The sequence below is a fragment of the Pelagimonas sp. genome (assembly GCF_050633425.1).
In the GTDB taxonomy this organism is placed as follows: domain Bacteria; phylum Pseudomonadota; class Alphaproteobacteria; order Rhodobacterales; family Rhodobacteraceae; genus Pelagimonas.
The window spans coordinates 340,704-396,145 of record NZ_JBOEGM010000008.1; the positions used below are offsets into that span (position 1 = coordinate 340,704).

Below are 55,442 nucleotides of genomic sequence, written 5' to 3' on the forward strand. Positions count from 1 at the left end.
GGGGGAACTCCCACATAGTCGCGCGTGCTGCGTCGGCCATTTCGCTCCTCGACCGTGACGCTGTATTGATTGCCGGTAGGGATGGCCGAAAAACGGACATCGCAGATCACATAATCCAAAACATCGACCCCATGTTTGTCACAAAACGCCGGAAAGGCATTTTTGAACAGCGGGGCAACGTTTTCAAGTTCACCTTCTGAATAGGCGTCCGTGGTGTGACCCGTCAAAAAGCTGATGGTGACGCATTTGCTTGGTGAGGCGGCAGCCTCGGCAAATACGTGTGTGTGCAGGACGTGGTTGGGAACCACAAAGCTTAGCCCGCCGGCAAGCGAGTCGGCGTAGTTATGGGCAACACTGTGAAGTTTGCTGTGTTTCATGGGCAAAGTTTAGCGGAGCCGTGATCAGGCGGCTAGTGGTGCTTGGCGCTTGTTTTATTGAGGTTTTGGGGGCGTTGCTTGACCGGCGAACGGTGGTCTCAAGAGCTCTTAACCCGGAAAACCTAAGTTGTTTTCAAGACGAGGGGCAACCTTCGAAAGCAGATCTAAAGGATGTGACGCCACAGGCGGACAAAGCGGCGGGAAGGCGAATTGCGCTTTCACGACAAGGCTTTGCTTACCCGGTGTCATGTCTGCCAAGGAAGAGGAGCGAGACGAATGGTATTCGATTTTCTGCGGCGCGCGCAGCAGCCGGAAGTGGCCAGTGCATCAGCATCAGACGCCGGATTTGAATCCAAGGCTTCGGCCACGGGGCGGATCGTGGCGCAGATGAGTGGCGGGCGTGTGGCCTGGTCACCGCGTGATACGGTTTCGTTGACCAAGCAGGCCTTTGCGGGCAACCCGGTTGGGTTTCGGGCTGTTAAGCTGATTGCTGAAGCGGCTGCGGCATTGCCATTGGTGCTTCAAGATGCGGATATGCGCTATGCTGAGCATCCGGTTCTGAATCTGGTTGCAGGCCCAAATCCGGCGCAAGGCCGCGCCGATTTCTTTGAAGCGCTATATGGTCAGATGTTGCTGTCTGGCGATGGCTATATTGAAGCCGTATCGGGGGAACAAGGCGTTCCGTTTGAGCTTCATGTGCTGCGCTCTGATCGGATGCGGGTTGTTCCGGGTGCGGACGGTTGGCCGGTGGCATATGAATATAGTGTCGGCGGGCGCAAGCATCGTTTCAATGTAACGGGGCCGATCTCGCCGATATGTCACGTCAAGAATTTCCACCCGCAGGATGATCACTATGGATTGTCGCCGCTACAAGCCGCCGCCCAAGCGGTGGATGTGCACAATAGTGCCAGCCGCTGGACCAAAGGGTTGTTGGACAATGCCGCGCGGCCTTCTGGTGCAATTGTTTGGAAAGGGGCCGAAGGGCAGGGGCATTTGAGCCCTGAGCAATTTGAGCGTCTGACCCATGAGATGGAAAGCATGCATCAAGGGGCGCGCAATGCGGGTCGTCCGATGTTGCTTGAAGGTGGTTTGGATTGGAAGCCGATGGGCTTTTCGCCGTCGGACATGGAATTCCAAAAGACCAAAGAAGCGGCTGCGCGTGAGATTGCCACGGCCTTTGGTGTGCCGCCGATGTTGTTGGGCATTCCGGGGGAAGCGACCTTTGCAAATTACGCAGAAGCGCACCGGGCGTTTTACCGCCAGACGGTTTTGCCATTGGCGAGCAAAGTCACAGCTTCGATTGGTCGCTGGCTATCAAGCCATGTGGGTGAAAACTTGCAGCTGAAACCGGATCTGGATCAGGTTCCAGCCCTGTCAGTGGAGCGGGATTCCCAATGGAACCGCGTCGCAATCGCAGATTTCCTGACCGCCGCCGAAAAGCGCCAGATGCTGGGCTTGCCAGCTTTGGCTGAGGACGAGAGTGGTGAGTGAGATGCGCACAAAGGAGCCATTTGCATGCGCTCCGGCGATGCGGCTGGAGGCCCATGAACGGGTGAGCAAGCTTCATATTGATGCGTTGAACGACAAATTCACGCGCATTGAGGTGATGATGGAGCGGTTAGAAAAACGTTTGTGGTTAACGGTTTACGGCGTGGCTGGAGTGATTTTGGCCGAGGCTTTCCAGAGTTTGATCAACACTGCGCCCTAAGCGCTGGCCGAAGAAGGAGTTCGATATGGATTTGGAACACAAGTTCTGCCGCTTTGACGCGGAAGTCACGGTGGTCGAAGGCACCAAAATTGAGGGCTATGCCTCGCTTTTTGGGGCCTGTGATCAAGGCGGCGACGTGGTGAGCAAAGGCGCTTATGCCCGCTCGCTCAAGAAACTCGCCGAGGACAATCGCGCTGTCAAAATGCTGTGGCAGCACGACCCGGCCCAACCCATCGGGATTTGGGACGAGGTGCGCGAAGATGAGCGTGGTCTCTATGTGAAAGGCCGGCTTTTGGAGAGTGTAGAGCGGGGCCGCGAGGCGGCAGCGCTTATTGAAGCGGGCGCGATTGACGGTTTGTCGATCGGATACCGCACCGTGAAAGCGGCAAAGAATGACAAGGGCCAGCGGCTCTTGAACGAACTGGAGCTTTGGGAGGTGTCACTTGTGACGTTCCCGATGCTTCCCAGTGCCCGAGTGGCGGCGAAGGCTGAAGAGCTGGATACCGATCATTGGGGTGAGTTGGCGGATGTCATTGAAGATGCCCGCCGTAACCTGGCGGGCGACTGAGCCACGCCACTCATGAGGAACACGTACATGAGTACAGCCGAGACCAAGTCTCGGACCGGGGAAGATATGCCTCCGGTCGCCCGGGTAAGTGCCGCGATGGCGGGACTAATTGGGGATTTCAAGGCCTTGCAGGCCAACCTTCAAGAGAAACTTCACAAACAAGAAGAGCGACTGACTATGCTTGATCATAAATCTGCCGTTGCGGCACGCCCAGCTTTGTCGACCCACGCAGAGGTTGATGCCCCCCACCAGAAGGCGTTTGATGCCTACCTGCGTTCGGGTGAAGATGACGGCCTGCGTGGCCTTGAACTTGAAGGCAAGGCGATGTCTTCTGCTGTCAACTCTGACGGTGGCTACCTTGTCGATCCGGTGACATCTGAGTCGATCAAATCGACCCTGGCGGCCACTGCATCCATCCGCGCCATTTCCAACGTTGTGAATGTCGAAGCGACATCCTTTGATGTTTTGATCGACCAGAATGACACCGGTGCTGGCTGGGCTGATGAAGTTTCCTCGACCGCGGAAACTGGCACACCCACCATCGAGCGTATTTCGATCCCGCTCTATGAGCTGAACGCCATGCCGAAGATCTCTCAGCGTCTGCTGGATGACAGCGCCTTTGACGTGGAAGAGTGGCTAGCTGGCCGTATCTCTGACAAGTTTGCGCGTGCCGAGGCCTCTGCTTTTGTTTCGGGCGACGGTGTCGACAAGCCACGTGGTTTCTTGAACCATACAGCCGTTGAGAACGAGACATGGAGCTGGGGCAACCTTGGCTATGTTGAAACCGATCTGACCCCAGATCTGGGCAATGGCGACACGATTATTGACCTGGTCTATGCTCTGGGTGCCGAATATCGTGCAAATGCGACCTTTGTCATGAACTCCAAGACGGCTGGCGCGCTGCGCAAGCTGAAGGATCAGGATGGTCGTCACTTGTGGGCTGATGGTCTGGCCGCGGCTGAACCCGCACGCCTCTTGGGTTATCCGGTGCTGATTTCTGAGGATATGCCTGACATTGGTGCCTCTGAAACCCCCATCGCGTTTGGTGATTTTGGTGCAGGTTACACCATTGCCGAGCGTCCTGATCTGCGTGTCCTGCGGGACCCCTTCAGCGCCAAACCACATGTTCTGTTCTATGCGTCCAAACGCGTTGGCGGCGACGTGAGCGACTTTGCAGCCATCAAACTGCTGCGCTGCGCTGACGCCTAAGTCGGCAGCACCGAGATGAGAGGCGGGGGCAGGTCCCGCCTCTCACAGGGCGCGCGCAGCCGATGGTGTCCAGCAGTCCCCCTCCGCCCGTGCAGCGTGGGCGGCGCGCGCCCGTCACCATACGGGGACAGGGGAAGGCCAAGGGATTTCGGAGAAAAACATGATGTTGGTGGAAGAAACTCAGGTGCCAGAAGCGGCCCTACCAGTTGAGGCGTTGCAGCGCCATTTGCGACTAGGCAGCGGGTTTGCGGAAGACGAATTGCAAAATGCTGTGCTGGCTTCCTTTCTGCGCGCCGCAATGGCCGCAATCGAAGCCCGGACAGGCAAAGCCTTGATCACACGCGGGTTTGTGGTGACGTATAATGAATGGCGCAACAGCGATGGGCAAAGCCTTCCGATTGCCCCAGTTGTTGCGATCAGCGATGTGACACTTGTCGACCGGTTTGGGGCATCATCTAGCCTGGACGCAGCGGACTACCGTTTGCAAAAGGACAACTTTGAGCCAAAGCTCAAACCTGTTGCAACACGCCTGCCTGGAATTCCAAGCGATGGTTCCGCCGAAGTTCGGTTTGAGGCAGGGTTTGGGCCAGGCTTTGAAGATCTTCCCAGCGATCTGGCGCAGGCCGTGTTGCTCTTGGCCGCCCATTACTACGAATATCGCGATGAAACGGCCCTAAGCCAAGGGTGCATGCCATTTGGTGTGACAAGCCTGATCGCGCGCTATCGTCCTGTTCGCGTGGGACTGGGCGCATGAAGCGGCACAACCTAAATCGGCAGTTATCGCTTGAGGCGATGCAGCGGACCAGCGATGGCGCAGGTGGTTTTGTCGAGACATGGCAACAGCTTGGGACGCTTTGGGGCGAGGTTCGCCCAAGAACCGGCCGCTTGGCCGAAGGGGAAGCCGGCGCGGTTTCGGTGACCGGGTTTCGGATCACCGTTCGCGGTGCGCCCGAGGGGCATTCCGGGCGTCCTGTCGCCGGGCAGCGTTTCCGCCTCGGCAATCGACGTTTTCGGATCGAGGCGGTGACCGAAGTGGAGCCCAAGGGTTTCTATCTGAATTGTCATTGTGAAGAGGAGGTGGCGACATGAGTTATGCGCTTTCTGGCCCCTTGCAGACTGCGGTGTTCGCCGAGCTGCAATCGAGCCTCGTGCTCGAAAACTTGGTCGCGGATAATATTTTTGATGCTCTGCCAACCGGAAGTCTGCCCCAGACCTATGTGGCCATCGGTCCCGAAACGGCGACCGACGCGGGGGACGGTACGAACGGCGGCGCCTGGCATGAATTTGTGGTCTCGGTTGTCACCGAAACCGCAGGGTTCTTGACCGCAAAACAAGCGGCAGGAGCCATCAGCGATACCTTGCATGAAGCTGATTTAACCCTGAGCCGTGGCCGCTTGGTTGGCATGTGGTTCCGCAAGGCGAAGGCAACACGCGAAACCGGCGGGATCCGCCGGATCGATCTCACTTTCCGCGCCCGCGTGGAAGACAATTGACCCTTTTCAAAACGGAGTAGTGGCAATGGGTGCTCAAAACGGTAAGGACCTTCTGGTCAAAGTAGATCTGTCTGGTGACGGTCATTTCGAAACAATGGCAGGACTGCGCGCAACCCGCGTCAGTTTTAACGCCGAGCAGGTTGATGTGACCACGCTTGAAAGCCAAGGCGGCTGGCGCGAGTTGCTGGCGGGGGCCGGTGTGAAATCTGCCAACATTTCTGGTTCTGGTGTGTTCAAAGATGCCGAAACCGACGAGCGGGCGCGCCAGATCTTTTTCGATGGCGAAACCCCGAATTTCCAAGTGATCATCCCTGACTTCGGCACGGTCGAAGGCGCGTTTCAGGTATCGAGCATTGAGTACTCCGGTTCGCACAACGGCGAAGCGACTTACGAAGTGTCGATGGCCTCTGCGGGCGAGCTCAGCTTCATCGCGGTGCCGGTGATCTAATGGGCAATCCGTGGAGGGGGGACGTGTCGCTGACCATCAATGGTGAGCGACACGTCATGCGGCTCACGCTTGGCGCACTTGCTGAGCTGGAAGCCGGGCTGGACAGCGGATCGCTGGTGGAACTGGTGCAACGGTTCGAAAAAGGCGGCTTTAGCACACGTGATGTGCTCAAGTTGATCGTTGCCGGATTGCGTGGCGGTGGATGGCAGGGGCAGGGCAAAGATTTGCTGCATGCCGAAATTGCAGGTGGCCCGATGGCGGCCACACGCGCGGCGGCGGAGCTTTTGGCCCGCGCCTTCATGTTGCCGGAGCAGGCGGATGAAGGGGTTTGATTGGCCTGAGCTCATGCGAGCGGGGATACGCGGGCTTGGTCTGCGTCCCCAAGAATTTTGGGATCTGACCCCGGCTGAGTTGCGGCTGATGTTGGGCGAAGGGGATGGCAGCAAACCAATGGGACGGTCGCGGCTTGATGAGCTGATGGGTGCCTTTCCAGACAATACGCAGCCAGAGAACAAGGAGTTGGTTCGAAATGAGCGAGAATGAGATGATCGATGACCTGCAAGTGCAGGTCGAGGCCTTGGAAAGCTCTCTGGGGGGGGCGATTGATGTTGCCGCACAGTTCGACCAGGAAATGCGCCGGGTTCAGAGCAGCTTTGCCTCGGCGGGGACTGGAGCGGCGCAATTGGAGCGTACGCTGAGTTCTGGTGTATCCAAAGCCATTGATGGTGTTGTTCTGGATGGGATGAAGCTGTCGGACGCGTTGCGCACCGTTGCCAATTCCATGATTGACGCCGCTTGGAAAGCTGCGGTCAAACCGGTTTCGAGCCACATTGGCGGCATGATTGCCCAAGGCGCGTCGGCTGTTTTTGGAAGCTATTCACCCTTTGCAGATGGCGGAAGCTTTTCGCAAGGCAGGGTGATGCCCTTTGCAAATGGCGGTGTTGTCAACGGGCCGGTGACGTTCCCGATGCGCGGCGGCATGGGCCTGATGGGCGAAGCCGGACCTGAGGCGATTATGCCTTTGGCCCGCGGTCCTGATGGCAAGCTGGGTGTTCGGGGTGGCGGCGGCGGTGGGTCTGTCAATGTTGTGATGAATGTTCACACCCCGGATGTGCAGGGGTTCCAACGCAGCCAGTCGCAGATTGCCGCTCAGATGAGCCGCGTTCTGGGTCGTGGCGCGCGCAATCGGTGATCGGAGGATAGTATGTCGTTTCATGAAATTCGTTTCCCGGCGGATCTGAGCTTTGGCTCCGTCGGTGGGCCAGAGCGCCGGACCGATATCGTTCAACTGACAAGTGGACACGAAGAGCGGAACACGCCTTGGGCCCATTCGCGTCGTCGTTACGATGCTGGGCTTGGGCTACGGTCCTTGGATGATGTCGAAGCGCTGATTGCGTTTTTCGAAGCCCGTCAGGGGCAGTTGTTTGGCTTTCGTTGGAAAGATTGGGCGGATTTCAAATCTTGCGCCCCGTCTAAACGCACGGGCAAGGGCGATCAGGTCATTGCCTATGGCGATGGTGTGACACGCAGTTTCCAGTTGATCAAAAACTATACATCGGGCGGTGCGACCTATGCGCGTCCAATTACAAAACCGGTTTCTGGATCGGTCGTTGCGGCGGTGCAGGATGTTGAGCATCGTGAAGGGGTTCATTTCGAGATCGATACCGATACGGGCATAATCACCTTTGAAGAGACGCCGCTTGCCGGGGTTGAAATCAGTGCGGGGTATGAATTTGACGTGCCTGTCCGTTTTGACACCGACCGGATCAATGTCTCTGTCGCCAGTTTCCGCGCCGGTCAGGTGCCGGATGTTCCAGTGGTTGAGGTGCGAATCTGATGTCGGGGGCAGAGGCACTTCATGCGCATTTGCAGGACGGCGTTGGGTCGGTCTGTCGCGCCTGGGCGGTGATCCGCAAGGATGGCACGCAGTTTGGATTTACGGATCACGATAGATCCCTAGAGTTTGAAGGATTCGAGTTCAAAGCTGATACCGGTCTTTCGGCCAAGGCGTTGCAACAAGCCACCGGGCTTTCGGTCGATAACACCGAAGCTATGGGCGGTCTAAGCGATGCGGCCATTCGCGAAGAAGACATCGCGGCAGGCCGTTTTGACGGGGCTGAAGTCATTGCTTGGCTGGTGAACTGGCAAAATGTCGAGGCGCGCAGGATCATGTTCCGCGGTTCCATCGGGGAATTGCGCCGTGGTGGTGGTGCGTTCCATGCCGAATTGCGTGGTTTGACCGAAGCTCTGAGCCGCCCGATTGGACGTGTGTATCAAAAACCCTGTTCGGCGGTTTTAGGAGGACGCGGCTGTACCTTTGATCTTGAAACGCCAGGGTATTTTTACGAAGCCCCTGTTGATCGGATCGACGACAATCGCATCTTTGGGTTTGACGGCATGTCCGAGTTCGAAACCGATTGGTTTCAGCGCGGGCGTCTGGAAATCATGTCTGGTCCGGCCAAAGGGCTGTATGGATCGGTGAAGCGCGACCGCTTTGCTTCGGTTGATCAGCGCAACATCGAAATCTGGGAACCGCTGCGCGCCACGCCTGAGGTGGGCGACATAGTTCGGATCACTGCAGGATGTGACAAACGCATGGATACCTGCCGTTTCAAGTTCAACAATATCGTGAACTTTCAGGGCTTTCCAGACATTCCTGAGGAAGACTGGGTCACGGTTTACCCCACGCACGCCAAAAAGCAAAACGGAGGCAGCCGAAGATGACCCTTGTTGTTGAGGCGGCACGCGAGTGGATTGGAACGCCCTATGTGCATCAAACATCCCGCAAAGGGGCGGGCACGGATTGCCTCGGGTTGTTGCGGGGTGTTTGGCGCGAAACCATTGGCGCAGAGCCCGAGACGGTTCCCGCCTATAGCATGGACTGGTCCGAACCGCAGGGGGAAGAACGGTTGTGGCGCGCAGCACTGCGGCATTTGACGCCCAAACCACGCGAAAACGCGGCCCCCGGCGATATTTTGTTGTTTCGGATGCGCGAAGGCGCAGTTGCGAAGCATATCGGCATTCAGGCCAAAGTTGGGGCGGGGGCCTCATTCATTCATGCCTATAGCGGGCATGGGGTGATCGAAAGCGCGCTTGGCGCGTCATGGGAACGGCGCATCGTCGCGCGGTTTGCCCTACCATTGGAGATCGAGTGATGGCGACTATCCTTCTTTCAGCTGCTGGTGCAGCACTTGGCAGTTCAATGGGCGGCTCTCTTTTGGGACTGTCTATGACTGCTGTTGGCCGTTTTATCGGGGCATCCATCGGCCGATCTTTGGATCAAAGGCTGCTGGGGCAAGGATCTGACGCCATTGAGATGGGACGTATCGAACGCTTTCGTCTAAGTGGGGCCGGTGATGGGGCTCCTATTGCGCAGGTTTATGGCCGGATGCGTGTCGGTGGACATGTCATTTGGGCAACCGAATTTCGCGAGCATTCAAAAAAATCTGGAGGTGGCAAAGGTGGCCCTCCCGGCCCAAAAGTCACATCCTATAGTTACTCCATCAGCCTCGCGATTGCGCTATGCGAGGGTGAAATAACCGGAATCAATCGGGTTTGGGCGGACGGAGCCGAAGTGGCTCTCAAAGACCTGAATATGCGTGTTTACTATGGCACGCAGGATCAAATGCCCGATTCAACCATGGAAGCCGTCGAAGGCGTGGGCACCGTTCCCGCCTATCGAGGCACGGCCTATGTCGTGATGGAGAATTTACACTTGGAAGCCTTTGGCAACCGAGTGCCTCAGTTCAGTTTTGAAGTGACGCGACCCGAGTTAAACGATGTCGATGAGGTGCCCCAAGCAATCAAGGGCGTGGCGATGATCCCCGGCACCGGGGAATACTCGCTGGCGACCACACCGGTTTACTTAACCTACTACAATTACGACATTCCCGAGGAATTGGCGCAGGGTTTTCAAATCCCGCCAAGTCGCAAGGTTACAAACGTAAACTCGCCCTCTGAAGAACCCGATTTTAACACGTCGCTGAACCAGTTGCGTGATGAGTTGCCAAATTGTGGATCAGCGTCTCTTGTAGTGAGCTGGTTTGGCAACGACTTGCGCTGTGGTTCCTGCGAAATCGCGCCCAAGGTTGAGCAAGCTGAGTTTGATTCCGACAAAATGCCATGGAGCGTGAGCGGTCTTGAACGTGCGAACGCGCAAATCGTGCCTCAATCTGGGGGCCGTGTGGTGTACGGAGGCACGCCGGCGGATGCGAGTGTTATTCAAGCCATACAGCGCATGTCCGATCAGGGCCTGAAGGTCATGTACTATCCGTTTATCCTTATGGATCAACTGGATAATAACGGTCTTCGCGATCCTTGGACGAACGCAGACAATCAGCCCCAATTGCCATGGCGCGGACGGATCACTTTGAGTGCTGCACCAGGTCAGGACGGATCACCGGATTTGACCGCCGCTGCAGATGCAGAAGTGGCCAATTTCTTTGGAACAGCCTCGGCGGCTGATTTCACAATCGTTGAAGGCACTGTCTCTTATGCTGGCCCAGATGAATGGACCTATCGTCGGTTCATTTTGCATCAGGCGGCATTATGCGCGGCTGCTGGCAATGTGTCTTCGTTTTGTATCGGTTCTGAGATGCGCGGCTTGACCCAGATCCGAGGCGCGAATGGTTTTCCTGCTGTTGAGCAGCTGAGATTGCTTGCGGCGGAATGTCGAACACTCTTAGGAAATGAGGTTAAAATCGGCTATGCGGCTGATTGGTCCGAATATTTTGGGTATCATCCGCAGGATGGGTCGGGTGATCTGTACTTCCACCTTGATCCGTTATGGAGCGATGAAGAGATCGATTTCATTGGGATCGACAACTATATGCCGCTGGCCGATTGGCGCGACGGGGATGACCACGCTGATGCGGATTGGGGCAATACCTATAACGTTGACTATTTGCATGCCAACATCGAAGGCGGCGAAGGGTATGATTGGTATTACAGTTCTCCTGAGGGACGCGACGCGCAAAACCGAAAACCCATTTCAGATGGGGAATACAACGAGCCATGGGTTTGGCGCTACAAGGACATCCGCAACTGGTGGGGCAACCCACATCATGAACGCCGCGCTGGTGTTCGTGAGGAGACGCCAACAAGCTGGGAGCCACAATCCAAGCCGATTTGGTTCACGGAGTTGGGCTGTGCTGCAGTAAACAAAGGGGCGAACCAACCCAACAAGTTTCTTGATCCAAAATCGTCAGAGTCGTCTTTGCCGCATTATTCCAATGGCTTGCGTGATGAAACCATGCAGCGCCAATACATCCGTGCGATGATGAGCTATTGGACCAACGATGCAAATAACCCTCAATCCGAGGTGTATGACGGCCCCATGCTGGACATGGACAACGCCTTTGTTTGGGCTTGGGATGCGCGGCCCTTCCCGTGGTTCCCAGGCAATAGCGATCTGTGGTCGGATGGTGGAAACTACCGTCGCGGGCATTGGCTCAATGGTCGCGCATCAGCTCGGTCGCTGGCATCTGTGGTTACCGAAATATGCGAGCGGGCAGGGGTTTCGCACATTGATACGTCACAGCTGTTTGGCGTTGTGCGTGGGTTCGTCGAACCCAATGTCACCGATGCGCGACGTTCACTTCAGGCCTTGATGCTTGCTCACGGGTTTGATGCCATTGAGCGGGACGGGAAACTGATTTTCCGCATGCGAAACGGGCTCAAGGCTGTTGACATTGATCACGGCGATCTTGCGCTCAGCCATGAAGTCGAGGGCGACATCACCGAAACACGTGCGGGCGAAGCTGAAATGGCTGGACGGGTACGGGTTCGGTTTGTGGAAGCTGATGGCGATCACCAAGTCGCTGCAGAAGAAGCCATTTTGCCCGATGATGAAACCCATGCGGTGGCAGAAACCGAGTTGGCGTTGACGATGACACGCGGTGAAGGCTTGCAAACGGCGGAACGCTGGTTGGCCGAGGCACGGGTTGGGCGTGATACCCTCCGGTTTGCCTTGCCACCCTCCAAGCTTCAGTTGGGCGCGGGTGATATCATTCGCATTCCATCCAAATCGGGGCCTACGCTGGCGCGGATTGATCGTGTCGATGTGATGGATCATCAGATCGTCGATGCGGTGCGCATTGAGCCAGATGTGTACCAGCCATCGGATTACACCGATGCGGCCGCCGCAATCAGACCCTATGAAGCCGCGGTGCCCGTCACCCCGATTTTTCTGGATTTGCCATTGATGAGCGGCGATGAAGTCGAACATGCTCCGCATTTGGCGCTGACTGGCGATCCTTGGCCAGGCTCAGCGGCAGTGTATGATTCATCAACAGACTCAGACTATGACCTAAATAGCATTATTGCAGCGCAATCTGTTGTCGGCGTCACCCAAACGCCTTTGCAAAACGCACGGTCCGGTTTGATTGATCGTGGGCAGGCGCTGGAAGTTCAATTGCTATCGGGGGCGCTGCAATCGGTCAGTGATGACGCATTGCTTGCTGGGGCAAATCTGATGGCAATTGGTGATGGTAGCCCCGGCAATTGGGAACTCTTGCAATTCCGAGATGCAGAGCTTTTGACAGAAGACCGATGGCTCTTGTCTCACCGTTTGCGCGGCCAGGCTGGGACGGATGGTATTGCGCCAGACTTTTGGCCCCAAGGGTCATTGGTCGTGTTGCTGGACGGGGCCCCGGCTCAAATTGCCTTGGCAGCGGCTCAACGGCGTGTCTCACGCCACTATCGCATCGGTCCAGCGCGTCGGTCATATGATGATGAAACCTATACACATCAAATGTTTGCTTTCGATGGTATAGGTCTACGCCCCTATAGCCCAGCCCACTTGACGGCGACAAGGCAGGGGGCGGATATCGATGTGTCCTGGATCAGGCGGACCCGCATTGATGGCGATAGCTGGGAAAGCTTTGAGGTGCCGTTGGGGGAAGATGCCGAGACTTATCTGGTACGTGTTCAACAAGGTGAAACTGTTGTGCGAGAGGCACAAGTTTCAAGCGCAAACTGGAGTTACAGCGCGTCGCAACAAGCCACTGATGGGGTGAGTGGCCAATATCAGATCACCGTTGCTCAGGTGTCGGCGCGGTTTGGTCCCGGTCCCTTTGCATCTGTGACATGTGACGCATGAGACCTGTTTTACCAGGCGATATAAGTGCAGCGGCACGGGCTTTATTGCCCGTGCCGAAAGCCGCGCGGGAGCGGCTGGCCAAGATGTTGATCAAAGAGGCCACCGCTGCTGATAAGTATCGAAAAAAGTTTCGCCGATCCCATGCGCATTGGGGCAATGGAACCTTAATGGCTGCAGCGATGATGCGGCCTTTGGCACAAGAGCCCCGGTTGGACGATCGGGACTATTTGGAATGCCAGTTTTTGATTTTTGACGCACTTTTTCAACGATGTCCCCAACAGCGTTTGTAAGAATTTCTAACACTGGCGCAGCCATATTATTTAATGTGAACAGTATTATCACGGATTTGCGTTTCGCATCAGAAACACTATCTGCTATCTTGGTTTGGTCAAAGGAGATGACTGATGGCAGAAACACGTGCAAAACTAGCGGAGATTGATCCGGTCTGGGCTCGCATTATGCAAGAGGCCGAAGATGCCGTGGTCGACGAACCGCTTCTGGGTGGATTGATCCATTATTCGGTGCTGCACCATCCGACACTTGAGCGGGCGCTAAGCTATCGGGTGTCGCTCAAACTTGCCAACGGCGAGATGTCAGAACAAATCGTGCGAGAGATTTGTGATGAGGCTTACAACTCTGAGCCAGATTTGGCGATGGCCGCCCGTGCAGATATCACGGCGACCTATGAACGCGATCCTGCTTGTCATCGTTTCTTGCAACCCCTCCTGTTTTTCAAAGGGTTCCAAGCGATTCAAGCACATCGCATCGCCAACTGGCTGTGGAAAGAAGGGCGTAAGGATCTCTCGTATTTTTTCCAAATGCGGTGCTCCGAAGTGTTTGGAATTGATATTCATCCAGCCGCGACCATCGGCCGTGGCATTATGATCGACCATGCCCATTCCATCGTGATCGGTGAAACCGCCGTTGTCGGAGACAATGTGTCGATGCTGCACTCTGTTACTCTTGGCGGAACCGGAAAAGAGGAAGAAGACCGCCATCCCAAAATTGGCAATGGTGTTTTGATTGGCGCAGGCGCCAAAGTGCTTGGCAACATTCATGTTGGGCATTGTTCGCGCATTGCCGCCGGCTCTGTCGTTCTTGAGGAAGTGCCGCCCTGCACAACTGTGGCTGGTGTTCCTGCTAGGATTGTTGGCAAAGCCGGATGCGATCAGCCATCTGTTGAAATGGATCAATTGCTGCGGAGTAATACCTAAAGCAGCAATACCTAAAGGCCTTTCAGGCCTTCTATTCTTCCATAAGGGCGGCTGTTGGGCCGCTCTTTCTCGTTGATGGATTTGAACCGAAAGACACGACTGAAATGTTGTTTCAGGTCAAGCATTCGGCATGACGCTGTGCAAGGTTGTCAGTGCGGCGATCAGATCGGTGTTTCAGCGGCCCTAAAGGGGCAAAACACGGACAATTCAAATTCGAAAACACCGGCAAAGTGCCAAGCGTAAGGCACTGACTTTCATGTTGTTCCTGTTTTTTTACCCGCACAAAGGAGATTGCGGGTAAAACATCAAACAGGCGCACCTAGCCCAGACATCACGCGAGCATCGCCATCGGGTTTTCCAAATTGTCGACAATGGCTTGTAAAAGTTCGGCCCCGAGAGCGCCGTCAATAACACGGTGATCGACGCTCAGCGTGACCGACATGACCGTTGCCACTGCTAACGCGCCATCCTCGCTGACGACTGGCTTTTTGACACCAGCCCCGACCGCGAGAATTGCCCCATGCGGCGGATTGATGACCGCGTCGAAATTGTCGATGCCCATCATTCCCAGATTGGAAATCGCAAAACTACCGCCTTGATATTCATGGGGGGCGAGTTTTCGATCACGGGCTCGGCTGGCAAGGTCCTTCATCTCGGCACTCAGGGCAGACAGTGATTTGTGATGGGCATCCTTGAGCACGGGTGTGAACAACCCACCTTCAATCGCAACGGCCACAGCAACGTCAGATGGGGTCAATTGCAAAATTTTATCCCCGGCCCAGACAGCATTTGCCGCAGGCACCTGTTGCAAGGCGTTGGCGCAGGCTTTGATAATAAAGTCGTTGACGCTTAGTTTTACACCGCGTGTTGCCAGCTGCGTGTTGAGTTGGCTGCGAAAGCTGAGCAGGGCATCCAATTTAATATCGCGGCGCAGATAGAAATGCGGAATGCTTTGCTTGGCTTCGGTCAGGCGGGCGGCGATGGTTTTGCGCATGCCATCGAGTGGGACTTCGGTGAACTCCCGATCTTGGTACATACGGGCAACCACGTCAGAGGACGGGCCCGATGCCAGACTGACTGGGGCTGCTTTGGAGGCGCTGGGTGGAACCGCGGCCGATTGCGCCTCTGGAACGGCATGTTCAACATCCGCTTTGACAATTCGACCGCGTGGACCTGTGCCAGTGACCTGAGTCAAATCAAGCCCGCGCTGTTGTGCGATCCGGCGGGCCAGAGGCGACGCAAATATCCGCGTGCCAACTTTGGGGGCAGGGGCGGCAGAATTGTCGGAGTTCTCTTCGGGAGACGGCTGGGCCGCAACTGTGGCTGATGACGGTGCCACTGCCGGTGTTGAGGATGACGTTTGGGCCATGTCATCAGCGCTTTCGCCGTCTTCGAGCAACAGGGCAATGGGGGTGTTTACGCTGACATCCGCCGTCCCATCGGCAATCAGAAGTTTGCCAATGACGCCTTCGTCAACCGCTTCAAATTCCATTGTGGCCTTGTCTGTTTCAATCTCGGCCAGAACATCGCCGGACTGAACCGTGTCACCCTCTTTGACGAGCCACTTGGCCAGCGTCCCTTCTTCCATTGTCGGAGAGAGGGCGGGCATCAGGATTTCAATCGGCATAGGCGTCTCCTATCGCGGGAGGCTGAGAATGTGGGCCGGTGCATAAGAGACAAGTCAGCCCTTCGCACCGGAATTATGTCGGCAGGAGGAGCCCCTACCGGTATGTGACCTGCTTGGCCGCGGTGACAATTTCTTCTGTGGTAATCAACGCGTGTTTTTCGAGATTGGCAGCATAGGGCATCGGCACGTCCTTGCCCGTGCAATTGATCACTGGGGCATCGAGATAGTCAAAGGCCTCTTGCATCAGCACCGCAGAAATATGGTTCCCGATTGAACCGACCGGGAAACCTTCTTCGACAGTGACGCAGCGATTGGTCTTTTGCACGCTTGCGATGACAGTGTCGGTATCAAGCGGACGCAAGGTGCGCAGATCAATCACTTCGGCGCTGATACCTTGTTCGGCAAGTTTGTCAGCTGCGGCGAGCGAATGCGCCATACCGATACCAAAGCTCACCAATGTCACATCGGTGCCTTCGCGCCAAATGCGTGCCTTGCCAAACGGGACGGTGTAATCGTCCAGTTCGGGCACATCAAAACTGCGACCATACAGGATTTCGTTCTCAAGGAAGATGACCGGGTTAGGATCGCGAATAGCCGATTTTAACAAACCTTTGGCATCAGAGGCGCTATAGGGCATCACAACCTTCAGGCCGGGAATATGGGCATACCAGGCGGCGTAATCTTGGGAATGTTGCGCCCCAACGCGGGCCGCAGCCCCGTTGGGGCCACGAAACACGATGGGGCAGCCCATTTGACCACCCGACATATACAGCGTTTTGGCCGCTGAATTGATAATCTGATCAACGGCTTGCATGGCGAAATTGAAGGTCATGAACTCAACGATGGGGCGCAACCCACCAAAGGCCGCGCCAACTCCGATCCCGGCAAAACCGTGCTCTGTGATCGGGGTATCAATGACCCGTTTTGAGCCAAATTCGTCCAGCAACCCTTGGCTGATTTTGTAAGCACCCTGGTACTCGCCCACTTCCTCGCCCATGAGGAAGACGTCTTCGGAGCTGCGCATTTCTTCGGCCATCGCGTCGCGCAAGGCTTCCCGAACGGTTTGCTTTTTGGTCTTGGTGCCCTCGGGCCACGGCGCTTCGGCTTTGACCGGGGCAAGGGGGGCGACGTTGTCGGAGCCCCCTGCGGGAGCCGCCTCCGCCACCGCGGCGACCACAGCAGGGGCAGTTGGTGCCGCGACAGGCGCGCTGGTCGCTGGCACATCCTCACCCTCTTCGACCAACACCGCGATAGGGGTGTTCACCTTAACATTAGCGGTTCCCTCGGCGATCAAAATCTTGCCAATGATCCCTTCATCAACCGCTTCGAATTCCATCGTGGCCTTGTCGGTTTCGATCTCGGCCATGATGTCGCCAGACTGAACCGCGTCACCTTCTTTCACCAACCACTTGGCGAGGGTGCCTTCCTCCATCGTCGGGGACAGGGCGGGCATTAGAACTTCGATAGCCATGATTAATGTCCTCCGTTCTGGGCAGCCTGAGCTTGCTCCAGCATATCGTTTAGGGCGTCACCAACACCGCGTTGCATCTCGGTCAAAGCCGTGAAGTAGTCGGGCGCGCGATCCGTTTCAGCCAAAGCCTGGGCCAGATGGGTCATCAAATGGTGCAGCATTGTTCCGGCGTCGTAAGCTGTGCTCAAAGCATCAGGGTTGATCTGAAACTGAACCGTTCCCTCGGGCTCGGTTTCAATATTGGTGACTGCTCCAAATATAACAGTTGGTTCCATCGCTTAACCCTCCGCGTAAATGTCTGTCCAAAGCTCTTCAAGCGGTGGTTCCGGGCTTTCGCGGGCGAAATCTGCAGCGGCACTGACAACCGCCTTGATCTCTTTGTCGATGGCTTTGAGATCGTCTTCGGTGGCATGTTTACCCGTCAAAAGAAGCTCCCGGACGTGATCAATTGGATCGCGTTCTTCGCGCATCTTTTGCACCTCTTCGCGGGTGCGATACTTGGCCGGGTCCGACATCGAATGGCCGCGATAGCGATAGGTTTTGATCTCAAGAATATAGGGGCCTTTGCCCGCGCGGCAGTGTTTGACCGCCTTTTCGCCAGCGGCTTTGACGGCCAATACATCCATCCCATCAACGATCTCACCCTTGATCCCAAAGGCTTCGCCGCGGGTGTATAGCTCAGGTGTGGAGGTGGAGCGTTGTTGCGCCGTACCCATGGCGTATTGGTTGTTTTCAATGACAAAAACCACCGGGAGATCCCAAAGCGCCGCCATGTTAAAGGTCTCGTAAACCTGTCCTTGGTTGGCCGCGCCATCACCGAAATAGGTGAAGGTCACGCGGCCATTGCCCTTGTATTTGTCAGCGAAGGACAGGCCCGCGCCCAAGGGCACCTGTGCGCCCACGATCCCATGACCGCCGTAGAAATGTTTCTCCTTGGAGAACATATGCATCGAGCCGCCTTTGCCTTTTGAGAGGCCCCCGATGCGCCCCGTCAGTTCGGCCATAACACCGCCCGGCTCCATACCACAGGCCAGCATATGACCGTGATCGCGATAAGAGGTGATCCGTTTGTCGCCATCTTCAGCAGCAGCCTCAAGACCAACCACAACCGCTTCCTGGCCGATATAGAGATGACAGAACCCGCCGATCAGACCCATACCATAGAGTTGGCCCGCTTTCTCCTCAAAGCGTCGGATCAACAGCATGTCGCGGTAGTAGCGTGTCAGCTCCTCGGCGGACACATTGGGCTTGGCAGTCGTTTTACGCGCGGCCATGGCCGTCTCCTCCCCAAAAGATGTTTAACGTTAAACCAATTTCGGCTTCGGTTGTGCGCGAGCCTAGCGCGCACCACAGGCAACGTAAAGTCTGCGCGCAATAATAATGCGCAGCCAATTGGATTGTTTTGCGAAAGTTAAGGCTTAGTTGACGACGATTTCGTCTGACCGGACCAGACCAAGCACATCGCGTGATTGCTGATCCAAAAGATCGAGGTCCAAAAACTCATCCGACAGGCGCAGGGTAAGATTTTCCATCCGCGCAACTTCGGCCCGCAATTCCTCGACTTCATGCTCCAGCTTTTCACCTTCGACGATGATTTCTGCGCGGCGAAACAACCCAAAATCCCCCTGCACGGCGGCAAAGGTGAAATAGGCCGACAAGCTGAGCGTCACAGCGAAAAAGATCAGAACCCCAAAAGAGGGGCGCGCGGAGCGGATTGTCATTCAGTACTGCCCTAAATCACATCTCTTTAATGGATGCGTGCATTGGTTGTGGCACAAGGCACGCAAGGGGAAAAGAGAGTGATTCAACTCGGTGCGAATCGGTTTGAAAACCGTTGCATTCCTGCCAAACCTATAGGGATGAATAACCCTTTGTTTACGATACCAAGCGGGGCCACGTTTTGATCCGGGTTTTAGTATTCACCTTAGTGACCATCACCCTCGTGGGGTGCGCACCGCGTGGGGCGTTCAATCTAGAAGGCATAAAGTTGGAAGAGGCGCAGACGATCCAACCGATCTTTGTCGCGACCAATCGGCAAAAAGGCGATGTGAGCACCCAAGGGTTTTTCCGACAGGAATTTGGCGACAACCGCAACTCAGAAGTGCGCTTTGCCCGCATGGATATTTCGATCCCGGACACGCATGAACTGGGGCAAATCGAATGGCCAGGCTATGCCAAGCCCGACCCGGAAAAGCACTTTGTCGTTCAAAATCAAGAGCTCTATGACGGATCTTCGGACTTTCTTGCAGACCTGAATGAGAGCCGCGAAGATGTCTTTCTCTTTGTGCATGGGTTTAACGTGAACAACGCCGAGGCGATTTACCGTTTGGCGCAGGTGGCCCATGACTATCAGGCACGGCTGCCTGTGGTTGCCTTTTCCTGGCCCTCAGCAGGGAGCCCGCAAGGCTATGCCTATGACCGCGATAGCGTGATGTTTTCGCGTGACGGTTTGGAAGAACTGTTGATGTTATTGGCCAAGCGAAAACGGCGGGTGTACTTGGTCGCGCATTCTATGGGCAGCCATCTGGTGATGGAAACTCTGCGGCAAATGTCGATTTCGGGCAACCGGCGCGGAATAGAACAACTCGCCGCTGTTGCTCTGATCAGTCCTGACATTGACGAAGATGTTTTCAAGCAACAGGCCCGGCGGATCGATCCGTTGCCAAAACCGTTTACACTCATGGTGTCGCAAAGGGATAAGGCGTTGGATTTGGCGGCGTTTCTTACGGGTAAACCCAATCGTCTCGGGTCCATTCCATCAGCTGAGAGCCTCGATGGGTTGCCGATCAGCGTCATCGATCTCAGTGACGTCAAGGGCGGAGACGGGGCAGGGCACGCCACGGCCTTTACCTCGCCCGAAGCGATTGAGCAGCTGCGCAATTGGTAATCTACGTCAGATAACAAAAAACGCCGCCCGATCAGGGGGCGGCGTTTGCTCATCATAACAACGTTGGCTTAACCAAGCGCAGCGACACCCGGCAATTCCTTGCCTTCCATCCATTCCAAGAAGGCACCGCCTGCGGTCGAGATGTAGGTGAAATCCACCGCAGCATCGGCTTTGTTCAGCGCGGCCACCGTGTCACCCCCCCCTGCGACCGAAATCAACTGACCGGCTTCGCTGCGTTCTGCGGCAAATTTCGCTGCCGCATTGGTTGCTGTATCGAAGGGCGAGATTTCAAAAGCGCCCAAAGGGCCATTCCAAATCAACGTTTTGGCTTTTTCGATGGCGGCGTGAACCGCTTTGACGGCCTCAGGCCCGGCGTCCAAAATCATCGCATCAGCTGGGCAGGCGTCATTGGCGACGGTTTCATTTTCGGCACCCGCCTTGAATTCGCGCGCCACAACAACGTCCGAAGGCAGGATGATGTCGCATCCAACGTCCTTGGCCTTCGCCAGAATGTCACGCGCAGTGTCGGCCATCTCGTGCTCGCACAGCGACTTGCCGACGTCGATTCCCTGGGCGGCCAGGAATGTGTTGGCCATGCCACCACCGATGACGAGCATGTCAACCTTGTCGACCAAATTGCCCAACAAATCCAACTTGGTCGAGACTTTGGCCCCACCGACCACGGCCAGAACTGGACGTTCCGGTGTGCCAAGCGCACTTTCCAAAGCCGAGAGCTCCGCTTGCATCAAACGGCCTGCACAGGCGGGCAACAAACGCGCCAGTCCTTCGGTCGATGCATGCGCCCGGTGCGCCGCGGAAAACGCATCGTTGCAATAAACATCACCCAGCTTGGCCATTTCGGCGGCAAGATCGGCGTCATTTTTTGTCTCTCCCGCGTGAAAACGGGTGTTTTCAAGCAGGGCAACCTGACCATCTTGCAGGGCATCGATCACCGATTGGGCGGCCGGGCCGACGCAATCGGCCGCAAAAACCACTGGTGCGCCAAAAACCGCTTCAAGCGCTGGAATGAGCAATTGAAGGCTCATATCCATGTTCCGTTCGCCCTTGGGACGGCCAAAATGCGCCAAAAGAACTGGCTTCCCACCGCGATCCAAAATGTCTTGTACCGTCGCTGCGATACGCTCAATGCGCGTCGTATCAGTGACTTGGCCGTTTTCAACCGGCACGTTAATGTCCACACGCGTCAAAACGCGCTTACCCGCCAGATCCATGTCGTCGAGGGTTTTCCAGGCCATGATATCGCTCCCAAACCAATTGCTGTTTGTCTGCCTCTTTCCTTGCCAGAGGTCAACGTCTGCTTGGCATTGGCGCGCGCACAGGCTACCTGAGGATCAGACTTTTTTACGGAGAGAGACATGGCCGATATCAAGGACCCGGAAAACACAATCCTGATGGAGCTGACAGGCGGGACCGTCACCATCGAATTGCTGCCCGATGTGGCCCCAAAACATGTGGAGCGCATGAAAGAGCTGGCACGCTCGGGCGCATATAATGGGGTGGCTTTCCACCGCGTGATCGATGGTTTCATGGCGCAAACCGGCGACGTGGCCCATGGCAATATGGATAGCGACGACTATCAACCGCGCCGCTGTGGCACTGGCGGCTCTGATCTACCAGATCTGCCAGCTGAATTTTCCAAGATTCCACATGCGCGCGGATCCTTGGGTGCGGCCCGTTCGGCGAACCCAAATTCGGCGAACTCGCAGTTCTTCATTAACTTCAAAGACAATGACTTCTTGAACGGTCAGTACACCGTTTACGGTCAGGTGACCTCTGGCATGGAACATGTTGACGCTATCGTCAAAGGTGAGCCGCCTGCGAACCCCGACAAGATGATCAGCGTCAAGGTGGCATCTGATGCGTAAGCTTGCTTTTGTCCTGGCCCTGCTTGGGGCACCGGCCTATGCAACAGGTCTCAAGATTGAAGTCGCTGGCGAAGCCAATGGAGTGATTGAGATTGACCTGCTGGAAGATGTTGCACCGGGTCACGTGACTCAGATCACAACACTTGCCTCTGAGGGCAAATATGATGGTGTTGTGTTCCACCGCGTGATCGACGGGTTCATGGCCCAGACGGGGGACGTCAAGTTTGGCATTCCCGGTGGTGACATGCGTATGGCCGGGATGGGCGGTTCTGAACTGCCTGATCTCAAAGCGGAATTCTCGGATATCAGCTTTGAGCGCGGTGTGGTCGGTATGGCCCGGTCGCAAAACCCAGACAGTGCCAACTCGCAGTTCTTTATCATGTTTGCGCCGGGCACGTTCCTTGATGGTCAATACACCGTTGTGGGCAAAGTCACCGAAGGGTTGGACGTGCTGGATGCCATCAAACGGGGTGAAGGGCGCAATGGTTCCGTGATCGGGGCTCCGGATTACATGGCCAAAGTGACTGTGACCGAGTGATTGAGACCGAGTGATTGCGACCACGTGATCGCGACCGCATGGTTTTACAAAAGGGGCGCGCCTAAGGGCGCGCTCTTGTCGTTTTTGCGTTCAAAGCACGCAGCTTCTGGGGGCAAACCCCCAGACCCCGTCTCTCCAATCGGCGGGAGCAACGCGAGATCACATCTGCGTATCGAGGCTGGGCAGAGGGCCTCTTGGCTGGCATGGTTTGGGCAGGAGGAATGCCCCATGCGTCTTATTTTGACTTTTCTGGCTTGTGTTCAATTCTGCGTTCTGGCGACAGCCGGTCTCGCCAATCCTGATTTTTGGAAACACGAATGGCCAAATACCGATTTTGAAAACACCAGTATTCCAAACTGGGTTGAGATCATGTCGGGCGGTCCGCCCAAAGACGGCATTCCTGCGCTGAGTGACCCACAGTTCTTTACGGTGGATCAGGAAACCACCATTGCCGGAAATGAACCGGTGATCACGGTTGAGATTGAAGGTGAGCGTCCGCGCACCTATCCGATCCGCTACCTGACCTGGCATGAGATCGTGAATGATCAAATTGGTGATACGCCGGTGGCCGTCACGTTCTGCCCGCTATGCAATTCCGGCCTGACTTTTGATCGCCGGGTCAAAGGCAAGGTGCTGACATTTGGGGTGTCGGGTAAGCTGCGCAACTCTGACATGGTGATGTATGATCGCGAGACCGAAAGCTGGTGGCAGCAAGCGGTTGGCATCGGTATCGTCGGCGATATGAACGGGGTTGAGCTTCGCCAACTGCCGAGCTGGATGGAAAGCTGGGATCAATACAAAGCCCGCAATCCCAATGGGTTGGTCATGGGGGAACCCGCATGGAACCGTGCCTATGGCCGCAACCCGTATACCGGCTATGACCGGTCGCATCGCCCATTCCTCTATTCAGGCGAAATGCCCCCGCATGGGATCGCGCCGCTGATGCGTGTGGTTCGGGTTGGTGACAGGGCGTGGCCAATGGATCGTTTGGCACAAGAGGGCAATATTACCGAAGCGGGGGTGTCGTTGTCCTGGGAAGCTGGTCAGGCCTCGGCCTTGGATGCTGGTGTCATTGCCAAGGGGCGCGATGTGGGCTCGGTTCGGGTGCGCGATGGTCAGGGCCGTAACCTTGCCCATGATGTCATGTTTGCTTTTGCCTTTCATGCGTTTTGGCCAGACGGCACATGGATGCGGGGCAAGTAAAGTCTAGGCGACCAATCGCATAGGCAACCGACGTGCCAGCGGGGCGAGCGCCCCTTGGTGGAGCCATGTGCCCCCAAGCCTATGGGCTTGGGCCCCGGTTCCGAGTTTGAAATGTGACAAACCCGGCGCGTCATCGCGATTGAGAATACCGAGATCGAGATCGGTATGCCCCCGTTCAGAAAGCCAACACATGGCGGTCCAAAGCAAAAGGTTCATCGCATTGAATTTGCGCCCTAAATCATTGGAATGTCCGATCTGCCATGTCGCCATAGGGCCATGGCAAAGGATAAGCGCAGCGGCGACAGGCGCGCCCTGATGGCGGGCTTCGAAGACATGAGCTTTGCCGGGATTGGCTGACCCAAAGGCGGCGGAAAACGCCGGTGGAAGGCCACGATACCCCTTGGTGCGGGCCTGTTCCACCTCGCTTTTCAGCAACCAGTGGTCGCGCGATAAATTGTGACGGGTGACCTTGAGTGGATGATTTTGGGCGCGATTCAAACGATTGCGCCATTTTTGTTTCATTGCCTGCCGCATCTGGTCTTCTGGGCCAAGTGGCAGCATTGCCAGTGTTGCAGGTGTCATTAAGGGCCAAAACCCGGCGCGCCGCAAATCCGCTGCGGCCATCCCTTCTGCATTTAGCAACAAGGGCCGTCCATCGTGCCACCGCTGCCATCGTTCAAGCCAGCCGCTCCGATCCGCCTCCGAGGCGGCGACCGGCCCGCGTGAGACCATATCAACCCGGCCCAGCGGCCCGAATTTGCGCGACTGAATTTGCCATAACAATCGCAACTCCCCACGCGCTTCACGTTTGCAAAGTCGGGTCGGGCGGCCCATCGCTTCAGAGGCGCGGGCATATTCGGGGGATTGGGGCAGGGGTAATCGTAACGCAGACATGACGTAAATTAACGTCATAGAAAGTTTAAGGATGGTTAATACGCCCCATGAAACATGATTCTTTGCTCCGATCCCGCCCAATTTCGGCCCGAAACATCACTTTTGACCACTCTCGGCCACGCCCAACAGCAGCAGCAGCGCTGCTTTTGGCAACGCTGCTGTCTTTGCCATTTCTGGCGATAGCGGTGGTTCAATTCGCGCTATAGCGGCTTAGTCGGACAATTTGACCAATGCGTGACGCTTTTTACCGGCGCTGAGTTTGATCGGCGTGGCCAAAGCGGCTGCATCCAAAACCAACCCGGCCTCAGCCAAAGGAGCATCATCCATTTTTGCCCCGTTTTCGGCGATCAGGCGTTTGGCTTCCTTGCCAGATTTGGCCAGACCGGATTTGACGATCAGCTGGACGATCGAAATCCCATCGCCAATGTCAGCGGCCGACAATTCAAGAGTTGGCAAATCATCCCCAACACCGCCTTTTTCAAAAACTTCGCGCGCGGTGGCTTCGGCTGCTGCTGCGGCCTCGGCTCCGTGGCACAAAGTTGTGACTTCATTGGCCAAAACGATCTTCGCGTCGTTGATATCTGAACCTTCCAATGCGCCCAAACGATCACATTCCTCAATCGGAAGCTCAGTATAGAGCTTGAGGAAACGGCCAACGTCCGCATCGGTGGTGTTGCGCCAGAACTGCCAGAACTCATAGGGGGCACACATGTCGCCGTTCAGCCAAATCGCGCCGTTCAGCGACTTGCCCATTTTCTTGCCATCCGAGGTGGTTAGCAATGGCGATGTCAAACCATAGATTTCGCTGTCCAGAACCCGCCGGGTCAAATCAATCCCGTTGACGATATTGCCCCATTGATCAGAGCCGCCCATTTGCAGCAAACAACCATAACGACGGTTCAGCTCAAGGAAGTCATAAGCCTGTAAAATCATGTAGTTGAATTCAAGGAAAGACAGCGATTGTTCGCGATCCAACCGAGATTTCACCGATTCAAAGGACAACATCCGATTGACGCTGAAATGCCGGCCAATGTCGCGCAGGAAATCAAGGTAGTTCAACCCATCCAGCCATTCCGCATTATTGAGCATCAAGGCACCGCCGGGCGTGTCATCATAGCTGACATATTTGGCGAAGACTTGTTTGATACCATCAATATTGGCGTCGATCTGATCGGGTGTCAGCAAGGGGCGTTCATCTGCGCGAAACGATGGATCACCAACCTTGGTGGTGCCGCCGCCCATCAAGGTGATCGGCTTGTGCCCGGTTTTTTGCAACCAGCGCAGCATCATAATCTGGATCAGAGATCCGACATGCAAGGATTTGGCCGTTGCATCAAAGCCAATATAGGCAGGGACGATACCGTCGACCAACGCGTCGTCGAGCGCCTGATAGTCGGTGCAATCGGCCAGAAAGCCGCGCTCGATCATCACACGCATGAAGTCCGATTTGGGATGGTAGGTCATGTGTCCGCCTCTTACTATATCGCGCAAAGCTATAAGTAAGGTTTGAGCAGAGGGAAAGAGCATGTTGGGGGCAAAACCGGTGAAAGCGCTGGGGGCTATGTCTGGGACGTCGCTTGACGGGGTCGATGCAGCGATGATCGAAACCGATGGCGAACGAATTTTGTCCTTTGGGGCCTCGGAGTATTTGGCCTATTCCGATGCGCAGCGTGCGGTTCTGCGCGCCGCGCTTGGGCGTTGGCAAGAGGATGATACCGACGCTGCTTTGCAGGTGATCCAACAGGCGCATGCGCAGGTTTTGTCGGGTTTTGATGGGGCTGAATTGATCGGCTTTCATGGACAAACTCTGGCGCATGATCCCCAAGGGCGCGGAACGCATCAATTGGGCGATGGCAATGCGCTGGCCCAGTCGCTTGATGCCCCGGTTGTCTGGGATTTTCGGTCGGCTGATGTTGCATTGGGGGGCGAAGGGGCTCCGCTGGCTCCGTTTTTTCATTTTGCCTGCGCGAAATGGATCGGTGCAGAGGAACCATTGGCGTTTTTGAACCTTGGCGGCGTCGGCAATTTGACATGGGTTGATCCTAGCAAATCCAAACCCGAAGACGAGGGTGCCTTGCTGGCCTTTGATACCGGCCCCGCCAATGCGCCGATAAATGATTTGGTCTCAGAACGCCTGGGCTTGGATTGCGATCGTGATGGGAAACTGGCGGCCCGGGGAACGGTCGAGGAGGGGGCATTGGAACTGTTCCTCGAAGAGGCGTTTTTTCGCAAAATGCCGCCGAAGTCCTTGGATCGCGATGATTTTTCACTGATGCTGGATTTGGTGAGAGAGTTGAATGACCAAGATGCCGCTGCCACGATGACGGCCATGGCCGCCACGGCGGTGATGGTTGGAATGGAGCATTGCCCCAGCCCGCCGAGCCGCGTTTTGGTGACTGGCGGTGGGCGCAAAAATCCGGTGATGATGAAGATGCTGGCCGTTGGTCTCGATTGCCCTGTCGAATCTGTCGAAACGGTCGGTTTGGATGGGGATATGCTCGAGGCGCAGGCCTTTGCCTATTTGGCAGTGCGCGTCGCGCGCGGTTTGCCGACATCCTGCCCATCAACAACCCGGGTCGCGGCCGCAGTTGGGGGCGGCCAGATCAGCCGTCCTAGCATAACAGACGATTAACAAGGGGATGCGGATGAAACCGCGTTCCCGATCAACCGGGTCACCCGAGCTTTCAAAAAGACCCAATCGGCCAATATCAGACCCGCGAAAATCATGCCGATTTGATAGGATAATGCAGTCCAGTCTCGAAACAAAATGGTTGTGACCCAGTTCTGGTTGAAAACATAACCATGCACCGCCCAGCCCACATAGGCTGTTAATGCGACTGAGAATGCAGCTATTTTGCTGGTGAAAATCTGTTTGAAACCAACCAAAGCAACCAATAACGACAACACCATCAGGTTCACCAAACCGAAACGCCGAAAATCTCGTTTCAACCCATCTATTGTCGTTGAGTATTTGTTGGCGATGATATCGCGCACAGTTTCATCGCCAATTTGGTATGATTGCACCTTGGTGATCAAGGGCGAGGAAAGGGCCGCCTGCGCGTGTCCCACAAGACAACCGCAGTGGGTGCTGGCTGCCAAATCAACAAGGTAGGAAACGACCTTGGCCTTTTGGCCTCCGATGGTTTCTCGTTGCGCTTCAGAGGTTTCGAACACGTTTTGAAGTCTGCGAAGCCGGGTATCGGCCTCGACTTGATCAATGGCATTGTCCCAAGCAGAAATTGCGGCCTGTTCCACCGTTTTCATGGTGAAACTGCGCAGCGAAACTGCGCAACCATTCTTCAACTTTGCCGGAATTGGAGTAGCTTGCAATCACTAGAAATGCCGATAGGACAACGCCAATAATTTGAAAAATCAGAACAAAATACCGAAACAAAACCATCCCGCTAACATTTTCTAGAAAGAGGTGAAAAACACTAGCCGCCGGTATGGCTCATATGACGTGACATTTTCCCATCGACCGCTTGGCGCGAATAGTCGAAATCATGGCCCTTGGGTTTGAGCAGGATCGCCGAGCGGATGGCCTCTTCTAGCGGGGCCTCTGAATCGGGATGGTTGCGTAGGGCACTGCGCAAATCCGCGTTGTCTTCCTGGCCAAGACACATAAACAGTTCACCCGTACAGGTCAGGCGCACCCGATTGCAGCTTTCACAAAAGTTATGCGTCAAAGGCGTGATAAACCCAATGCGTTGACCGGTTTCTTCAAGCCGGACATAGCGGGCGGGGCCACCGGTGTTGTCAGGCAAATCCGTGACCGTGTACTGTTCGCGCAGACGGGCGCGAAGCTCGTCAAGCTTCCAATATTGATCCAGCCGATCTTCATTGCCTATATCGCCCATGGGCATAACTTCGATCCATGTCAGATCCATGTCGCGTTCGGCACACCATTCGGTGATGGTAAACAGCTCTTCTTCGTTAAACCCCTTAAGGGCCACGGCATTGATTTTCACCCGAAGACCGGCCGCCTGCGCCGCGTCGATTCCATTTAGAACCTGAGCCAAACGGCCCCACCGGGTGATATCGGCAAACTTTTTCTCATCCAGAGTATCGAGCGAAACGTTCACCCGTCGCACACCTGCTGCATATAAATCGGCGGCATATTTCCCAAGCTGAGAGCCATTGGTGGTCAGCGTCAATTCCTTGAGAGCGCCGCTATCGAGATGGCGCGACATGCCTTGAAAAAATGTCATGATCCCGCGCCGCACAAGTGGTTCTCCGCCCGTAATGCGCAGCTTTTCAACGCCCAACTTAACAAAAGTCGAACACATCCGGTCCAACTCTTCCAAAGTCAAAAGCTCTTTTTTCGGCAAAAAGGTCATGTTTTCAGACATGCAATACACGCACCTGAAATCGCAACGGTCGGTGACCGAGACACGAAGGTACGAAATAGGGCGGTGGAACGGGTCTATTAGCGGCTGGCTCATGAAAAAGAGATAGCGCTCGGCAAGGAATTGAGCAAGTGTGCGCAGCGAATTGTATCCCTCGGACCAAGGTCGTAGAGTGCGTTTATGAGAGTCTGTGTTCTAATCTGTCTTGCTATTGTTGTGTCGGCTTGTGCCAAAATGCCATTTGGCGAAGGGCAGGGCCAAGGCCTGCGTCCTGAAGCCCCGGAAGGTGAAATCGTCGGGGAGCCACGGCGTCCACGTGCGCGGCCGACCGATCTTGATGTGACCGCCACAACCGCACCTGCGCGTGCGCCGGCGGCCTCTGCGCGAACTGTTGAACAGTTTGACACAACCACCTCCCAAGAACGTCAGGCTGCCGCGGCAGCGCCTGCGCCCAGCACGGAAAAGAGCCTGGGTGATACTGTGGCAAGCCTCGGAGATCCTACCAAGCCGGGGTTCTGGCTTGAAACGCCGTTGGTCTCGACCCCCACATCCGGGCGGGTGTTTTTCCCAACGTCAGGCCTGTCAGCGCAGGTTGAGTTGATCCCGATCGACGGGCCAAGCACCGCCGGGAGCAGAATTTCCTTGGCTGCCATGCGTTTGATCGAGGCACCGTTGACCGATTTGCCTACGATCCAAGTCTTCTCGAGCCAGTAACGTCCAGTAATTTCCAGGACCGTTCTGGAAACGACAAGGACCGTTTAGGTTGCAAAAAGACAAAACAGGCGATCTCCAATCGCTGCTTGTCCAGTGGTCTCAGACAGTTGGTTTAAGCTTGTGTTATAAGTCCGGCGACCTAGGGCAGGTGTTTTCCAGCCTCTTTCACAGCAAAAGTTTTCATCTTTGCGCTGTGCAGTTCCAAAAAGGCCCGGCTGCGCGCGGGGTCGTGTTTTGACAAATCGCGTACCCACCACGCAACAGCTTTCTGGATAAACCAATCCTTGTCCTGCACATATCCGCCCGCCCATTCCAAAACGCGATCCCGGATTTCCAGATCTTGCTCTGATGGGAAATTTTGTTTGGTCCAAGGAAGTGTGATCACCAAAGCGGCGCGTCGTGTCCACATATGGTCGGACACGGTCCACGCCTCAATCTCATCCAGACGGGATGGATCGGCCACAAGCCGTTTCGCCCCCGCAGAACAAGCATGATCGGCAATGGCCCAGGCATCGAATTGCGGGACCCATGCCTTGATCAACGCCCAAACGTCTTGATCTGGTCTGATGCGGGCCTGAGTGAGCAATTTGGCCGCCGCGATGCGAGCCTCATGGATGTTCGTGTCCCAAAGCTCTGACGCCAAAGAAACGCGGGTTTGGAGATCTAAGGTCTGACGCCAAGCCTTGGTCAGATCGTTGATCGCAGGGTTTGGAACTCCGAGATACTCGCGCGCCACCTTGTGATAGGCCGCGCTTCCTTCGGCGCGTCCCGGTTCGATATTGGCACGCAATGCGCTCAATGCATCATCAAGCGTCATTGTCGACCACATATGTTTCAAATCCATCGAGTGTTTTGGTATTGCGGTCTTGCCAATAGGCATCGATGCCGTCCCGACCTTTGCCCTTGGACCAATCCTCAAGCACAGTGCGATCTTGTTGGTAATCGAACATCGGCACCGCATATCCGCAGGATGTTTGAACCATTTCGATGGTCATGTCGTAGATTTGACGCGCGCCGACATCTTCTTTGAACTCGGCGTTTAGGGCATCAAACTGGGCATCTCGTGCATGAAACACCTGCGCGGTGCCGTAACAGCGCAAGATAATGGGACGTTTTTCAAAACCACACCACATAAGTGTCATGCGGTTCTCCAACGCAAGGTGACCGGCGGTTTCATTGCCGGACCCAGTCAGATTGCGCCAAATGATCCGGTTGGGGCCTTTGAGGCGCAAACAATCTCCACCCTTGGGGGAAATGTTGACCTTGCCGGTCTGAGCCGCCGATCCAACAAAGAAGATCTTCTGCTCAGCGATAAAGCGCGTGTGGTCCTCGTTAAGCGCTGCAAACTGCTTGCCCATAGCGATCCCCTCTCTTGTGTACTTCGGTCAGGCCTTGGCACCGCGAATAGTCATGAGATTATTCAACGGTTACGGATTTTGCCAGATTGCGCGGTTGATCGACATCCGTCCCCTTGGCGACTGCGGTGTGATAGGCCAACAGCTGCGCGGGCAAAGCGTAGAGCAGTGGAGACAAAATTTCGGACACTTGTGGCATAACGATCGTACGCCAAGCATCGGCACCGGCGGCGTCAGCACCGGCGCTATCCGTGACCAAAAGCACCTTGCCTCCGCGCGCCATGACCTCCTGCATGTTTGAAACTGTCTTTTCAAACAGGGAATCTTTGGGCGCGAAAACCACAACAGGAACGTGTTTGTCAATCAGGGCAATCGGCCCATGCTTGAGTTCGCCTGACGCATAAGCTTCTGCGTGTATATAGCTGATTTCTTTTAGTTTTAGCGCCCCCTCAAGGGCGAGCGGGTACATCAAGCCCCGGCCAAGGAACAGCACATCACGTGCTTCGGCCAGCCTATTGGAAACCTTGGAAAAATCACTGTCACGATCAAGTGCTGCGTTGAACGTCCCAGGGAGCGATCTCAGGTCATTGAGGATGGTTTCCAGCCGGTCCTGAGAGAGTTGGCCACGTTCCACTGCGGCCTTCAAGGCAAGTAAAAGCAACACGTTAAGCTGGCAGGTGAAGGCTTTGGTTGAAGCAACACCGATTTCCGCACCGGCATGGATCGGGAGGGCCAGATCGCTTTCACGAGCGATCGAGCTTTCCTGCACATTCACGACCGAATAGATTTTATCAACCTTACCTTCGCAATACCGCAAGGCGGCCAAGGTATCTGCAGTTTCGCCGGATTGGCTCACAAATAATGCGGCCGTTCGTGGCGAAATCGGAGGTTCGCGGTAGCGAAATTCCGACGCAATATCGACCTCCACCGGGATGCCGGCCAATTGTTCGAACCAGTATTTTGCCGTGAAACAGGCGTAATAGGCCGTACCGCAAGCCACCATAACCAAGCGGTCAATCTTGGTGAAATCAATGCCGGGGTCGGGCAGGGCAATGCCATGTTCCGTCACATATGCCGACAAAGCCGCAGACAGCACCGACGGCTGTTCCGCGATTTCCTTGGCCATGTAGTGTTTGTAAGACCCCTTATCGACACGGGCTGCATCCACTTGGATAGTTTTCTTCTCTCGGTTGACCAACCGGCCCGCTTCGTCTCGTATTTCAAGGCTGTTGCGGGTGATAATCGCGCTGTCACCCTCTTCCAGATAGGTGATTTGGTCAGTCATTGGGGCCAATGCAAAGGCGTCCGACCCAACATACATCTCACCGTCACCATGGCCAATTGCGAGGGGCGATCCCTTGCGAGCTGCAATCATAAGATCGTCTTCGCCATCAAACAAAAAGGCCAGTGCAAAGGCTCCTTCCAGTCTGGCAAGGGTCTCTATCGCGGCTTCAGTTGCACTTTTGCCTTGAGCCATAACATGTTGTGTTAGCAGGGCAATTGTTTCTGTGTCGGTATCTGTTTGGGGTTCAATTCCCACTTCCGACAACTCTGCGCGCAATTCCTTGTAATTTTCAATAATACCGTTGTGCACCACAGCCACATTGCCCGCACGATGTGGGTGTGCGTTGGCCGTTGTTGGTGCCCCATGGGTTGCCCACCGGGTGTGTCCAATGCCCGACTTACCGGCCAGCGGTTCGTGGACCAGCAAATCAGACAGGTTAACGAGTTTTCCAACGGCGCGCCGTCGGTCCAACGTGCCGTTATTTATGGTTGCAATACCTGCACTATCATATCCCCGATATTCCAATCGACGCAGCGCGTCGACCAAGATGGGGGCCACTTCGTGGGTTCCTAGAACACCTACAATCCCGCACATGGCTAAGTCCTTTCAATAGGTTTGCAAATCTGCAAGGTCATTCGAAATCAGTCGTTTTGAGCCAGCTTTTTGGCCTTTTTGGCACGAAGCATGGCAAATAATTTGGTGGCGAAGCCTGGTTTGGTCATCTGTTTGGCACGCCCAAGGGCCAGTGCACCGTCTGGAACATCTTCGGTGATCACCGATCCGCTGCCGGTCATCGCGTCGTTTCCAATTGTGACCGGGGCAACCAGCATTGTGTTTGAGCCAATAAAGGCTTGTTTTCCAACAATTGTTTTATGCTTAAAGACGCCGTCATAGTTACAGGTGATGGTGCCCGCCCCAATATTTGTTTTTTCGCCGATTTCCGCATCGCCAATATAGGTGAGATGATTGGCCTTTGCGCCTTCGCGAAGCTGAGCGTTTTTAATCTCAACGAAATTGCCAACATGGGTGTTTTCAGCCAGTTCCGCGCCGGGGCGCAATCTGGCATAGGGGCCAACAATCGCGCCGCGGCTCACATGTGCCCCTTCAAGGTGGGAAAACGCCCGAATACGTGCGCCCGATTCCACCGTCACATCTGGACCAAACACAACGTTTTGCTCAATCTCAGCATCGCGGCCGATGACCGTATCCCAAGCCAAATAAACGCTGTCCGGTGCCAGAAACGAGACACCATTTTCCATCAAGTCCGCGCGGGCCTTGGTCTGGAACAGTGCCTCAGCGGCGCTCAATTCTGTCCGCGAGTTCACCCCAAGTGTTTCAGCTTGGTCGCAGCGCACAACCGTTGCGCTAAGCCCGCGCGCGCGGGCAATGGCGACGATGTCGGTGAGGTAGTATTCACCGGAGGCGTTTTTGTTTTCGACGCTGTCGATAAGTTCAAAGAGGATGTCGGAATTTGCGGCAATAACCCCAGAGTTACAGAGTGTTATGTTGCGTTCTTGAGGTGATGCATCCTTGAATTCGACGATCCGCATCAGCTCTTCGCCATCCGTCACAAGCCGTCCGTAGCGACCAGGGTCATTCGCCTTAAAGCCCAAAACCACCACATCATGTTCCGAACGCGCTGCGGCCATCGCTTCTAGTGTTTCTTCGCGGATAAAGGGCGTGTCGCCGTATAGCACAATGGCATCGCCGTCGAACCCTTCGAGTGCTGGCTTAGCCTGTGCGACCGCATGCGCCGTTCCGAGTTGTTCGGTCTGCAAAACGACCTTGGTTTCGGGGTCAAACTCTTTGGCTGATGCTTCGACCAAATCGGCACCATGTCCCGCGACAACGATGCGATGCTCTGGCTCGAGCACCGATCCGGCGCGCATGGCGTGCCACAACATGGGAGCATGGGCGATGCGGTGTAAAACTTTTGGAAGGTCCGATTGCATACGGGTTCCCTTGCCTGCGGCAAGAACGATCAAAGCAATGCTCAAAAATTCAATCCCATTTGTCTTTTGCTTGCCGCCGTTTTATCGCTTTGGTCAAATAGGGCAAGCAGAGACTGGTCACGCTTGGTTTCTGGATATGACAAAAGGGTAGGGCCATGAAGCGCTGTGTGATTTTCGACCTTGATGGGACGCTGGCCGATACCAGCGGCGATTTGATCGCCGCAGCCAATCATTGCTTTGCGGCCATGCAGATAGAAGAGCGTCTTGATCCTTTGGGTGACGCGGGCACAGCGGTGCGTGGGGGGCGGGCGATGTTGTCACTCGGGCTTGGCCGCGCGGGCCTGCTGTCAGAGCAGACCGTCGATAAATGGTATCCCGAATTGCTTGCCGCTTATGACGATGCGATTGATGTGCATACCCACATGTATCCTGGCGCGGTTCAAGCGGTCGAAAAACTGCTGAGCAAGGGTTATGCGCTTGGTGTCTGTACGAACAAACCCGAGGCTTTGGCAGAGAAACTACTTCGCAGTCTTGGGGTCCGTGATTTGTTTGGCTCAATGATTGGAGCCGATACTTTGGCGACCCGCAAGCCGGATGTTGCGCCGTATTGGGCGGCAGTTGATCATTGTGGCGGGCGGCGCGACGCGTCGTTGCTGGTGGGCGATTCCGAAACCGATAGAAAGACCGCTGCCAATGCAGGGGTGCCGTCGATTTTGGTGACATTTGCGGTGGGGGGCGAAGACGTTCGTCCGCTCAACCCCGAAAGTGTGATTGATCATTTCGATGAGTTGCATCCCGAAATCATGCGCTTAATTGGCTGAAATTGACCTAACCATGCCGCAAACGACCTGAAACATTCGCGGATTACCGCCTATATTTGGGCGAGTATTTGGGCGAGGCTTCGCATTTGTGACCAAGGAAACCTTATGACTGAACACTTCACCGGCAGTTTCACACAGCAAGAAGCCATTCCTCAGGACGGGATTGATGCAGCGCTTGAGGTTTTGCAGCATGGGCGTTTGCACCGTTACAACGTGGTCGAGGGGGAACTCTCTCAGGCGGCCTTATTGGAACAGGAATTTGCTGCGCAAACCGGAGCAAAATACTGCGTCGCGGTGGCCTCCGGTGGCTATGCGCTGGCCTGTTCATTGCGTGCCGTGGGGGTGCAGCCGGGCGATGCGGTTTTAACCAATGCCTTCACACTGGCGCCGGTCCCCGGTGCAATTGCCAGTCTTGGCGCAAAACCGGTATTTGTCGGTGTCACAGAGGCGTTGGTGATTGATCTGGACGATCTCGAAGCCAAACTGGGGCAGGCCCAGGTTCTGATGTTGTCGCATATGCGCGGTCATTTGTGTGACATGGATCGTTTGATCGCGATGTGCAGCGCGGCGGGGGTCAAGGTGATTGAAGATTGCGCCCACACAATGGGGGCTCTTTGGCGCGGTGTTCCGTCCGGGCGTCAGGGGTTAATAGGCTGTTATTCCGTGCAGACCTACAAACATGTGAACGCGGGCGAAGGCGGCTTTCTTGTCACAGATGACGAAGAGGTCGCGGCACGGGCGATCATGCTGTCTGGGTCATACATGTTATATGAACGGCATCTCGCGGCCCCGGAGCCTGAGGTTTTCGAACGCGTAAAATACACCACGCCCAATGTGTCAGGCCGAATGGACAATTTGCGAGCAGCCATCCTGCGCCCGCAGTTGCGAGATTTGGAAACGCAAGTGGCACGTTGGAACGAGCGTTACGAAGTGGTCGAAGCGGGTTTGGCAGACACGCCCGGACTGGCTTTGGTGCCACGTGACGATCGTGCGCGGCCCGTTGGATCATCGATCCAGTTTCTGCTGTTGGATTGGCCGACAGATGCCGTGACCGATGTGATCGCGCGCTGCGCGAAACGCGGGGTTGAGTTGAAGTGGTTTGGTGGCGCAGAGCCAGCGGGTTTTACGTCTCGGTACGACAGTTGGCGTTATGCGCAGGCGGACCGCATGCCTGCCAGCGACAGGGTGTTGAGCGGAATCGTTGATATGCGTCTGCCTCTCACGTTTTCTCGTGATGATTGTGCTCTGATCGCGCGAATTATCAGGGGTGAAGTCAGCGCGGTGTGGCAATCTCTGTGATGTTTACACTGTAATATCAGCCATGAATGTCGGTCTAACCTATTGTGCGGAAAACGCTTTGGGCGTGTTTCTTGTTTCGTGTGTGCTTGGAATGCACGCTAGTGTTTATCGCGATGAGCGGACCGGTTCATAATACGGGTCACAGACATCTTTGTCCCCACGCGTTTCGGCATGGCTGAAACGCTGTTCGCTAAGGGCCTAGCGTCGTGGTGTCGGGCGGTTGTGACAAAATCTCATCCTCTATTGCCTGCTTAAATCCAGCGAAATGAACCATCAAATGACAGCTGTCATTTAAGTAGACGTGCTTGCTTAAGTCGTGCCCTATGTCTCGCAAGTATCTCACTTTATTGATATTTTGCACCTCAACGGGTGAGGTCGGCTCAGAGAATAGCATATGTCAATTGATGGTTTGCGGTGCTCCGTTTCAACATGCGGTTTCGACGCGCTTGACCCGACTCATTAAATCTGTGTAATAAATGAACAGGTGTTCAATAAGCGCGAGGAGGCGCCCCGACATGTTTCTGGCCAGCATGACTTTTGATCTGGGTGAAGATGTAAATGCACTGCGTGATATGGTGCACAAATGGGCGCAAGAACGGGTCAAGCCGATGGCGGCCGAGATCGACAGCTCAAATTCATTTCCCAATGAACTTTGGACCGAAATGGGCGAACTGGGCCTGCTCGGGATCACCGTTCCAGAAAAATTCGGTGGGGCAGAGATGTCCTATTTGGCCCATGTGATCGCAATCGAAGAGATCGCCCGTGCGAGCGCGTCGGTTTCCTTGTCCTATGGGGCGCATTCCAACCTATGCGTGAATCAGATCAAGTTGAACGGCACCGACGAACAGCGTCAAAAATACCTGCCGCGCCTGCTTTCGGGGGATCACGTTGGGGCCTTGGCGATGTCGGAACCTGGTGCCGGGTCTGATGTTGTGTCGATGAAATTGCGAGCGGAAAAACGCAATGATCGCTTTGTATTGAACGGCAATAAGTACTGGATTACCAACGGCCCGGATGCCGATACGTTGGTCGTCTATGCCAAGACGGATCCAGATGCAGGATCCAAGGGCATCACGGCCTTTATTGTCGAAAAAGACATGGCAGGTTTCTCGACCAGTCCGCATTTTGACAAGATGGGCATGCGCGGGTCCAACACGGCAGAGTTGATCTTTGAAAACGTGGAAGTCCCGTTTGAAAACATCCTTGGCGAAGAGGGTAAGGGTGTCCGCGTTTTGATGTCTGGCCTTGATTATGAACGCGTGGTTTTGGCGGGCATTGGCACCGGGATCATGGCCGCCTGTATGGATGAGGTCATGCCCTATATGGCCGAACGCAAGCAGTTCGGTCAGCCGATTGGGAATTTCCAGCTTATGCAGGGAAAAATTGCCGATATGTACACGGCGATGAACTCGGCGCGGGCGTATGTCTATGAGGTCGCACGCGCGTGTGATCGCGGCACAGTCACTCGTCAGGACGCCGCGGCGTGTTGTTTGTATGCCTCTGAACAGGCGATGGTGCAGGCGCATCAGGCGGTACAGGCGCTTGGCGGCGCGGGTTTCTTGGCTGATGCCGCTGTTGGGCGACTATTCCGCGATGCCAAATTGATGGAAATTGGGGCTGGCACAAGCGAAATTCGCCGCATGCTGGTTGGGCGCGAATTGATGGGCAAAATGCTCTGATCCGTGCGGGTCGGGCAGGGAGCCTGGCCCAATTCATCGCTATTTGGAGCCCCCAATGCGTTATTTGACTTTCATTTTCACCATGCTTGCAAGCCCCGTAATCGCGCAGGATTTGACCTATTCAGATTACGCGACCGATGCCTGCCTCCAGAGTGATCGGCCGTTTCTGGATTGTGTCGGCCTTTCGGCGTTGCAGTGCATGCAAGACACGCCCGGTGGGTTTTCAACCTATGGCGAAAGCGGCTGTCTGGATGCAGAATTGCAATTCTGGGATCGGCTTTTGAACGTCAATTACAAACAACGTATGGCTGTCTCCAAGCAAAATGACGCGGCGAATGAAGGCTTTGGCCCATCGCAGGCACAGGCCCTTAAACAAATGCAACGCGCGTGGATTCCGTTTCGGGATGCCAAATGCGATTTTGAGCGCAGCCAGTGGGGCGGAGGCACCGGCGGCGGGCCCGCGACCTTAAACTGTTTGATGTATGCCACCGCAGAACAAGCTGTTTTGCTTGGGGAATCTTGGGGCGACTGATGTTGCCGCGTGGGATGTCATATGACGCCCTTCGGGCCGCTATTCGGAACGAGGTTCCGGAGCAATTGAACATGGCTACTCAGGTGTGTGACGATTGGGCGGCACAAGATCCAAACAGGGTTGCGATAATCGACCTATCCGGTGAGTCACGGCGTGACGTGTCTTACCAAGATCTTCAACATCTTAGCTGGCAAGTTCAAGCAGCGCTCAAGGTCCGATCGGTGCGCCCAGGGGACCGGGTCGGAGTGTTGCTGGGGCAGTCGCCCCTTTGTGCAGCGGCTCATATTGCGATTTGGAGATTGGGTGCGATTTCGGTGCCTTTGTTCAAGTTGTTCCGGCAGGACGCATTGGCGTCACGTCTTGATAACTCCGGCGCGCAAGTCATTGTTTCGGATCAAGAAGGGGCGGGTCTTCTTGGGCCATTTGATATCGAAATAGTCTGTCAGGAACATCTCAAACCAGCCGTTCCGCAGCCTATGGTTCAAACCCAGCCCGAAGACCCTGCGGTTTTGATCTATACCTCTGGAACGACCGGAAAGCCCAAAGGCGCTTTGCACGCTCATCGTGTTTTGAACGGGCATCTGCCTGGTGTGGAAATGAGCCATGATTTCATAGGCCTGGAGGGTGATGTTCTCTGGACACCTGCAGATTGGGCGTGGATCGGCGGCCTGTTTGATGTCTTGATGCCAGGTCTAGCCCTTGGTGTCCCGGTCGTTGCGGCCCGCATGGCTCGATTCAACGTGGCAGAGTGCTTGAAGATTATAGAACAAGCCAATGTAAAAAATGTATTTTTTCCACCTACGGCCCTGCGGATGTTGAGGGCTGATAACGCCAGTATTCAAGGTCTGAGAACTGTTGCGAGTGGTGGAGAGCCCTTGGGCTCTGAGATGCTGGCGTGGGGGCGTCGTGCCCTTGGTGTCACGATCAATGAGTTTTACGGCCAGACCGAATGCAACATGGTGGCCAGTGCCTGCAATACGCTCTTTGCCGCGCAACCCGGATCAATTGGTAAGGCTGTACCCGGATTTGATGTGGCCGTTATCGACGATGACGGGTGCAGAACCGAAAAGGAAGGCGACATCGCCATTCATCGCGGTGCACCTTCTATGTTATTGGAATATTGGCAAAACCCAAGTGAGACGAACGCCAAATTCCGGGGTGAGTGGATGCTTATGGGGGATCGCGGTATTCTGGAAAACGGGTATTTGCGATTTGTTGGTCGTGAGGATGATGTCATCACTTCGGCGGGTTATCGTATCGGCCCGGCAGAAATTGAAGACTGTCTTTTGACCCATCCCGGCGTTGCCACGGTTGGTGTCGTGGGAAAACCGGATCCGATCCGCACCGAAATCGTCAAGGCTTATATCGTTCAAAAACAAGGTGTTAACCTTTTGGAAACGGATCTTCAAGCATGGGTCAAAGATCGCCTTGCAAACTATTCTTACCCCAGAGAAATCAGCTTTGTTGATGAGTTGCCAATGACCGTCACCGGTAAAGTGATCCGCAAAGACCTCAAAGCGCGCGCCGCTGCTGAGGCGCTAACATATTCCTCGAATGAGCAGGAGGCTACATGAAGCTTCAATCCCAAGCCATTGCGTCTTCGGAGCAATTCAAATCCAACCAGGCCGCCCATCTGGACGCGCTTTCTGAAATAAGAGAGGCCGCCGAAATGGCCTCTGCAGGCGGCGGTGAGCGGTCTCGTGATCGTCATGTCAGCCGTGGAAAAATGCTGCCACGCGATCGTGTGGCAAATCTCTTGGACCCCGGTTCGCCGTTTCTCGAAGTTGGCGCAACGGCGGCACATGGGTTGTATGACAATGCGGCCCCCTGTGCTGGCGTGATTGCAGGCATTGGTCAGGTTCAAGGTCGACAGGTTATGGTTGTGTGCAACGATGCGACGGTTAAGGGCGGGACTTACTATCCGATGACCGTAAAGAAGCACCTTCGCGCTCAGGAAATCGCAGAGGAGAACCATCTGCCCTGTGTGTACCTCGTTGATAGTGGCGGGGCGAACCTCCCCAACCAAGACGAGGTTTTTCCGGACCGTGATCATTTTGGTCGGATTTTCTATAATCAGGCGCGGATGTCTGCCAAGGGTATCGCGCAGATCGCTGTGGTTATGGGGTCTTGCACGGCAGGTGGGGCCTATGTGCCTGCGATGTCCGATGTGACGATCATCGTCAAAGAACAAGGCACGATTTTTCTCGCTGGTCCCCCGCTCGTCAAAGCGGCGACCGGGGAGGTTGTTACCTCAGAAGACCTCGGCGGTGGCGACGTGCATACCCGTCTTTCAGGTGTTGCCGATTATCTTGCCGAAGATGACAGTCATGCCTTGGCATTGGCCCGTCGCGCGGTTGGCAATCTTGGTCCGGTTCGCGGCGCGTTGGTCAATATGCAATCTCCTGAAGATCCCGCCTATGATCCCGATGAAATACTGGGTGTAGTTCCAGGTGATCTGCGCACGCCTTATGACATCCGCGAAGTCATTGCCCGGATGGTCGACGGGTCACGCTTTGACGAATTCAAAGCGCGTTTCGGCGAAACTTTGGTCACCGGGTTCGCACATGTGATGGGCATGCCGGTCGGCATCATCGCCAATAACGGCGTGCTTTTCTCAGAAGCGGCCCAAAAGGGCGCGCATTTTGTTGAACTGTGCTCACAGCGCGGCATCCCGTTGGTTTTCTTGCAAAACATCACCGGGTTTATGGTGGGCCGCAAGTATGAAAACGAAGGTATCGCCCGCCACGGTGCCAAAATGGTAACGGCTGTTGCCACCACCAATGTCCCCAAAATCACCATGCTTGTTGGCGGAAGTTTCGGGGCCGGCAATTACGGCATGTCTGGCCGCGCTTATCAGCCGCGCTTCCTGTGGACATGGCCCAACAGCCGGATCAGCGTTATGGGCGGCGAACAGGCCGCTGGCGTTTTGGCCACGGTCAAGCGTGATGGGATCGAACGCAAAGGCGGCACATGGTCCGCCGAGGACGAGGCTGAGTTCAAACGTCCGACAATCGAGATGTTCGAAAAGCAAGCGCATCCTCTTTATGCTTCGGCCCGGCTTTGGGATGATGGCATCATTGATCCGCGCAAGTCTCGTCAGACTCTTGCCTTGTCGCTGCGCGCATCGCTCAATGCCCCAATCGAGGAGACACGTTTCGGCGTGTTCCGTATGTAACATGGGCTTTGGTTTTCGCTTGGCACATTTCGTCTGTCCGCACCGTTTCGCCCCTTCCATCCCCCAAAAACCATCCACATGTCCAACTTCGATAAGGATGACAGCTGATGATTGATACAATCCTGATCGCAAATCGCGGCGAAATCGCCTGTCGCGTCATCGAGTCAGCCCGCAAGATGGGCCTTCGGACGGTTGCTGTGCACTCCGATGTTGATGCTGGGTCCAAACATGTTGCCCTGGCAGATATGGCCGTTTGTATTGGTCAAGCCGCTCCGGCCGCGAGCTATCTGCGCGGTGATGCAATCATCGCGGCGGCCAAGGACACAGGGGCACAACTTATCCACCCCGGCTATGGTTTTTTGTCAGAAAACCCTGATTTCGTTGACGCTGTTGAGGCCGCTGGCCTGACTTTTGTTGGCCCATCGGCGCATGCCATCCGTTCTATGGGCCTCAAGGATGCTGCCAAAAAGCTGATGCAAGAGGCCGGCGTGCCAATTGTACCGGGTTATATGGGCGAAGACCAAGACCCCGGACATCTCGAAGTCGAAGCCAGTGGTATTGGTTATCCGGTGTTGATCAAAGCGGTTGCGGGGGGGGGCGGCAAAGGCATGCGTCTTGTCGAGCACCCCAAGGATTTCATTGACGCTTTGGAAAGCGCCAAGTCCGAGGCGCGCACTGCCTTTGGCAACGACCATGTTTTGATTGAAAAATACATCCAAAAACCGCGCCACATCGAAGTACAGGTCTTTGGCGATGGCACCAAGGCGGTGCATCTGTTTGAACGTGATTGTTCGCTGCAACGCCGCCATCAGAAAGTGATCGAAGAGGCTCCGGCCCCCGATATGCCTGCTGATGTGCGCCAGGCCATGGGGGATGCCGCCGTTCGCGCCGCTGAAGCGATTGGCTACAAGGGGGCTGGTACGGTTGAGTTTATCGTGGATGGTTCCGATGGGCTGCGTGCCGATGGGTTTTGGTTCATGGAAATGAACACACGGTTGCAGGTGGAACATCCGGTTTCTGAGCTGATCACCGGTGTTGATCTGGTCGAATGGCAAATCCGTGTTGCCTCGGGTGAAAGCCTGCCTGCGCAACAAGATGAGCTGTCAATCACGGGCCATGCCTTTGAAGCGCGGCTTTACGCCGAAGACGTGCCCGCCGGCTTCTTGCCCGCCACGGGGCGTTTGGCGCATTTGGCCTTTCCAGACGGTGTGCGTGCTGACAGTGGCGTTCGATCCGGTGATGAGATCAGCCCCCATTACGATCCGATGATCGCTAAGGTGATTGTGCATGGTCCCACCCGCGCCGTCGCCCTGCGCCAATTGGCACGCGGGTTGCGTGAAACGCATGTGGCGGGCACGGTGACCAACCTGTCCTTCCTTGGTGCCTTGGCCGAACATGATGGCTTTGGCCGCGGTGAGGTGGATACCGGTCTGATTGCGCGCAATCTGGAGGCACTTGTTGAACAACCGGGCGCAAATGCCCAAGCCTTGGCGCAGGCCGCTCTGATTGCGGCCGGTCTTTGGGATTTGGGCACGCAGGACGCAGGGTTCACGCTCTGGCAGCCTCTCAAACGCAGCCTTCAGCTCGATGAGGCAGGAGAGCGCCGGGACATCACCATCGAAATGCGCGGTCAGGGCGAGTGTCGTGTGACATGTGACGACCTGTCTGTCCAAGCCCGTCGCGTTGGGGCGGATTGGGAGCTTGATGGCAAACGCGGTGACGCACACGCCGTATCGGGTGATCAGATCACGATTTTTGCCGATTATGGGCGTGCCTACCGGGTAATCGACCCGCTCGATCGTGACACGGGTGGTGGGGCGGATGCGACCCTGACATTGGCCCCAATGCCGGGGCGGGTGGTGTCGGTACATGTTTCTGCCGGTCAAGCCGTGGCCGAGGGCGACCGCCTTGCGGTGCTGGAAGCGATGAAGATGGAACACACAATGGTTGCGGGGCGAGACGGAGTGATTGCCGAAGTCTTGGTGGCGGATGGTGATCAGGTCGAAGCCGGGGCCCCCTTGATCCGGCTAGAAGACGACGCGGAATAAGCGATTGGCCGGGGAGGGCCGTTCCATGATAAGACTGCATCACGTCCAATACGGTCGGTCCTTTCGCATTTTATGGCTGATCGAAGAGATCGGCCTCGAAAAAACGCTGGGTCCGCTTGAGGTCATCCCGTACCAAATCGGCTCCAAGGCGATGCGCGAAGGCGATTTGCCCAAGGTTTCTCCGGCGGTGCGCATTCCGGCGATCGAAATCGACGGGCTTGAAATGGCCGAATCCGGGGCGATCATGGAATATTTGATTGAAACCTATGCGCCCGATTTGGGTCGGGCACCGGGGGATCGTGAGCGTCCTGATTACCTGCAATGGATCCATTTTTCGGAAACCATAGCCAGCCTGATTGAAAACCTCAATTTGCAGATGGTCTTCCTGCGTCCGCCTGCGAAACCAAGCCCCGTTGTCGTCAAACTGACAGTTGCCCGATTGCGCGCAGCCATGATGGGCCTCGAGGCGCGCATGGGTGATCACGATTGGCTTTTGCCCGGTGGGTTTTCCGGTGCGGACGTGATGATGGGCTTTAATCTCTTTGCGGTGCCGTATTTTGTGCCACTGGATGAGTTCCCGAAACTGCAAGCCTACAAGGCCCGGATGGAAGCGATGCCATCGCATCAACGCACCTGCGCACGCGAAGGTGAACAGACTTTTTATGACAAGGGTTTTTACCCAGTCCCAGAGGCATAACACATGACCAAACGCGTTGACATTTTTGAGGTCGGCCCGCGCGACGGGCTGCAAAACGAAAAGCGGCAAATTCCCACGGCTGACAAGGTGGCCTTGGTTGATTGTCTCAGCCGCGCTGGGTTCACACGCATCGAATGCGCCAGTTTTGTCAGCCCCAAATGGGTGCCGCAAATGGCCGACAGCGCCGATGTCTTAGCGGGTATCACCCGGACCGACGGGATTTCCTATGCAGCGTTGACGCCGAATATGAAGGGGTTGGAAAACGCCATTGCGGCCAAAGCCGATGAGGTCGCCATTTTTGGCTCGGCGTCCGAAGGCTTCAGCAAGGCCAATATCAACGCAACGATTGCCGAAAGCCTTGAGCGGTTTAAGCCTGTTGCAGATGCCGCCAAATCTGCGGCTTTGCCGGTGCGCGGTTATGTGTCATGCGTCGTCGAATGCCCCTATGACGGGGCCGTCGACCCAAAGGCGGTGGCGCGGGTTGTCGCAGCGTTGCGCGATATGGGCTGTTACGAAGTGTCCCTTGGCGACACGATCGGGCGTGGCAAACCTGAGGCCGTGGCCGTTATGCTCGACGCCGTTTTGCAAGAGATGCCAGCGGACAAGCTGGCCGGGCATTTCCATGATACGGGTGGTATGGCGCTCGCGAATATCGAGGTTGCCTTGGACAAGGGGTTGCGGGTGTTCGATGCGGCGGTCGGCGGGCTTGGCGGCTGTCCATATGCGCCGGGTGCGGCGGGGAACGTGGCCACCGAAGCCGTGCATGATCGCGTGCTTGAGCTTGGGTTTGAGACCGGTCTCGTGCGGGAGATTCTAAACGAGGCGGCGCAGATGGCCAGGGCCATGCGGGGAGAGGCATAAATGTTCGAAACCATTGATATTCAAACCGATGCGCGCGGCGTGGCAACGCTGACGTTGAACCGGGCTGACAAACATAATGCCATGTCAGCGCAGATGATTGCCGAGCTGACCCAAGCTGCCGCGCAATTGGGCGCAGATGACAGCGTGCGTGTTGTGATCTTGACCGGGGCAGGGCGCAGTTTTTGTGCCGGAGGCGATTTGCGTTGGATGCAAGACCAAATGGCCGCCGACCCGGAGACGCGCTTTGTTGAGGCTAAGAAGCTTGCCATGATGCTCAAGGCGTTGAACGAAATGCCCAAACCCCTGATTGGCCGAATTCAGGGCCAAGCCTTTGGCGGCGGGGTTGGCATGGTTTCGGTCTGTGATGTGGCCGTCGGGGTGGAGACGGCGAAATTCGGCCTGACGGAAACGAAACTGGGCCTGATCCCGGCCACCATCGGCCCCTATGTTTTGGCGCGGTTGGGCGAGGCAATGGCCCGTCGGGTGTTTATGTCGGCGCGCATTTTTAAGGCCGACGAAGCCGTGACGCTTGGCCTGCTTGCCAAAGCGGTGCCTCAGGATGATTTGGATGCCGCTGTTGAGGCCGAAGTTGCTCCGTATCTGTCCGTTGCGCCGGGGGCTGTGGCCGAGGCCAAGCGCTTTACGCGTTGGCTGGGGATTCCGATCACCGAAGAGGTGATTGACCAGACGATTCAAGGTCTTGTCGATTGCTGGTCAGGCGCAGAGGCCCAAGAGGGTATCAGTGCGTTTTTCGACAAACGCAAACCCGCCTGGATATCTTAACGATTTCATCGCCCTGACAAAGCCTTGGATTACGGGCCAAAGCCTTGCTGCCCGTCTTGGGCGCCTGTCTTGGGATGCTTTTCTTGGCATTCGGGGCACGCCTTGTGAATTCGGGCGGCATTTTCGCAAGGTTGCGGACAGATATTGCCCACCGGTGACCCCAGACGTATCTTGCAGGCAAACCCATGCCTTCAGCAAAGTCATTGCACCACATTTTGCGCAATGACTCTGCTGCAAGTCTGTGTGTCACGTTAGGGGTGCCTCATTATGACTGTTCAGATAGCTCATCTTTTTGCAACCGGCTGTGTTGCTATCATTTTCTTTCAAATTGCTTTGATTGCTGGCGCGCCTCTGGGCGAATTCACCCAAGGCGGACAAGTCAAAGGCGCTTTACCGGCCCGTGGCCGCCTCATCGCGGCGATATCGATTCCCATACTGTTGTTTTGTGGGGCGGCCATTGTGTCTGTTGCAGGGTTTCCGGGCCTTGATTGGCCGCGCCGAACCGGTTGGATTGCCCTTGTTGTTATGACGATCAGCGCGATTTTGAACTGGATCACCCCCTCCAAGAAAGAACGCGCTGTTTGGGGGCCAATCATGCTGGTTATGGCGGGCTTGGCAGCCCATGTGATGATCGCCACCGCCGGGGACACATGAGCCAAGCTGCTGATCAGCCAAATGATTCCGCGACCCAAGCGCGCGGCTTGATAAATTGCTGCGCAACACGACTTTGGGCCAAATAGAGGGCAAATATATGAAATCCAAACAAATTTCATCAATATGCAGGTCTGTTTACGGTTGATTTCATTCTATTGAATATCTACCCGCCTTGTTGACCCTGCCTGCCCATAGGGCTAAGGCATGCCTGAACCGATTTGCGCGTTTTCGCGCCTCAGAAGGAGCCGCCTCGTGGAAGAGATGCTGCGGGAATACCTTCCCATCCTCGTCTTTACGGCAATTGCCGTACTCATTGGTCTTGTTTTTCTATTCGCTGCGATTCTGATTGCGGTGCGCAATCCAGACCCGGAAAAAGTATCAGCCTACGAATGCGGGTTTAACGCGTTCGATGATGCTCGCATGAAATTCGATGTCCGTTTCTACCTCGTTGCGATTTTGTTCATCATATTTGACCTGGAAATCGCCTTCCTGTTCCCATGGGCCGTGGCCTTTAAGGACATTTCGATGGTGGGCTTTTGGTCAATGATGGTCTTCTTGGCGGTACTGACAGCCGGATTTGCTTACGAATGGAAGAAAGGGGCGCTCGAATGGGAGTGATGACAGGGACCCAGGTTGGCGCGGACAAAGAAGTCGCCACTCAGGCCATCAACCGCGAGTTGCAGGACAAAGGTTTCCTGCTGACCTCGACGGAAGACATCATTAACTGGGCGCGCACCGGCTCGCTGCACTGGATGACCTTTGGGTTGGCCTGTTGTGCGGTTGAGATGATGCACACCTCTATGCCGCGTTACGACGCTGAGCGTTATGGCATTGCCCCACGCGCCAGCCCACGTCAGTCTGACTTGATGATCGTGGCCGGTACGCTCACCAACAAAATGGCCCCGGCGCTGCGCAAGGTTTATGACCAGATGCCAGAGCCGCGCTATGTGATTTCCATGGGCTCTTGTGCCAATGGTGGTGGTTACTATCACTACAGCTATTCGGTTGTGCGTGGTTGTGATCGCATCGTGCCGGTTGACGTCTATGTGCCGGGCTGCCCGCCCACGGCTGAGGCGTTGCTCTATGGTCTGATGGCGCTGCAAAAGAAAATTCGCCGGACGGGGACTCTTGTACGATGAGTGAAGCACTGAACGAACTCGGCGCATTGATCGAAGCCAAACGCCCTGATTGCGTTTTGGGTTGGGATGTCGCCTATGGTGAGCTCAACATTGATGTGGCTCCGGCCAATATCAAAGGTTTCGTTGAGTTCCTGAAAACCGATCCAAACTGCAAATTCTCAACTCTGGTTGATTTGTCGGGTGTCGATTACCCGGATCGGACCAAGCGGTTTGACGTGGTTTATCACTTCTTGTCGATGTATCAAAACCACCGCATTCGCCTACGCCTGTCGGTGCGCGAAGACGAAATGGTTCCGTCGATTGTTGATGTGCACCCCTCGGCCAATTGGTTTGAGCGTGAGACATTTGACATGTACGGCATCTTGTTCTCGGGCCACCCGGATCTGCGCCGTTTGCTGACGGATTACGGTTTCCGCGGTCATCCGCTGCGCAAGGATTTCCCAACCACGGGCTACACCGAAGTGCGCTATGACGAAGAGCTGAAGCGCGTGGTATACGAACCCGTGTCGCTGGTTCAGGAATACCGCCAGTTTGATTTCATGTCGCCATGGGAAGGTGCGCAATACGTGCTGCCCGGTGATGAGAAGCAGGAAGAGGCCAAAGGTTGATGGATAAGCTGTTTGGCTTGGTTGGATTGGGCATCTGGGGCGTATTTGTATACGTCTACACAGATGGCATGAGCAGCCAGCAACAGTTTTACTTTCTCCTTTCTAATCTTCTTCTCTTGGTTCTGGTTGTTCCATTTTGGAAGATGTTGCCGAGATACGGCTATCCGGCACCGCTGGCTTTGATAACACTAATCCCGGTTACTGTGCCGATCCTAATATGGATCGTGGCATTTTCCTCTCCGGTTCAGAATAAGGAGGCCAACTAAATGGACGGCTCCAAAGGTTTCGATGACGCCCTGAACGGCGAACAGAAAATCCGCAATTTCAACATCAACTTCGGGCCTCAGCACCCGGCGGCACACGGCGTGTTGCGCATGGTGCTTGAGCTGGATGGTGAAATTGTTGAACGCGCAGACCCGCATATCGGTTTGCTGCACCGCGGTACGGAAAAGCTCATGGAGAGCCGGACGTATTTGCAAAACCTGCCTTATCTGGATCGCCTCGATTACGTGGCCCCGATGAATCAGGAACATGCCTGGTGCATGGCGATTGAAAAGCTGACTGGTGTTGAGGTTCCACGCCGGGGCTCCTTGATCCGCGTGTTGTTTAGCGAAATTGGCCGGGTGTTGAACCACCTGCTGAACGTGACAACCCAAGCGATGGACGTTGGTGCGCTGACACCGCCGCTCTGGGGTTTTGAAGAACGCGAAAAGCTCATGATCTTTTATGAGCGTGCCTGTGGTGCCCGTCTTCACGCCAACTACTTCCGTCCCGGCGGTGTGCATCAGGATTTGCCAGAGGCGCTCTTGGATGACATCATCGAATGGGCCGATCATTTCCCGAACGTGCTTGACGATATTGATGGTCTGCTGACTGAGAACAGGATTTTCAAACAGCGGAACTGTGACATTGGCGTTGTAAACGAACAGGAAATCCTCGATTGGGGCTATTCTGGTGTCATGGTGCGTGGCTCTGGCCTCGCGTGGGATCTACGCCGTTCGCAGCCTTATGAATGCTATGACGAGTTTGAATTCCAAGTGCCCGTTGGCAAAAACGGCGATTGTTATGATCGCTATCTCGTCCGTATGGAAGAGATGCGCCAGTCGACCTCGATCATCTTGCAAGCCATTGAAAAACTGCGCGCGCCAGAGGGGCAGGGCGATGTCTTGGCCCGTGGCAAGCTGACACCGCCTAAGCGCAGTGACATGAAAACCTCGATGGAAAGCTTGATCCATCACTTCAAGCTCTACACCGAAGGGTTCAAAGTGCCTGCTGGTGAAGTTTACGCCGCTGTCGAAGCGCCCAAGGGTGAATTCGGCGTCTATATGGTCGCCGATGGCAGCAACAAACCCTATCGCGCCAAGTTGCGCGCGCCGGGGTTCTTGCACCTGCAATCAATGGACCACGTCGCCAAGGGCCACCAATTGGCCGACGTTGCTGCGATCATTGGCACCATGGATGTCGTGTTCGGCGAAATCGATAGATAAACCACCAAGCGGCTGGCTGTCTGGCCGCTTATCCTTTGACCGAGTAACCAACACTGCCTGACCAACAGATTTCGGACCCTGACAGGGATAGATCTGAAATGACCGCGCAGAAAGGCCTGATTGATGAAGAAACTTGTTCCTGCTCTTGCTGTTTTGGCCCTGACATCGGCCTGTGTGATGCCTCCCAAGGATGTCACCGACGAAGATTTGCTGGCCTATGATGCGGCGGTTGCGTCGATCGGCTGCGATCTGGTCGGGGAATCTGATTATTTGCCGGTTGAGTTGCAGACAGGTTTGACCCGCGAAAAAATCGTCGAGGTTGGTCAGTACAAATTGCAGACCGAAGAAGTTGTTGCTTTGGAAGGGGGCGGCGTGCGCCTCGTCACCGGAGCCTGCGCCCCGCAAGAGGCGTAATTAGAATTCCGCCACGGGGCCATTGTGCTGCCGTGGCATGAAAACAAACAGTCACCGGGCGTTGTCATTTGCCCGGATAGCCAACCGAAAGACCAAAGATATGCTGCGTCGTTTGCACTCTGAGCAACCTGAAAGCTTTGAATTCACCCCGGCTAATTTGGCGTGGGCGCAAAATCAGGTCACCAAATACCCCGAAGGCCGTCAGGCCAGCGCGATTATCCCGCTGTTGTGGCGCGCGCAGGAACAAGAGAGCTGGTTGACACGTCCAGCGATTGAATATGTCGCTGACATGTTGGGTATGGCCTACATTCGCGCGCTCGAAGTGGCGTCTTTTTACTTTATGTTCCAATTGCAACCGGTTGGTTCTGTTGCGCATATTCAAATCTGTGGCACCCTGTCTTGCATGATTTGCGGAGCAGAAGATCTGATGGCGGTCTGTAAAGAGAAGATCGCTGAAAAGCCGCATGCCTTGTCGGCGGATGGCAAATTCAGCTGGGAAGAAGTTGAATGCTTGGGCGCGTGCACCAACGCACCGATGGCTCAGATCGGCAAAGACTATTACGAAGACCTGACGGCCGAAAAACTTGGTCAGCTTTTGGAGGATATGGCTGCGGGCAAGGTTCCGTCGGTCGGCCCACAAAACGGCCGTTTCGCTGCTGAACCTGAATCCGGCATTACCTCGCTCACCGAATTTGTAAATGGTTCGATCAAGCTGAACGCCTCTGCCCAGTTGGCAGATGATATTGGCGACACAATCAAGCGTATCGACGGGACGGAAGTGGCTCTGGTCCAAGGTTGGGAAGATCAGTCCAATGGCGGCGCAGCCTCAGCCGTGGCTTTGGCCTCCCAAGCCGCCAATGACGACACGGCCACGCCTATTGCGGCGGCGCCAAAAGATACACCGGCTGCTGACACTGCGGCGGATTCCGGCGAAACAGCCCCGGCTTTGAAGCCCTCTAAGGAGCTTCCCGGACAGGCGGATTTGGCTGAGCGCAAGGGCGAATGGCGGTATGAGGGCGGCGATAAAGCCGAAGCCGCGCCTGAAACCGACGCCAAAGCCGCAGTTACGACCAATGTCTCGGGCGATGCCGAAACTGTGTCTGAGGACGACAAACCAGCGACTTTGGAGGCGGCCCGTGACGGTGGCGCAGACGATCTTAAGTTGATTAAAGGTGTTGGTCCTAAGCTTGAAAAGCTTTTGAATTCCATGGGCTTCTATCACTTTGACCAGGTTGCAGCCTGGACCGGTCAGGAACTGGCCTGGGTGGATCAAAACCTAGAAGGGTTTAAGGGGCGCGCAACGCGTGACAATTGGGTCGGCCAAGCCAAAACCCTTGCTTCCGGGGAAGAAACCGAATTTGCTACCCGTGCAAAAAAGGATGACATCTATAAAGATTAGGTGTCACTGATACGCGGATAGGGAGTTAGGGAATGAACAACGCAAATGGCGGACAAAGTTGCTCGGTCAAATGCTGGACGGCTGCTGGGGTCATAGGGGCGTTTGTCGCGCTTATGGCGATTGCAGTTGCTGGTAAAGGCATTTTTGCAGGGCTTGTGCTTGGAATCTTGGCAGCGGTGCTGTTGGGGTGGTTGTTCAACTGGCTCTTTTGTGCGGATGTCCCTGCGATCGGGGCTAGCAGTCTGGCTTCCGAGGCGACGGATGGTGTCAGCGGTGCAAGTGCATCCCCTGCGACCAGCGCGGCGAGTACTGCCCCTGCGGCCGCCGCGAACGGTGCGCCTGTGTCGACACCCAAGCCTGCAGACACGGCTGATGTTGTTTCGACAGAGGCGTCGGCCAAAGGTGATGACACAGCACAGGCCGAGGTTCATCCCGAAGCGGAGCAAAATGACGCTGTAAAACCCACAACGGCCTTAGCGGGTGAAGCCGATTTGGCTGAGCGCAAAGGCGAGTGGCGTTACGACGGCACGGAGTCAGACAGCGCGTCAGAAGCCGCGTCAGACGGGGCTGGTTCTGTCGCAGGCGATGCTTCTTCGGCGGACGCCGACGCGGATCGAACTGAAAATGCCAATGCGTCAAAAGAGACCGCGCCTGAACCTGCAACCTCCGATGAAACCGGAGACGTCGCAGCGGCACCGGTGATGAAACCGTCTACGGCATTGCCAGGACAAGAAGAGCTTGCTGGCCGTAAAGGCACTTGGCGATACGAAGGTGGCGACAAAGCTGCTGCGGACGCACAAGAGCCTGTGGTCGCCGCGACCAACAAAGTTGCGCCGGAAGCTGAACCAGTCGCTCGCGCTCAAGACACGTCGGTAACGGCCTCGGCTGAAAAAGACCTTGGTCCAGACTTTGACGGCGATGGCGTTAAGGAAGGAACCGACGAAGGGTCGAAACCATCCTTGCTGGACGCGCCTCAAGAGGGCGGTCCCGATAACCTAAAAGAAATCAAAGGCATCGGTCCCAAGCTTGAAAAAGTGTGCCACAGTTTGGGGATTTATCATTTCAGCCAGATCGCGGCCTGGAGCGAAGATGAAGTTGCTTGGGCCAATGCCAATTTGGTTGGGTTCAAGGGCCGTGTGACCCGTGACAATTGGGTCGAACAGGCCAAGATTTTGGCGGCGGGAGGGGAAACTGAATTCTCCAAACGCGTCGATAAAGGCGGGGTCTACTAAGGCCCTGCGACACCACTATGTCTTGCGTGCTGCGCTGCAGTATGCAAGGCGTGACTTAGCAACGTTGGGGAGGAACGGGGCTGCAACAGCGCGGAATGGTCCGCGCCTGCTAAAGTTTGGAGCGAAAACGTGACCAAGACGACCCCAATTTTGACTATGACCCCTGATTTTACACCTGTTGTACGCATGATGGCGATGCAGACCCGATTGGCCGCTCAATCAAGCGAAGCCGCGATGCGTCTTGCCTATCTGCCCTGGAAAAGCTGGAGCGTGAGTTTCGGCGCTTTGAATTTGGCTGCGACCCGTGACACCGTGGTTGCAGAGAAAGTCATCGCCAAGGTTGCTCCGAAGGCGGCGAAGAAGGCCGAAGCTCCCACAGCGGTTGAGCCAAAGGCCAAGGCTGTGGCTCCCAAGGTTGTTGCCAAGGCACCCAAGGTTAAAGAGACCCCCGAGGTCAAAGAGACCAAAGCCGTTGCCGCTCCAAAACCTGCCAAACCGGTTGCCGAAGCGGTTAAGCCTGTCGAAGTGAAAAAGGTCGCACCTGTTGCGCCCAAAGAGGCTAAGAAGCCTGCTGAAACAAAGGCGGCTCCTGCCAAGGCCAAGCCAGTTGCGGCAAAGCCAACAGAAACAAAGCCCCTCGAGACAAAGCCAAGCGAAACCAAACCGGTGACCGCCGAGGTGACATCTGAGAAGCCTGCGCTGCTCAAAGCGGCACGCAATGGCAAGGCGGATGACCTAACGCAATTGAAAGGTGTTGGCCCGAAACTGGCTTTGGCCTTGCAAGAGGCAGGCATTTATCATTACGACCAAATCGCGGCCTGGACTGAGGTTCAGACCCTTTGGGTTGACGACAATATCGCTGGCGTTCGGGGCCGTGCCTCGCGCAATGCTTGGGTCAAACAGGCCCAAACGCTGGCAAAAGTTTAAGTCCTAGGGGGCAGTGGTGGACGAAAAGACCAATCAGGCACGGCAAGGGCGGATGATTTCGCTTGTGATTGCCGGTGTTGCGATTGGTTGGATTGCTGCCACCGCCCTCGGGCAAGCGTTGGATTGGACCCAACGCACACGCGTCTTGTTTGATCTTTTGGCTTTGGCCGGGTTCACAATGGCGATATGGATGATTTACGGACTCTGGCGGGATCGCCAGAAAGACAAGGATTAGGGTGGCTATGCTTCAGGATCAGGATCGCATCTTTACCAACCTCTATGGCATGCACGACCGCACATTGGCCGGCGCGCAAAAACGAGGGCATTGGGATGGCACGGCCAAGATCATTCAAAACGGGCGTGATTGGATCATCGACCAAATGAAGGCCTCTGGCCTGCGTGGTCGCGGTGGCGCGGGTTTCCCGACCGGTTTGAAATGGTCTTTCATGCCTAAGGAAAGCGATGGTCGTCCCTCTTACCTTGTTGTGAATGCTGACGAATCAGAGCCAGGCACCTGTAAAGACCGTGAAATCATGCGTCACGATCCGCACACGCTGATCGAAGGCTGCTTGATTGCCTCTTTCGCGATGCAGGCCAACAAGTGCTATATCTACATTCGCGGCGAATATATCCGTGAAAAGGAAGCGCTGCAGGCTGCAATTGATGAGGCCTATGATGCCGGTCTTTTGGGCAAAAACGCAGCAGGGTCCGGCTGGGACTTTGACCTGTTTTTGCACCACGGGGCAGGGGCCTATATTTGCGGTGAAGAAACGGCCTTGCTTGAAAGCCTAGAAGGCAAAAAAGGCATGCCGCGGATGAAGCCGCCATTTCCGGCGGGGTCGGGTCTTTATGGCTGCCCAACAACTGTTAACAACGTCGAATCAATCGCGGTTGTGCCGACTATTTTGCGCCGTGGTCCTGAATGGTTTGCCGGTTTTGGCCGTCAAAACAACGCCGGGACCAAACTGTTCGCGATTTCCGGTCATGTGAACACGCCTTGCGTCGTCGAAGAGGAAATGTCGATTTCCTTTGAAGAGCTGATTGAAAAGCATTGCGGCGGCATTCGCGGCGGGTGGGACAACCTTTTGGCGGTTATTCCCGGTGGTTCGTCTGTTCCTTGTGTGCGTGGTGAGCACATGAAAGACGCGATCATGGATTTCGATTACCTGCGTGGTGAACTTGGCTCTGGCCTTGGCACAGCGGCGGTGATTGTCATGGATAAACAAACAGATATCATCAAAGCGATCTGGCGTTTGGCCAAGTTTTATAAGCACGAAAGCTGTGGTCAGTGTACGCCGTGTCGCGAAGGTACCGGCTGGATGATGCGCGTGATGGAGCGTTTGGTGCGTGGCGAAGCGGATCTTGAAGAGATCGATATGCTTTGGGACGTGACCAAGCAGGTCGAAGGCCACA

The 55,442-nt window shown here is 55.6% G+C and carries 59 protein-coding genes (2 of these 59 cut by a window edge); 44 read left to right on the forward strand and 15 right to left on the reverse strand.

Going from position 1 to position 55,442, the window contains the following annotated elements; all coding sequences use genetic code 11:
- Nucleotides 1-377, reverse strand: the 5' portion of a protein-coding gene (locus ACRBB0_RS07180) for a hypothetical protein (RefSeq protein WP_431373726.1). The gene continues 19 nt to the left of window position 1, outside the view; only the first 377 of its 396 coding nucleotides appear in the window; the start codon lies at nucleotides 375-377; the stop codon falls past the left edge of the window.
- A gap of 276 nt (nucleotides 378-653) precedes the next feature.
- On the opposite strand from ACRBB0_RS07180, the gene ACRBB0_RS07185 reads away from it, so the two are divergent.
- The 16 genes from ACRBB0_RS07185 to cysE all read left to right on the forward strand — a co-directional run bounded on the left by ACRBB0_RS07185 (nucleotide 654) and on the right by cysE (nucleotide 14,116).
- A complete protein-coding gene (locus tag ACRBB0_RS07185; protein WP_431373727.1) occupies nucleotides 654-1,868 on the forward strand; it encodes a phage portal protein in 1,215 nt (404 codons plus the stop codon).
- A 1-nt stretch (nucleotide 1,869) separates the two neighbouring features.
- Nucleotides 1,870-2,085 carry a GTA head formation protein, RCAP_rcc01685 family gene (locus ACRBB0_RS07190; protein WP_431373929.1) on the forward strand — a complete coding sequence of 72 codons (216 nt, stop codon included), beginning with the start codon at nucleotides 1,870-1,872 and terminating at the stop codon, nucleotides 2,083-2,085.
- Nucleotides 2,086-2,110: 25 nt separating this feature from the next.
- On the forward strand, nucleotides 2,111-2,653 hold the full coding sequence (locus ACRBB0_RS07195) for an HK97 family phage prohead protease (protein WP_431373728.1): 543 nt from the start codon (nucleotides 2,111-2,113) through the stop codon (nucleotides 2,651-2,653).
- Between the two features lie 27 nt (nucleotides 2,654-2,680).
- Nucleotides 2,681-3,862 (forward strand): phage major capsid protein, encoded by a 1,182-nt coding sequence (locus ACRBB0_RS07200; RefSeq protein WP_431373729.1) that lies wholly within the window; start codon nucleotides 2,681-2,683, stop codon nucleotides 3,860-3,862.
- A gap of 160 nt (nucleotides 3,863-4,022) precedes the next feature.
- On the forward strand, nucleotides 4,023-4,616 hold the full coding sequence (locus ACRBB0_RS07205) for a head-tail connector protein (RefSeq protein ID WP_431373730.1): 594 nt from the start codon (nucleotides 4,023-4,025) through the stop codon (nucleotides 4,614-4,616).
- Nucleotides 4,613-4,951, forward strand: a complete 339-nt coding sequence (locus ACRBB0_RS07210; RefSeq protein WP_431373731.1) for a phage head closure protein — start codon at nucleotides 4,613-4,615, stop codon at nucleotides 4,949-4,951. The genes ACRBB0_RS07205 and ACRBB0_RS07210 overlap by 4 nt, the downstream gene beginning before the upstream one ends.
- Complete coding sequence (locus ACRBB0_RS07215) at nucleotides 4,948-5,355, forward strand: DUF3168 domain-containing protein (RefSeq protein WP_431373732.1); 408 nt, start codon at nucleotides 4,948-4,950, stop codon at nucleotides 5,353-5,355. The genes ACRBB0_RS07210 and ACRBB0_RS07215 overlap by 4 nt, the downstream gene beginning before the upstream one ends.
- Nucleotides 5,356-5,380: 25 nt before the next feature.
- Complete coding sequence (locus tag ACRBB0_RS07220) at nucleotides 5,381-5,803, forward strand: phage major tail protein, TP901-1 family (RefSeq protein WP_431373733.1); 423 nt, start codon at nucleotides 5,381-5,383, stop codon at nucleotides 5,801-5,803.
- The gene (locus tag ACRBB0_RS07225) at nucleotides 5,803-6,135 is read left to right on the forward strand and encodes a gene transfer agent family protein (RefSeq protein WP_431373734.1); all 333 of its coding nucleotides are present in this window, start codon (nucleotides 5,803-5,805) and stop codon (nucleotides 6,133-6,135) included. Before ACRBB0_RS07220 ends, ACRBB0_RS07225 begins: the two co-directional genes overlap by 1 nt.
- On the forward strand, nucleotides 6,122-6,346 hold the full coding sequence (locus tag ACRBB0_RS07230) for a rcc01693 family protein (RefSeq protein ID WP_431373735.1): 225 nt from the start codon (nucleotides 6,122-6,124) through the stop codon (nucleotides 6,344-6,346). Before ACRBB0_RS07225 ends, ACRBB0_RS07230 begins: the two co-directional genes overlap by 14 nt.
- Complete coding sequence (locus ACRBB0_RS07235) at nucleotides 6,333-6,995, forward strand: phage tail tape measure protein (protein WP_431373736.1); 663 nt, start codon at nucleotides 6,333-6,335, stop codon at nucleotides 6,993-6,995. The genes ACRBB0_RS07230 and ACRBB0_RS07235 overlap by 14 nt, the downstream gene beginning before the upstream one ends.
- 12 nt (nucleotides 6,996-7,007) lie before the next feature.
- A complete protein-coding gene (locus ACRBB0_RS07240; RefSeq protein WP_431373737.1) occupies nucleotides 7,008-7,640 on the forward strand; it encodes a phage distal tail protein, Rcc01695 family in 633 nt (210 codons plus the stop codon).
- A complete protein-coding gene (locus ACRBB0_RS07245) occupies nucleotides 7,640-8,527 on the forward strand; it encodes a DUF2163 domain-containing protein (RefSeq protein ID WP_431373738.1) in 888 nt (295 codons plus the stop codon). Before ACRBB0_RS07240 ends, ACRBB0_RS07245 begins: the two co-directional genes overlap by 1 nt.
- A complete protein-coding gene (locus ACRBB0_RS07250; RefSeq protein ID WP_431373739.1) occupies nucleotides 8,524-8,958 on the forward strand; it encodes an NlpC/P60 family protein in 435 nt (144 codons plus the stop codon). The genes ACRBB0_RS07245 and ACRBB0_RS07250 overlap by 4 nt, the downstream gene beginning before the upstream one ends.
- Complete coding sequence (locus ACRBB0_RS07255; protein ID WP_431373740.1) at nucleotides 8,958-12,902, forward strand: baseplate multidomain protein megatron; 3,945 nt, start codon at nucleotides 8,958-8,960, stop codon at nucleotides 12,900-12,902. Before ACRBB0_RS07250 ends, ACRBB0_RS07255 begins: the two co-directional genes overlap by 1 nt.
- A gap of 404 nt (nucleotides 12,903-13,306) precedes the next feature.
- The gene (gene cysE, locus ACRBB0_RS07260) at nucleotides 13,307-14,116 is read left to right on the forward strand and encodes a serine O-acetyltransferase (RefSeq protein ID WP_431373741.1); all 810 of its coding nucleotides are present in this window, start codon (nucleotides 13,307-13,309) and stop codon (nucleotides 14,114-14,116) included.
- Nucleotides 14,117-14,447: 331 nt separating this feature from the next.
- Here the strand turns inward: cysE and ACRBB0_RS07265 are convergent, their stop codons facing one another.
- The 5 genes from ACRBB0_RS07265 to ACRBB0_RS07285 all read right to left on the reverse strand — a co-directional run bounded on the left by ACRBB0_RS07265 (nucleotide 14,448) and on the right by ACRBB0_RS07285 (nucleotide 18,935).
- The gene (locus ACRBB0_RS07265; protein WP_431373742.1) at nucleotides 14,448-15,743 is read right to left on the reverse strand and encodes a pyruvate dehydrogenase complex dihydrolipoamide acetyltransferase; all 1,296 of its coding nucleotides are present in this window, start codon (nucleotides 15,741-15,743) and stop codon (nucleotides 14,448-14,450) included.
- Nucleotides 15,744-15,837: 94 nt separating this feature from the next.
- Nucleotides 15,838-17,214 carry a pyruvate dehydrogenase complex E1 component subunit beta gene (locus ACRBB0_RS07270; protein WP_431373743.1) on the reverse strand — a complete coding sequence of 459 codons (1,377 nt, stop codon included), beginning with the start codon at nucleotides 17,212-17,214 and terminating at the stop codon, nucleotides 15,838-15,840.
- A 2-nt stretch (nucleotides 17,215-17,216) separates the two neighbouring features.
- Nucleotides 17,217-17,489, reverse strand: coding sequence for a hypothetical protein (locus tag ACRBB0_RS07275; RefSeq protein WP_431373744.1), 273 nt, complete (start codon nucleotides 17,487-17,489; stop codon nucleotides 17,217-17,219).
- A 3-nt stretch (nucleotides 17,490-17,492) separates the two neighbouring features.
- Complete coding sequence (gene pdhA / locus ACRBB0_RS07280; RefSeq protein WP_431373745.1) at nucleotides 17,493-18,488, reverse strand: pyruvate dehydrogenase (acetyl-transferring) E1 component subunit alpha; 996 nt, start codon at nucleotides 18,486-18,488, stop codon at nucleotides 17,493-17,495.
- A gap of 144 nt (nucleotides 18,489-18,632) precedes the next feature.
- Complete coding sequence (locus ACRBB0_RS07285; protein ID WP_431373746.1) at nucleotides 18,633-18,935, reverse strand: FtsB family cell division protein; 303 nt, start codon at nucleotides 18,933-18,935, stop codon at nucleotides 18,633-18,635.
- Nucleotides 18,936-19,141: 206 nt separating this feature from the next.
- Here ACRBB0_RS07285 and ACRBB0_RS07290 point away from each other — a divergent pair, with 206 nt between their 5' ends.
- The gene (locus ACRBB0_RS07290; RefSeq protein WP_431373747.1) at nucleotides 19,142-20,101 is read left to right on the forward strand and encodes an alpha/beta hydrolase; all 960 of its coding nucleotides are present in this window, start codon (nucleotides 19,142-19,144) and stop codon (nucleotides 20,099-20,101) included.
- 68 nt (nucleotides 20,102-20,169) lie between these two features.
- On the opposite strand, the gene ACRBB0_RS07295 is transcribed toward ACRBB0_RS07290, so the two are convergent.
- Nucleotides 20,170-21,357, reverse strand: a complete 1,188-nt coding sequence (locus ACRBB0_RS07295) for a phosphoglycerate kinase (RefSeq protein ID WP_431373748.1) — start codon at nucleotides 21,355-21,357, stop codon at nucleotides 20,170-20,172.
- Between the two features lie 120 nt (nucleotides 21,358-21,477).
- Here ACRBB0_RS07295 and ACRBB0_RS07300 point away from each other — a divergent pair, with 120 nt between their 5' ends.
- The 3 genes from ACRBB0_RS07300 (at nucleotide 21,478) to ACRBB0_RS07310 (ending at nucleotide 23,728) form a co-directional block, all read left to right on the forward strand.
- Complete coding sequence (locus ACRBB0_RS07300) at nucleotides 21,478-21,987, forward strand: peptidylprolyl isomerase (protein ID WP_431373749.1); 510 nt, start codon at nucleotides 21,478-21,480, stop codon at nucleotides 21,985-21,987.
- Nucleotides 21,980-22,525: a peptidylprolyl isomerase gene (locus ACRBB0_RS07305; protein WP_431373750.1), complete on the forward strand. Its 546-nt coding sequence runs from the start codon at nucleotides 21,980-21,982 to the stop codon at nucleotides 22,523-22,525. Before ACRBB0_RS07300 ends, ACRBB0_RS07305 begins: the two co-directional genes overlap by 8 nt.
- Before the next feature lie 228 nt (nucleotides 22,526-22,753).
- Nucleotides 22,754-23,728: a DUF3179 domain-containing protein gene (locus tag ACRBB0_RS07310; protein WP_431373751.1), complete on the forward strand. Its 975-nt coding sequence runs from the start codon at nucleotides 22,754-22,756 to the stop codon at nucleotides 23,726-23,728.
- A 3-nt stretch (nucleotides 23,729-23,731) separates the two neighbouring features.
- On the opposite strand, the gene ACRBB0_RS07315 is transcribed toward ACRBB0_RS07310, so the two are convergent.
- A complete protein-coding gene (locus ACRBB0_RS07315; protein WP_431373752.1) occupies nucleotides 23,732-24,640 on the reverse strand; it encodes a GNAT family N-acetyltransferase in 909 nt (302 codons plus the stop codon).
- Between the two features lie 192 nt (nucleotides 24,641-24,832).
- Nucleotides 24,833-26,086, reverse strand: coding sequence for a tyrosine--tRNA ligase (gene tyrS, locus ACRBB0_RS07320; RefSeq protein WP_431373753.1), 1,254 nt, complete (start codon nucleotides 26,084-26,086; stop codon nucleotides 24,833-24,835).
- A gap of 61 nt (nucleotides 26,087-26,147) precedes the next feature.
- On the opposite strand from tyrS, the gene ACRBB0_RS07325 reads away from it, so the two are divergent.
- Nucleotides 26,148-27,254, forward strand: coding sequence for an anhydro-N-acetylmuramic acid kinase (locus ACRBB0_RS07325; protein WP_431373754.1), 1,107 nt, complete (start codon nucleotides 26,148-26,150; stop codon nucleotides 27,252-27,254).
- On the opposite strand, the gene ACRBB0_RS07330 is transcribed toward ACRBB0_RS07325, so the two are convergent.
- Complete coding sequence (locus tag ACRBB0_RS07330) at nucleotides 27,251-27,886, reverse strand: hypothetical protein (protein ID WP_431373755.1); 636 nt, start codon at nucleotides 27,884-27,886, stop codon at nucleotides 27,251-27,253. The two genes, ACRBB0_RS07325 and ACRBB0_RS07330, sit on opposite strands and share 4 nt — an antisense overlap.
- A 170-nt stretch (nucleotides 27,887-28,056) precedes the next feature.
- On the reverse strand, nucleotides 28,057-29,064 hold the full coding sequence (moaA, locus tag ACRBB0_RS07335) for a GTP 3',8-cyclase MoaA (RefSeq protein ID WP_431373756.1): 1,008 nt from the start codon (nucleotides 29,062-29,064) through the stop codon (nucleotides 28,057-28,059).
- Nucleotides 29,065-29,148: 84 nt separating this feature from the next.
- On the opposite strand from moaA, the gene ACRBB0_RS07340 reads away from it, so the two are divergent.
- Nucleotides 29,149-29,682 carry a hypothetical protein gene (locus ACRBB0_RS07340; RefSeq protein WP_431373757.1) on the forward strand — a complete coding sequence of 178 codons (534 nt, stop codon included), beginning with the start codon at nucleotides 29,149-29,151 and terminating at the stop codon, nucleotides 29,680-29,682.
- Between the two features lie 139 nt (nucleotides 29,683-29,821).
- On the opposite strand, the gene ACRBB0_RS07345 is transcribed toward ACRBB0_RS07340, so the two are convergent.
- The 4 genes from ACRBB0_RS07345 to glmU are packed head-to-tail and all read right to left on the reverse strand — an operon-like array spanning nucleotide 29,822 to nucleotide 34,319.
- On the reverse strand, nucleotides 29,822-30,499 hold the full coding sequence (locus ACRBB0_RS07345) for a DNA alkylation repair protein (protein WP_431373758.1): 678 nt from the start codon (nucleotides 30,497-30,499) through the stop codon (nucleotides 29,822-29,824).
- The gene (locus tag ACRBB0_RS07350) at nucleotides 30,489-31,040 is read right to left on the reverse strand and encodes a pyridoxamine 5'-phosphate oxidase family protein (protein ID WP_431373759.1); all 552 of its coding nucleotides are present in this window, start codon (nucleotides 31,038-31,040) and stop codon (nucleotides 30,489-30,491) included. Before ACRBB0_RS07350 ends, ACRBB0_RS07345 begins: the two co-directional genes overlap by 11 nt.
- Before the next feature lie 58 nt (nucleotides 31,041-31,098).
- A complete protein-coding gene (glmS, locus tag ACRBB0_RS07355) occupies nucleotides 31,099-32,916 on the reverse strand; it encodes a glutamine--fructose-6-phosphate transaminase (isomerizing) (RefSeq protein WP_431373760.1) in 1,818 nt (605 codons plus the stop codon).
- A 47-nt stretch (nucleotides 32,917-32,963) separates the two neighbouring features.
- Nucleotides 32,964-34,319, reverse strand: coding sequence for a bifunctional UDP-N-acetylglucosamine diphosphorylase/glucosamine-1-phosphate N-acetyltransferase GlmU (gene glmU / locus ACRBB0_RS07360; protein WP_431373761.1), 1,356 nt, complete (start codon nucleotides 34,317-34,319; stop codon nucleotides 32,964-32,966).
- Between the two features lie 110 nt (nucleotides 34,320-34,429).
- Between glmU and ACRBB0_RS07365 the strand changes: the two genes are divergently transcribed.
- From ACRBB0_RS07365 to nuoF, 22 genes are all read left to right on the forward strand, one after another.
- Nucleotides 34,430-35,095 (forward strand): HAD-IA family hydrolase, encoded by a 666-nt coding sequence (locus ACRBB0_RS07365; protein WP_431373762.1) that lies wholly within the window; start codon nucleotides 34,430-34,432, stop codon nucleotides 35,093-35,095.
- Nucleotides 35,096-35,200: 105 nt separating this feature from the next.
- Entirely contained in the window at nucleotides 35,201-36,394 is a 1,194-nt protein-coding gene (locus tag ACRBB0_RS07370; RefSeq protein WP_431373763.1) for a DegT/DnrJ/EryC1/StrS family aminotransferase, read from the forward strand.
- Between the two features lie 515 nt (nucleotides 36,395-36,909).
- Nucleotides 36,910-38,073, forward strand: coding sequence for an isovaleryl-CoA dehydrogenase (locus tag ACRBB0_RS07375; protein WP_431373764.1), 1,164 nt, complete (start codon nucleotides 36,910-36,912; stop codon nucleotides 38,071-38,073).
- A 55-nt stretch (nucleotides 38,074-38,128) separates the two neighbouring features.
- Nucleotides 38,129-38,605: a lysozyme inhibitor LprI family protein gene (locus ACRBB0_RS07380; protein WP_431373765.1), complete on the forward strand. Its 477-nt coding sequence runs from the start codon at nucleotides 38,129-38,131 to the stop codon at nucleotides 38,603-38,605.
- Complete coding sequence (locus ACRBB0_RS07385; RefSeq protein ID WP_431373766.1) at nucleotides 38,605-40,179, forward strand: AMP-binding protein; 1,575 nt, start codon at nucleotides 38,605-38,607, stop codon at nucleotides 40,177-40,179. The genes ACRBB0_RS07380 and ACRBB0_RS07385 overlap by 1 nt, the downstream gene beginning before the upstream one ends.
- Nucleotides 40,176-41,780, forward strand: a complete 1,605-nt coding sequence (locus tag ACRBB0_RS07390; protein WP_431373767.1) for a carboxyl transferase domain-containing protein — start codon at nucleotides 40,176-40,178, stop codon at nucleotides 41,778-41,780. The genes ACRBB0_RS07385 and ACRBB0_RS07390 overlap by 4 nt, the downstream gene beginning before the upstream one ends.
- A 107-nt stretch (nucleotides 41,781-41,887) precedes the next feature.
- The gene (locus ACRBB0_RS07395; RefSeq protein WP_431373768.1) at nucleotides 41,888-43,828 is read left to right on the forward strand and encodes an acetyl/propionyl/methylcrotonyl-CoA carboxylase subunit alpha; all 1,941 of its coding nucleotides are present in this window, start codon (nucleotides 41,888-41,890) and stop codon (nucleotides 43,826-43,828) included.
- A 25-nt stretch (nucleotides 43,829-43,853) separates the two neighbouring features.
- On the forward strand, nucleotides 43,854-44,525 hold the full coding sequence (locus tag ACRBB0_RS07400) for a glutathione S-transferase family protein (protein WP_431373769.1): 672 nt from the start codon (nucleotides 43,854-43,856) through the stop codon (nucleotides 44,523-44,525).
- A gap of 3 nt (nucleotides 44,526-44,528) precedes the next feature.
- On the forward strand, nucleotides 44,529-45,386 hold the full coding sequence (locus tag ACRBB0_RS07405; protein WP_431373770.1) for a hydroxymethylglutaryl-CoA lyase: 858 nt from the start codon (nucleotides 44,529-44,531) through the stop codon (nucleotides 45,384-45,386).
- Nucleotides 45,387-46,169, forward strand: coding sequence for a crotonase/enoyl-CoA hydratase family protein (locus tag ACRBB0_RS07410; protein WP_431373771.1), 783 nt, complete (start codon nucleotides 45,387-45,389; stop codon nucleotides 46,167-46,169).
- Between the two features lie 267 nt (nucleotides 46,170-46,436).
- Nucleotides 46,437-46,823, forward strand: coding sequence for a hypothetical protein (locus ACRBB0_RS07415; RefSeq protein WP_431373772.1), 387 nt, complete (start codon nucleotides 46,437-46,439; stop codon nucleotides 46,821-46,823).
- Nucleotides 46,824-47,075: 252 nt separating this feature from the next.
- Nucleotides 47,076-47,441, forward strand: coding sequence for an NADH-quinone oxidoreductase subunit A (locus tag ACRBB0_RS07420; protein ID WP_431373773.1), 366 nt, complete (start codon nucleotides 47,076-47,078; stop codon nucleotides 47,439-47,441).
- A complete protein-coding gene (locus tag ACRBB0_RS07425) occupies nucleotides 47,432-47,962 on the forward strand; it encodes a NuoB/complex I 20 kDa subunit family protein (protein ID WP_299927428.1) in 531 nt (176 codons plus the stop codon). The genes ACRBB0_RS07420 and ACRBB0_RS07425 overlap by 10 nt, the downstream gene beginning before the upstream one ends.
- Nucleotides 47,959-48,570 (forward strand): NADH-quinone oxidoreductase subunit C, encoded by a 612-nt coding sequence (locus ACRBB0_RS07430; protein ID WP_431373774.1) that lies wholly within the window; start codon nucleotides 47,959-47,961, stop codon nucleotides 48,568-48,570. The genes ACRBB0_RS07425 and ACRBB0_RS07430 overlap by 4 nt, the downstream gene beginning before the upstream one ends.
- Complete coding sequence (locus ACRBB0_RS07435; RefSeq protein ID WP_431373775.1) at nucleotides 48,570-48,836, forward strand: hypothetical protein; 267 nt, start codon at nucleotides 48,570-48,572, stop codon at nucleotides 48,834-48,836. The genes ACRBB0_RS07430 and ACRBB0_RS07435 overlap by 1 nt, the downstream gene beginning before the upstream one ends.
- Nucleotides 48,837-50,057, forward strand: coding sequence for an NADH-quinone oxidoreductase subunit D (locus ACRBB0_RS07440; RefSeq protein WP_431373776.1), 1,221 nt, complete (start codon nucleotides 48,837-48,839; stop codon nucleotides 50,055-50,057).
- Nucleotides 50,058-50,180: 123 nt separating this feature from the next.
- On the forward strand, nucleotides 50,181-50,471 hold the full coding sequence (locus ACRBB0_RS07445) for a hypothetical protein (RefSeq protein WP_431373777.1): 291 nt from the start codon (nucleotides 50,181-50,183) through the stop codon (nucleotides 50,469-50,471).
- 100 nt (nucleotides 50,472-50,571) lie between these two features.
- A complete protein-coding gene (locus tag ACRBB0_RS07450) occupies nucleotides 50,572-51,870 on the forward strand; it encodes an NADH-quinone oxidoreductase subunit E (protein WP_431373778.1) in 1,299 nt (432 codons plus the stop codon).
- A gap of 32 nt (nucleotides 51,871-51,902) precedes the next feature.
- Nucleotides 51,903-53,102, forward strand: coding sequence for a hypothetical protein (locus ACRBB0_RS07455; RefSeq protein WP_431373779.1), 1,200 nt, complete (start codon nucleotides 51,903-51,905; stop codon nucleotides 53,100-53,102).
- A 129-nt stretch (nucleotides 53,103-53,231) separates the two neighbouring features.
- Entirely contained in the window at nucleotides 53,232-54,029 is a 798-nt protein-coding gene (locus ACRBB0_RS07460) for a hypothetical protein (RefSeq protein WP_431373780.1), read from the forward strand.
- Nucleotides 54,030-54,045: 16 nt separating this feature from the next.
- Entirely contained in the window at nucleotides 54,046-54,264 is a 219-nt protein-coding gene (locus ACRBB0_RS07465; protein WP_431373781.1) for a DUF5337 domain-containing protein, read from the forward strand.
- 7 nt (nucleotides 54,265-54,271) lie between these two features.
- Nucleotides 54,272-55,442: the 5' portion of an NADH-quinone oxidoreductase subunit NuoF gene (gene nuoF / locus ACRBB0_RS07470; RefSeq protein WP_431373782.1), read on the forward strand. 128 nt of this gene lie beyond the right edge of the window; 1,171 of the gene's 1,299 nt are visible here — the first part of the coding sequence; the start codon lies at nucleotides 54,272-54,274; its stop codon lies beyond the right edge, outside the window.

Bases quoted from the DNA above. Each gene is read 5' to 3' on its own strand.
- ACRBB0_RS07425 (WP_299927428.1), top strand. From the start codon at position 47,432: ATGGGAGTGATGACAGGGACCCAGGTTGGCGCGGACAAAGAAGTCGCC.
- ACRBB0_RS07310 (WP_431373751.1), top strand. From the start codon at position 22,754: ATGCGTCTTATTTTGACTTTTCTGGCTTGTGTTCAATTCTGCGTTCTG.
- glmS (WP_431373760.1), bottom strand. From the start codon at position 32,916: ATGTGCGGGATTGTAGGTGTTCTAGGAACCCACGAAGTGGCCCCCATC.
- ACRBB0_RS07215 (WP_431373732.1), top strand. From the start codon at position 4,948: ATGAGTTATGCGCTTTCTGGCCCCTTGCAGACTGCGGTGTTCGCCGAG.
- ACRBB0_RS07430 (WP_431373774.1), top strand. From the start codon at position 47,959: ATGAGTGAAGCACTGAACGAACTCGGCGCATTGATCGAAGCCAAACGC.
- ACRBB0_RS07205 (WP_431373730.1), top strand. From the start codon at position 4,023: ATGATGTTGGTGGAAGAAACTCAGGTGCCAGAAGCGGCCCTACCAGTT.
- pdhA (WP_431373745.1), bottom strand. From the start codon at position 18,488: ATGGCCGCGCGTAAAACGACTGCCAAGCCCAATGTGTCCGCCGAGGAG.
- ACRBB0_RS07450 (WP_431373778.1), top strand. From the start codon at position 50,572: ATGCTGCGTCGTTTGCACTCTGAGCAACCTGAAAGCTTTGAATTCACC.
- ACRBB0_RS07350 (WP_431373759.1), bottom strand. From the start codon at position 31,040: ATGGGCAAGCAGTTTGCAGCGCTTAACGAGGACCACACGCGCTTTATC.
- ACRBB0_RS07315 (WP_431373752.1), bottom strand. From the start codon at position 24,640: ATGACGTTAATTTACGTCATGTCTGCGTTACGATTACCCCTGCCCCAA.
- ACRBB0_RS07410 (WP_431373771.1), top strand. From the start codon at position 45,387: ATGTTCGAAACCATTGATATTCAAACCGATGCGCGCGGCGTGGCAACG.
- ACRBB0_RS07230 (WP_431373735.1), top strand. From the start codon at position 6,122: ATGAAGGGGTTTGATTGGCCTGAGCTCATGCGAGCGGGGATACGCGGG.
- moaA (WP_431373756.1), bottom strand. From the start codon at position 29,064: ATGAGCCAGCCGCTAATAGACCCGTTCCACCGCCCTATTTCGTACCTT.
- cysE (WP_431373741.1), top strand. From the start codon at position 13,307: ATGGCAGAAACACGTGCAAAACTAGCGGAGATTGATCCGGTCTGGGCT.
- ACRBB0_RS07340 (WP_431373757.1), top strand. From the start codon at position 29,149: ATGAGAGTCTGTGTTCTAATCTGTCTTGCTATTGTTGTGTCGGCTTGT.
- ACRBB0_RS07285 (WP_431373746.1), bottom strand. From the start codon at position 18,935: ATGACAATCCGCTCCGCGCGCCCCTCTTTTGGGGTTCTGATCTTTTTC.
- ACRBB0_RS07295 (WP_431373748.1), bottom strand. From the start codon at position 21,357: ATGGCCTGGAAAACCCTCGACGACATGGATCTGGCGGGTAAGCGCGTT.
- ACRBB0_RS07185 (WP_431373727.1), top strand. From the start codon at position 654: ATGGTATTCGATTTTCTGCGGCGCGCGCAGCAGCCGGAAGTGGCCAGT.
- ACRBB0_RS07415 (WP_431373772.1), top strand. From the start codon at position 46,437: ATGACTGTTCAGATAGCTCATCTTTTTGCAACCGGCTGTGTTGCTATC.
- ACRBB0_RS07255 (WP_431373740.1), top strand. From the start codon at position 8,958: ATGGCGACTATCCTTCTTTCAGCTGCTGGTGCAGCACTTGGCAGTTCA.
- ACRBB0_RS07240 (WP_431373737.1), top strand. From the start codon at position 7,008: ATGTCGTTTCATGAAATTCGTTTCCCGGCGGATCTGAGCTTTGGCTCC.
- ACRBB0_RS07345 (WP_431373758.1), bottom strand. From the start codon at position 30,499: ATGACGCTTGATGATGCATTGAGCGCATTGCGTGCCAATATCGAACCG.
- ACRBB0_RS07395 (WP_431373768.1), top strand. From the start codon at position 41,888: ATGATTGATACAATCCTGATCGCAAATCGCGGCGAAATCGCCTGTCGC.
- ACRBB0_RS07250 (WP_431373739.1), top strand. From the start codon at position 8,524: ATGACCCTTGTTGTTGAGGCGGCACGCGAGTGGATTGGAACGCCCTAT.
- ACRBB0_RS07375 (WP_431373764.1), top strand. From the start codon at position 36,910: ATGTTTCTGGCCAGCATGACTTTTGATCTGGGTGAAGATGTAAATGCA.
- ACRBB0_RS07225 (WP_431373734.1), top strand. From the start codon at position 5,803: ATGGGCAATCCGTGGAGGGGGGACGTGTCGCTGACCATCAATGGTGAG.
- ACRBB0_RS07370 (WP_431373763.1), top strand. From the start codon at position 35,201: ATGACTGAACACTTCACCGGCAGTTTCACACAGCAAGAAGCCATTCCT.
- ACRBB0_RS07400 (WP_431373769.1), top strand. From the start codon at position 43,854: ATGATAAGACTGCATCACGTCCAATACGGTCGGTCCTTTCGCATTTTA.
- ACRBB0_RS07455 (WP_431373779.1), top strand. From the start codon at position 51,903: ATGAACAACGCAAATGGCGGACAAAGTTGCTCGGTCAAATGCTGGACG.
- ACRBB0_RS07190 (WP_431373929.1), top strand. From the start codon at position 1,870: ATGCGCACAAAGGAGCCATTTGCATGCGCTCCGGCGATGCGGCTGGAG.
- ACRBB0_RS07265 (WP_431373742.1), bottom strand. From the start codon at position 15,743: ATGCCGATTGAAATCCTGATGCCCGCCCTCTCTCCGACAATGGAAGAA.
- ACRBB0_RS07235 (WP_431373736.1), top strand. From the start codon at position 6,333: ATGAGCGAGAATGAGATGATCGATGACCTGCAAGTGCAGGTCGAGGCC.
- ACRBB0_RS07390 (WP_431373767.1), top strand. From the start codon at position 40,176: ATGAAGCTTCAATCCCAAGCCATTGCGTCTTCGGAGCAATTCAAATCC.
- tyrS (WP_431373753.1), bottom strand. From the start codon at position 26,086: ATGACCTACCATCCCAAATCGGACTTCATGCGTGTGATGATCGAGCGC.
- ACRBB0_RS07330 (WP_431373755.1), bottom strand. From the start codon at position 27,886: ATGAAAACGGTGGAACAGGCCGCAATTTCTGCTTGGGACAATGCCATT.
- ACRBB0_RS07300 (WP_431373749.1), top strand. From the start codon at position 21,478: ATGGCCGATATCAAGGACCCGGAAAACACAATCCTGATGGAGCTGACA.
- ACRBB0_RS07365 (WP_431373762.1), top strand. From the start codon at position 34,430: ATGAAGCGCTGTGTGATTTTCGACCTTGATGGGACGCTGGCCGATACC.
- ACRBB0_RS07305 (WP_431373750.1), top strand. From the start codon at position 21,980: ATGCGTAAGCTTGCTTTTGTCCTGGCCCTGCTTGGGGCACCGGCCTAT.
- ACRBB0_RS07440 (WP_431373776.1), top strand. From the start codon at position 48,837: ATGGACGGCTCCAAAGGTTTCGATGACGCCCTGAACGGCGAACAGAAA.
- ACRBB0_RS07220 (WP_431373733.1), top strand. From the start codon at position 5,381: ATGGGTGCTCAAAACGGTAAGGACCTTCTGGTCAAAGTAGATCTGTCT.
- ACRBB0_RS07270 (WP_431373743.1), bottom strand. From the start codon at position 17,214: ATGGCTATCGAAGTTCTAATGCCCGCCCTGTCCCCGACGATGGAGGAA.
- ACRBB0_RS07195 (WP_431373728.1), top strand. From the start codon at position 2,111: ATGGATTTGGAACACAAGTTCTGCCGCTTTGACGCGGAAGTCACGGTG.
- ACRBB0_RS07385 (WP_431373766.1), top strand. From the start codon at position 38,605: ATGTTGCCGCGTGGGATGTCATATGACGCCCTTCGGGCCGCTATTCGG.
- ACRBB0_RS07435 (WP_431373775.1), top strand. From the start codon at position 48,570: ATGGATAAGCTGTTTGGCTTGGTTGGATTGGGCATCTGGGGCGTATTT.
- ACRBB0_RS07210 (WP_431373731.1), top strand. From the start codon at position 4,613: ATGAAGCGGCACAACCTAAATCGGCAGTTATCGCTTGAGGCGATGCAG.
- ACRBB0_RS07200 (WP_431373729.1), top strand. From the start codon at position 2,681: ATGAGTACAGCCGAGACCAAGTCTCGGACCGGGGAAGATATGCCTCCG.
- ACRBB0_RS07380 (WP_431373765.1), top strand. From the start codon at position 38,129: ATGCGTTATTTGACTTTCATTTTCACCATGCTTGCAAGCCCCGTAATC.
- ACRBB0_RS07405 (WP_431373770.1), top strand. From the start codon at position 44,529: ATGACCAAACGCGTTGACATTTTTGAGGTCGGCCCGCGCGACGGGCTG.
- ACRBB0_RS07245 (WP_431373738.1), top strand. From the start codon at position 7,640: ATGTCGGGGGCAGAGGCACTTCATGCGCATTTGCAGGACGGCGTTGGG.
- ACRBB0_RS07325 (WP_431373754.1), top strand. From the start codon at position 26,148: ATGTTGGGGGCAAAACCGGTGAAAGCGCTGGGGGCTATGTCTGGGACG.
- ACRBB0_RS07275 (WP_431373744.1), bottom strand. From the start codon at position 17,489: ATGGAACCAACTGTTATATTTGGAGCAGTCACCAATATTGAAACCGAG.
- ACRBB0_RS07445 (WP_431373777.1), top strand. From the start codon at position 50,181: ATGAAGAAACTTGTTCCTGCTCTTGCTGTTTTGGCCCTGACATCGGCC.